Annotated in this window: 35 protein-coding genes and 2 pseudogenes; 30 read left to right on the forward strand and 7 right to left on the reverse strand. The window is 71.0% G+C overall.

Translation table 11 applies throughout. The annotated features are described in order from the left end of the window. The first annotated feature begins 366 nt into the window (after positions 1 to 366). A complete protein-coding gene (serA, locus tag IE107_RS31890) occupies positions 367 to 1,959 on the forward strand; it encodes a phosphoglycerate dehydrogenase (RefSeq protein WP_189547838.1) in 1,593 nt (530 codons plus the stop codon). Positions 1,960 to 2,038: 79 nt separating this feature from the next. Then, on the forward strand, positions 2,039 to 2,632 hold the full coding sequence (locus tag IE107_RS31895) for a TetR/AcrR family transcriptional regulator (RefSeq protein ID WP_189547839.1): 594 nt from the start codon (positions 2,039 to 2,041) through the stop codon (positions 2,630 to 2,632). Positions 2,633 to 2,642: 10 nt separating this feature from the next. Here IE107_RS31895 and IE107_RS31900 read toward each other — a convergent pair whose 3' ends face one another. Continuing rightward, a complete protein-coding gene (locus tag IE107_RS31900; protein WP_189547840.1) occupies positions 2,643 to 3,806 on the reverse strand; it encodes a PucR family transcriptional regulator in 1,164 nt (387 codons plus the stop codon). Between the two features lie 179 nt (positions 3,807 to 3,985). Here IE107_RS31900 and IE107_RS31905 point away from each other — a divergent pair, with 179 nt between their 5' ends. Then, complete coding sequence (locus IE107_RS31905) at positions 3,986 to 4,966, forward strand: proline dehydrogenase family protein (RefSeq protein WP_189547841.1); 981 nt, start codon at positions 3,986 to 3,988, stop codon at positions 4,964 to 4,966. A gap of 38 nt (positions 4,967 to 5,004) precedes the next feature. Next, entirely contained in the window at positions 5,005 to 6,636 is a 1,632-nt protein-coding gene (gene pruA / locus IE107_RS31910) for an L-glutamate gamma-semialdehyde dehydrogenase (protein WP_189547842.1), read from the forward strand. 92 nt (positions 6,637 to 6,728) lie between these two features. Here the strand turns inward: pruA and IE107_RS31915 are convergent, their stop codons facing one another. Next, entirely contained in the window at positions 6,729 to 7,439 is a 711-nt protein-coding gene (locus IE107_RS31915) for a nitroreductase family protein (protein WP_189547843.1), read from the reverse strand. A gap of 149 nt (positions 7,440 to 7,588) precedes the next feature. Between IE107_RS31915 and IE107_RS31920 the strand changes: the two genes are divergently transcribed. The 13 genes from IE107_RS31920 (at position 7,589) to IE107_RS31975 (ending at position 24,203) form a co-directional block, all read left to right on the forward strand. Next, positions 7,589 to 8,134 (forward strand): GNAT family N-acetyltransferase, encoded by a 546-nt coding sequence (locus tag IE107_RS31920; RefSeq protein ID WP_189547844.1) that lies wholly within the window; start codon positions 7,589 to 7,591, stop codon positions 8,132 to 8,134. Positions 8,135 to 8,490: 356 nt separating this feature from the next. Continuing rightward, entirely contained in the window at positions 8,491 to 8,619 is a 129-nt protein-coding gene (locus IE107_RS35830) for a hypothetical protein (protein ID WP_268246630.1), read from the forward strand. Between the two features lie 194 nt (positions 8,620 to 8,813). Beyond that, positions 8,814 to 9,857, forward strand: a complete 1,044-nt coding sequence (locus IE107_RS31925) for a 3-isopropylmalate dehydrogenase (RefSeq protein ID WP_189547845.1) — start codon at positions 8,814 to 8,816, stop codon at positions 9,855 to 9,857. A 238-nt stretch (positions 9,858 to 10,095) separates the two neighbouring features. Further along, entirely contained in the window at positions 10,096 to 11,184 is a 1,089-nt protein-coding gene (locus IE107_RS31930; RefSeq protein WP_189547846.1) for a branched-chain amino acid aminotransferase, read from the forward strand. A 195-nt stretch (positions 11,185 to 11,379) separates the two neighbouring features. Further along, positions 11,380 to 12,060: an urease subunit gamma gene (gene ureA, locus IE107_RS31935; RefSeq protein ID WP_189547847.1), complete on the forward strand. Its 681-nt coding sequence runs from the start codon at positions 11,380 to 11,382 to the stop codon at positions 12,058 to 12,060. After that, positions 12,057 to 13,745, forward strand: coding sequence for an urease subunit alpha (locus IE107_RS31940; protein WP_189547848.1), 1,689 nt, complete (start codon positions 12,057 to 12,059; stop codon positions 13,743 to 13,745). Before ureA ends, IE107_RS31940 begins: the two co-directional genes overlap by 4 nt. A 9-nt stretch (positions 13,746 to 13,754) precedes the next feature. After that, positions 13,755 to 14,768 carry an agmatine deiminase family protein gene (locus IE107_RS31945; RefSeq protein WP_189547849.1) on the forward strand — a complete coding sequence of 338 codons (1,014 nt, stop codon included), beginning with the start codon at positions 13,755 to 13,757 and terminating at the stop codon, positions 14,766 to 14,768. Between the two features lie 3 nt (positions 14,769 to 14,771). Then, entirely contained in the window at positions 14,772 to 15,377 is a 606-nt protein-coding gene (locus IE107_RS31950) for a TetR/AcrR family transcriptional regulator (RefSeq protein ID WP_189547850.1), read from the forward strand. Between the two features lie 98 nt (positions 15,378 to 15,475). Then, entirely contained in the window at positions 15,476 to 16,810 is a 1,335-nt protein-coding gene (locus IE107_RS31955) for an MFS transporter (RefSeq protein ID WP_189547851.1), read from the forward strand. Positions 16,811 to 17,090: 280 nt separating this feature from the next. Beyond that, entirely contained in the window at positions 17,091 to 18,698 is a 1,608-nt protein-coding gene (gene cimA / locus IE107_RS31960; RefSeq protein ID WP_189547852.1) for a citramalate synthase, read from the forward strand. 172 nt (positions 18,699 to 18,870) lie between these two features. After that, positions 18,871 to 20,232 (forward strand): hypothetical protein, encoded by a 1,362-nt coding sequence (locus IE107_RS31965; protein WP_189547853.1) that lies wholly within the window; start codon positions 18,871 to 18,873, stop codon positions 20,230 to 20,232. Positions 20,233 to 20,396: 164 nt separating this feature from the next. Beyond that, entirely contained in the window at positions 20,397 to 23,081 is a 2,685-nt protein-coding gene (locus IE107_RS31970) for a SpoIIE family protein phosphatase (RefSeq protein WP_189547854.1), read from the forward strand. 129 nt (positions 23,082 to 23,210) lie between these two features. Continuing rightward, positions 23,211 to 24,203 carry an NAD(P)/FAD-dependent oxidoreductase gene (locus IE107_RS31975; RefSeq protein ID WP_189547869.1) on the forward strand — a complete coding sequence of 331 codons (993 nt, stop codon included), beginning with the start codon at positions 23,211 to 23,213 and terminating at the stop codon, positions 24,201 to 24,203. Between the two features lie 89 nt (positions 24,204 to 24,292). On the opposite strand, the gene IE107_RS31980 is transcribed toward IE107_RS31975, so the two are convergent. Next, positions 24,293 to 24,919, reverse strand: a complete 627-nt coding sequence (locus IE107_RS31980) for a YceI family protein (protein WP_189547855.1) — start codon at positions 24,917 to 24,919, stop codon at positions 24,293 to 24,295. Positions 24,920 to 25,215: 296 nt separating this feature from the next. Here IE107_RS31980 and IE107_RS31985 point away from each other — a divergent pair, with 296 nt between their 5' ends. Together IE107_RS31985 and IE107_RS31990 are read left to right on the forward strand one after the other, a co-directional pair. Continuing rightward, a complete protein-coding gene (locus IE107_RS31985) occupies positions 25,216 to 25,740 on the forward strand; it encodes a hypothetical protein (protein WP_189547856.1) in 525 nt (174 codons plus the stop codon). A gap of 218 nt (positions 25,741 to 25,958) precedes the next feature. After that, a complete protein-coding gene (locus tag IE107_RS31990; protein ID WP_189547857.1) occupies positions 25,959 to 26,570 on the forward strand; it encodes an ALF repeat-containing protein in 612 nt (203 codons plus the stop codon). Between the two features lie 504 nt (positions 26,571 to 27,074). Here the strand turns inward: IE107_RS31990 and IE107_RS31995 are convergent. Next, positions 27,075 to 27,780: pseudogene (locus tag IE107_RS31995) on the reverse strand (beta-1,3-glucanase family protein); the annotation flags it as partial. 115 nt (positions 27,781 to 27,895) lie between these two features. Here IE107_RS31995 and IE107_RS32000 point away from each other — a divergent pair. Beyond that, positions 27,896 to 28,120, forward strand: a complete 225-nt coding sequence (locus IE107_RS32000) for a hypothetical protein (RefSeq protein WP_189547858.1) — start codon at positions 27,896 to 27,898, stop codon at positions 28,118 to 28,120. An 18-nt stretch (positions 28,121 to 28,138) separates the two neighbouring features. Here IE107_RS32000 and IE107_RS32005 read toward each other — a convergent pair whose 3' ends face one another. Continuing rightward, positions 28,139 to 28,387 (reverse strand): DUF397 domain-containing protein, encoded by a 249-nt coding sequence (locus IE107_RS32005; RefSeq protein WP_189547859.1) that lies wholly within the window; start codon positions 28,385 to 28,387, stop codon positions 28,139 to 28,141. After that, positions 28,384 to 29,208 (reverse strand): helix-turn-helix domain-containing protein, encoded by an 825-nt coding sequence (locus IE107_RS32010; protein ID WP_189547860.1) that lies wholly within the window; start codon positions 29,206 to 29,208, stop codon positions 28,384 to 28,386. The genes IE107_RS32005 and IE107_RS32010 overlap by 4 nt, the downstream gene beginning before the upstream one ends. Positions 29,209 to 29,319: 111 nt before the next feature. Between IE107_RS32010 and IE107_RS32015 the strand changes: the two genes are divergently transcribed. The 10 genes from IE107_RS32015 (at position 29,320) to IE107_RS32060 (ending at position 44,597) form a co-directional block, all read left to right on the forward strand. Then, complete coding sequence (locus IE107_RS32015) at positions 29,320 to 29,763, forward strand: ATP-binding protein (RefSeq protein ID WP_189547861.1); 444 nt, start codon at positions 29,320 to 29,322, stop codon at positions 29,761 to 29,763. Positions 29,764 to 29,898: 135 nt separating this feature from the next. Then, positions 29,899 to 30,771 (forward strand): MBL fold metallo-hydrolase, encoded by an 873-nt coding sequence (locus IE107_RS32020; RefSeq protein ID WP_189547862.1) that lies wholly within the window; start codon positions 29,899 to 29,901, stop codon positions 30,769 to 30,771. A gap of 414 nt (positions 30,772 to 31,185) precedes the next feature. Beyond that, a complete protein-coding gene (locus tag IE107_RS32025) occupies positions 31,186 to 35,061 on the forward strand; it encodes an endo-alpha-N-acetylgalactosaminidase family protein (protein ID WP_189547863.1) in 3,876 nt (1,291 codons plus the stop codon). Positions 35,062 to 35,221: 160 nt separating this feature from the next. Next, on the forward strand, positions 35,222 to 36,604 hold the full coding sequence (locus tag IE107_RS32030; protein WP_189547864.1) for a S1 family peptidase: 1,383 nt from the start codon (positions 35,222 to 35,224) through the stop codon (positions 36,602 to 36,604). Next, entirely contained in the window at positions 36,601 to 38,946 is a 2,346-nt protein-coding gene (locus IE107_RS32035) for a serine/threonine protein kinase (protein ID WP_189547865.1), read from the forward strand. Before IE107_RS32030 ends, IE107_RS32035 begins: the two co-directional genes overlap by 4 nt. Then, positions 38,947 to 40,356, forward strand: a complete 1,410-nt coding sequence (locus IE107_RS32040) for a vWA domain-containing protein (RefSeq protein ID WP_189547866.1) — start codon at positions 38,947 to 38,949, stop codon at positions 40,354 to 40,356. Then, entirely contained in the window at positions 40,353 to 41,357 is a 1,005-nt protein-coding gene (locus tag IE107_RS32045) for a GlnX family signal transduction membrane protein (RefSeq protein WP_229867415.1), read from the forward strand. The genes IE107_RS32040 and IE107_RS32045 overlap by 4 nt, the downstream gene beginning before the upstream one ends. Then, positions 41,354 to 42,586 carry an extracellular solute-binding protein gene (locus IE107_RS32050; protein WP_189547867.1) on the forward strand — a complete coding sequence of 411 codons (1,233 nt, stop codon included), beginning with the start codon at positions 41,354 to 41,356 and terminating at the stop codon, positions 42,584 to 42,586. The genes IE107_RS32045 and IE107_RS32050 overlap by 4 nt, the downstream gene beginning before the upstream one ends. Positions 42,587 to 42,739: 153 nt before the next feature. Continuing rightward, a complete protein-coding gene (locus IE107_RS32055) occupies positions 42,740 to 44,323 on the forward strand; it encodes an acyl-CoA carboxylase subunit beta (RefSeq protein WP_189547868.1) in 1,584 nt (527 codons plus the stop codon). 70 nt (positions 44,324 to 44,393) lie between these two features. Further along, positions 44,394 to 44,597, forward strand: coding sequence for an acyl-CoA carboxylase subunit epsilon (locus tag IE107_RS32060; protein WP_093545194.1), 204 nt, complete (start codon positions 44,394 to 44,396; stop codon positions 44,595 to 44,597). A 59-nt stretch (positions 44,598 to 44,656) separates the two neighbouring features. Here the strand turns inward: IE107_RS32060 and IE107_RS32065 are convergent. Further along, a pseudogene (locus IE107_RS32065) lies at positions 44,657 to 44,820 on the reverse strand (ATP-binding protein); the annotation flags it as partial.

The raw sequence follows: 44,820 nt of genomic DNA on the forward strand, positions 1-44,820 counted from the left end.
ACGAGTACAAGAAGGCCGACAGCGACCACCTCCTGGAGACCACCGGCCGCGAGCTGCGCAAGCTCATGAGCTGGGTCAACGACGAGGACGCGTAACACCGACGCCCCGGGGGCGGGCCCTGCGGCCCGTCCCCGGGGCGTTTCCGCTTCACCGCTGGAAGAGGCGGCGTAGTGCGTGTGTACAAGTCGTCTACCCCCGTGTGGGTGATCCTTCCAACGGGGCGCAGTATGCGTCCTGGCGCATGACTACACTTCTCCACACATACACGCGTCAGGCCCACAGTGTCGTGCGTCTTCCACGCGGCAAGCCCCTCCACCGCCTGCGGCCGTCGGGACGGCCGTCCGCACTGGACCTGTGAGGACTCACGTGAGCTCGAAACCTGTCGTACTCATCGCTGAAGAGCTGTCGCCCGCCACGGTGGACGCGCTGGGACCGGATTTCGACATCCGGCACTGCAACGGCGCGGACCGCGCCGAGCTCCTCCCCGCGATCGCCGATGTCGACGCCATCCTGGTGCGCTCCGCCACCAAGGTCGACGCCGAGGCCATCGCCGTCGCGCAGAAGCTGAAGGTCGTCGCCCGTGCGGGCGTCGGTCTGGACAACGTCGACGTCTCCGCCGCCACCAAGGCCGGCGTGATGGTCGTCAACGCACCGACCTCCAACATCGTCACCGCCGCCGAGCTGGCCTGCGGTCTGCTGGTCGCCACCGCGCGCAACATCCCGCAGGCCAATACCGCCCTCAAGAACGGCGAGTGGAAGCGCTCCAAGTACACCGGCGTCGAGCTGAGCGAGAAGATCCTCGGTGTCGTCGGCCTCGGCCGCATCGGCGTCCTGGTCGCGCAGCGCATGTCGGCCTTCGGCATGAAGATCGTCGCGTACGACCCCTATGTGCAGCCCGCGCGTGCCGCGCAGATGGGCGTCAAGCTCCTCGCGCTCGACGAGCTGCTCGAAGTCGCCGACTTCATCACGGTGCACCTGCCCAAGACCCCCGAGACGATCGGCCTGATCGGCGACGAGGCGCTGCACAAGGTGAAGCCCTCGGTCCGCATCGTCAACGCCGCCCGCGGCGGCATCGTCGACGAGGCGGCGCTCGCCTCCGCCCTCAAGGAGGGCCGCGTCGCCGGCGCCGGCCTCGATGTGTACGCGAAGGAGCCCTGCACGGACTCCCCGCTGTTCGAGTTCGACCAGGTCGTCTGCACCCCGCACCTCGGCGCCTCCACCGACGAGGCCCAGGAGAAGGCGGGCATCGCGGTCGCCAAGTCGGTGCGCCTGGCCCTGGCCGGTGAGCTCGTGCCGGACGCGGTCAACGTCCAGGGCGGCGTGATCGCCGAGGACGTGCGCCCGGGTCTGCCGCTCGCCGAGAAGCTCGGCCGGATCTTCACCGCGCTCGCGGGCGAGGTCGCGGTCCGCCTCGACGTCGAGGTGTACGGCGAGATCACCCAGCACGACGTCAAGGTGCTCGAACTCTCCGCGCTCAAGGGCGTCTTCGAGGACGTCGTCGACGAGACCGTGTCGTACGTCAACGCCCCGCTCTTCGCGCAGGAGCGCGGTGTCGAGGTCCGCCTCACCACCAGCTCCGAGTCGCCGGACCACCGCAATGTGGTCACCGTCCGCGGCACGCTCTCGGGCGGCGAGGAGATCGCGGTCTCCGGCACGCTGGCCGGGCCCAAGAACCTCCAGAAGATCGTCGCCGTCGGCGAGTACGACGTGGACCTGGCGCTGGCCGACCACATGGTGGTGCTGCGCTACGAGGACCGTCCCGGTGTCGTGGGCACGGTCGGCCGGATCCTCGGCGAGGCCGGTCTGAACATCGCGGGCATGCAGGTCTCGCGGGCGGACGCGGGCGGCGAGGCGCTGGTCGTGCTCACCGTCGACGACGACGTCCCGGCCTCGGTGCTCGCCGAGATCGCCTCGGAGATCGGTGCCGCCTCGGCCCGCACGGTGAACCTGACCGACTGACGGTCACGGCGTCTCCACGTACCCGGGAATCTAGACGTACGTCTTACACGAACGTCTGCATGCCGGGTACGCTGCTGTCATGGGACACCGTGAGGATCTGCTCGAAGGCGCCAAGCGCTGCCTGCTGGAGAAGGGGTACGCCCGGACGACGGCGCGCGACATCGTGGCCGCCTCCGGCACGAACCTCGCCTCCATCGGCTACCACTACGGCTCCAAAGAGGCGTTGCTCAACCTCGCCTTCCTCAAGGTGACGGAGGAGTGGGGCGATGTGCTCACCGAGAAGCCGGACGGGGACGCCGACGCCGACGCCGGCGACGAGCCCCGGGCGCCGCTCGACCAGTTCCGCGACACCTGGCAGCGGGTGATCGACAGCTACCAGAAGACCCGGTCCGTCTGGCAGCTCCAGATGGAGGTCGTCTCCCGGATCGACCAGGACCCGGAGCTGCGGAAGGCCCTGGTGGGCCCGCAGCGCGAGGGGCGTGACGGACTCGCCGAGAACATGCTCGGCATCGACCCGGAGCGGGACCCCGAGAAGGCACGGGTGGCCGGGCTGTTCTGTCAGGCGCTGCTCGCGGGCGTGATGGTCCAGTGGCTGATGGACAGCGAATCCGCCCCGTCCGCACAGGACTTGACGGACGGTCTGAAGGCCGTGCTGGAGGGCCGGGCGGACTGAGGAACAGCCCTCAGGGCCGCCGGATCGGGTCCTGGCGATCCAGCCGCGCGCTCTTCAGTGCCATGTGCAGCAGCAGCCGGTCCTCGCCGTCGTTGAGATCGAGGCCGGTGAGCTGCTGGATCCGGGAGAGCCGGTAGTAGAGCGTCTGACGGTGCACGCCGAGTGCGGCGGCCGTCCGGGAAGCCTGGCCCGCGCAGTCGAGGAAGACCTCGGCGGTGCGGGCCAGATCCTTGTGCGGCGGGGTGAGCAGGGTACGGATCACGGGGTCCGCGGCCGTTTCCGCGGGGAGTGCGGTCAGCAGCCGGTACGGGCCGATCGCCGCCCATGGGACGACCGGGCCGAACCGGGACTCGGCCGTCGCCGCGCGGGCGGCGGCCACCGCCTCCTGCCAGGCCGCGGCCAGGTCCGCAAGACCCCGGCGGGGCACCGCGACCCCGGCGGTGGCGCCCCCGCCCGCAGCGGTACGCAGCCGGTCCGCGGCGGAGAGCGCCGGGTCGAGCACATCGGTGGAGCGCAGCCGGACCAGTGCTGCCAGGGCGGGAGACCCTCCGGCCGCGGGGATCGCGGCGAGCGCCGCCGTCGACGGCACCGTACGGACCGACGGCGGATCGTCCGGCCACGGGGTCACGCACACCACCGTGTGCAGCCCCTTCGCATCCGGCCCCAGTGCCTCGTCCAGCGCGGCCACCGCCATGTCGCGCTGCCAGCCCCGCCCGGCGGTCAGCACCGCGCCGAACTCCCGGGACGGGTCGGTGCCCGCCCGCGCCTCCTCGGCGAGCAGCGCCCCGATCCGGGCCGTCACCTCCATCGCCGCCCTCAGCTGTTCGTCGGTCGGCCCGGGGTCCGCGTCGAGCAGCCACACGTAACCGAGCACGGCGCCCCGATGACGTACCGGCAGACAGATCCGGTCCCGGAAGACCCCGGCCTCCGGGGCCGCCGGAATGCGGACCGGTCCGGTGGCGCGGGTGATGCCGAAGCCCTCGAACCAGGCCCGGACGGCGGGCGTGGAGCGGCGGGTCAGGATCGAGCGGGTGCGGACCGGGTCCATCGCGGTGTCGTCGTCGCTGTCGTGGGCACCGAAGGCGACCAGGCCGAAGTCCCGGTTCTCCAGCGTCGCGGGGGCGCCGAGCAGCCCGGAGATCTCGTCGACCATCTCCTGGTAATCGCCCTTCACCCGGCCATTCTCGCACCCCTTCAGACAGATGTCTGAGAACCGGGGAGCGGATGCGTGACAGCTGTCGATGGCACAGGATCGGAGAGATCCTTAAATTTCACGGTGGTTCTCCGTGCTGTACCGGTATGTACCCCATCTGCCGGTATGGCTTTCGTTCGTTCTTTCCGTGGAGGTGCCCCGTGCTGGGTCCCGTGATTCTCGCCGCGTCCCGCAGCGACAAGATGCGCCGTTTCGTCTCGGCCGCACCTGGCACCAAGCAGGTCGTCGACCGGTTCATCGCCGGTGAGACCGTCGACCAGGTCGTCCCGATCATCGAGGACGCCGCCGCCAAGGGCCTCGAAGTCACCCTCGACGTGGTGGGCGAGGACATCACCACTCCCGAGCAGGCCGCCGACGCCCGCGACGCCTACCTCGAACTGATCGAGCGCCTCAAGGACCTGGACCTGGGCACCAAGGCCGAGATGTCCGTCAAGCTCTCCATGTTCGGCCAGTCCCTCCCGTCGCCCGCCGCCACCCTCAACGGAGAGCCCTCCGGGCTCGCTGCTCGATTCCCCGGCGGACACGAGCTGGCGCTCGCCAACGTCCGCCCGGTCGTCGAGGCCGCCGCCGCGATCGGCACCACGGTCACGCTGGACGCCGAGGACCACACCACCCTCGACTCGATGTTCGCCATCCACGAGGAGCTGCGGAAGAACCACCCGCAGACCGGCTGCGTGATCCAGGCCTACCTGTTCCGCACCGAGGAGGACGCCCGCCGCCTGGCTGCCGCCGGCAGCCGCGTCCGCATCGTGAAGGGCGCCTACAAGGAGCCCGCCTCCGTCGCGTACCAGGACAAGGCCGAGATCGACAAGGCGTACGTCCGCATCCTGCGGATCCTCATGGAGGGCGACGGCTACCCGATGATCGGGTCCCACGACCCGCGTCTGATCGCCATCGCCCAGGAGCTGGGCCGCAAGGCCGGGCGCAAACTGGACGAGTACGAATTCCAGATGCTCTACGGCATCCGCAGCGAGGAGCACCTCCGGCTCGCCGCCGAGGGCCACCGGATGCGCGTCTACACGGCGTACGGCACCGACTGGTACGGCTACTTCATGCGCCGCCTCGCGGAGAAGCCGGCGAACCTGCTGTTCTTCGGCCGCTCCATCCTCACCAAGGGCTGAGCCCCCTCCACCTCTCTACCCAAGGAGCAACGGAACTCATGGACGCTGTGACCCAGGTCCCCGCGCCGGTCAACGAGCCGGTCCACTCCTACGCCCCGGGCTCCCCGGAGCGTGCCCGCCTGGAGGTGAAGCTCAAGGAGCTCGCCGAGAACCCGATCGACCTTCCGATGACCATCGGCGGCGAGAAGCGGATGGGCGGCGGCGAGCGCTTCGACGTCGTGCAGCCGCACAACCACAAGGCCGTCATCGGTACGTTCGCCAATGCCACGCAGCAGGACGCGCAGGACGCGATCGACGCCGCGCTCGCCGCCGCCCCGGCCTGGCGCGCGATGTCCTTCGACGACCGCGCCGCGATCATCCTGCGCGCCGCCGAGCTGCTGTCCGGCCCGTGGCGCGAGACGATGGCCGCGTCCACGATGCTCGGCCAGTCCAAGACCGCGCAGCAGGCCGAGATCGACACCCCCTGCGAGCTCGTCGACTTCTGGCGCTTCAACGTGCACTACGCGCGCCAGATCCTGGCCGAGCAGCCCCCGGCCAACGCGCCGGGCGTGTGGAACCGCATGGACCACCGCCCGCTGGAGGGCTTCGTCTACGCGATCACGCCGTTCAACTTCACGGCCATCGCGGGCAACCTGCCCACCGCCCCTGCCCTCATGGGCAACGTCGTGGTGTGGAAGCCGTCCCCGACGCAGACCCACGCCGCCGTGCTGCTGATGCAGCTCCTGGAGGAGGCCGGTCTGCCCAAGGGTGTCATCAACCTGGTGACCGGTGACGGCCTCGCCGTCTCCGAGGTGGCGCTGAACCACCGCGACCTGGCCGGTATCCACTTCACCGGCTCGACCCCCACCTTCCAGCACCTGTGGAAGACGGTCGGCAACAACATCGCCAACTACCGCACCTACCCGCGGCTCGTCGGCGAGACCGGTGGCAAGGACTTCGTCGTCGCCCACCCGTCGGCCGACCAGGCCGTCCTGAAGACCGCGCTGACCCGCGGCTCCTTCGAGTTCCAGGGCCAGAAGTGCTCGGCCTCCTCCCGCGCGTACATTCCGGCCTCCATCTGGAACTCCGGTTTCAAGGAGAAGTTCACCGCCGAGGTCGACGCCATCACCATGGGTGACGTCACCGACCTGTCGAACTTCATCGGCGCCGTCATCGACGACCGCTCGTTCGCCAAGAACAAGGCCGCGATCGACCGCGCCGCGGCCGACCCGTCCTGCACGATCGTCGCGGGCGGCACGTACGACGACTCGGTGGGCTACTTCGTCCGTCCGACCGTCATCGAGTGCACCGACCCGGCCAACGAGGTCTTCACGACCGAGTACTTCGGCCCGATCCTCGCCGTGCACGTCTACGAGGACGACAAGTACGACGAGATGCTGGAGCAGATGGAGTCGGTCTCCGACTACGCGCTGACCGGTTCCGTCATCGCGAACGACCGTGCCGCGGCCGCGTACACGATGGAGAAGCTGCGGTACGCCGCGGGCAACTTCTACATCAACGACAAGTCGACCGGCGCCGTCGTCGGCCAGCAGCCCTTCGGCGGCGGCCGCGCCTCGGGTACGAACGACAAGGCGGGCGCCCCGCAGAACCTGCAGCGCTGGACCCTGACCCGGGCCATCAAGGAGACGCTGGTTCCGCCGACCGACTACACCTACCCCCACCAGGGCTGATCCCCCTCGGGGCGCCCCACCCCCGGCGCCCCGCCCCGAATTCCGCCTCCCGCCCGGTTCCCCTGCCGGCCGGGAGGCGGTTTCCATTCGTCTCAGATCTCCACGAGCACCTGGTCCAGCGACTTGCGAACCAGGCCGGGCACCTCGCAGTCGTCGGCCGGATACCCGACCGGAATCACCGCGAACGCCTTCTCGTTCTCGGGGCGGTCCAGCACCTCGCGCAGGAACCGCATCGGGCTCGGCGTGTGGATCAGCGCCGCCAGACCCGACAGATGCAGGGCCGAGAGCAGCATTCCGACGGCGATCCCGACCGACTCGTCGACGTAGTAGTGCTTGTGCCGGGTGCCGTCCTCGCCGACCCGGTACCGCTGCTGGAACACCACGACCAGGGCCGGGGCGTCCGTCATATGGGCCTTCACGGCATCCGTGCCCAGCGGGCGCAGCGCGGCCAGCCACTCCTCGCCGAGTCTGCCGTCGTAACCGACCCGCTCCTCGTGCTCGGCCGCCTCACGGATGCGCCGTCGCACCTCCGGGTCCTTGACCAGGACGAAGGTCCACGGCTGCTGATGTGCGCCGGACGGGGCGGTCGCGGCACAGGCGATCGCGTCCTTCACGACCTGTTCGGGAACGGGATCGGGCGAGAACCGGCGTACGGTTCTGCGCTCGTCCATCCGCCGGCGCAGTCGGGCGGCACGGGCGAGCGACTCGTCGGCCGCGATCCGTTCGGGGCGGTAGGGGACCGGCTGGTAGGGCGTGCCGTGGATGGGTGTCCAGTGCGGGGGTACGGCTGTGGTGTCGGACATGGCGGCAGTCTGGCGGGCGGCAGCAGGTCCGGACCAGAGGGCCACCGGACAGAACCGGCACGTCCCTCGGTCACTGTCTGGTCAGGGGCGGCCGGTCGGCTCCAGCCGGTCGGGGCGGCCGGGCCGCGATGCCTGAGAGGCTGGGGCGTATGACCGAGGCGATTCTGCGTACCGCACACACCTGCCGGCTGTCCCCGGCCGCACTCGACGAGATCCGGGCGTTCCTGGACACCGTCTTCGAGGGCGACTTCAGCGACGACGACTGGGACCACGGCCTCGGCGGCATCCATGCGTGGGTGCGCGACAGCAGTGGCCTGCTGGCGCACGGCAGCGTCGTCCAGCGGCGGGTGGTGCATCTGGGCCGCTCGTACCGGATCGGCTACGTGGAGGCGGTGGCGGTCCGCGCGGACCGGCGCCGGGAGGGGCTCGGCGGGCGGGTCATGGCCGCGCTGGAGGAGGTCGTCGACGGGGCGTACGCGTTCGGGGCGCTGTCCGCCTCGGACGCGGGGGCCTCGCTCTACGCCGGACGCGGCTGGCGGGTGTGGCCGGGGCGGATCGCGGTGCAGGCGCGGTACGGGGTGGAGCGGCTGCCGGACGAGGAGGGCAGCACCTATGTCCGTGGCGCGGCCGGCCGGGAGCTGCCCGTCGGCTCCGGGACGCTGGTCTTCGATTGGCGGGACGGGGACGTGATGTGAGCAACAGGCGGCCGACGACGCGGTCCGTCGGCCGTGTCACCCCCTCTGAGCAGGGATGATGCCCGGAATTCCGGGTGTTCGTCCCGGCGGCGCGGGGGTCCGTCCCTCCATCCCCGTCTCAGATAGTAGGAAGTCCGAGTAATTGTGGAGACAGACCGGCCGAGCTGCCCTAGCTTTGTAGAAGCCGAACGTCACGCTAGATCCAGCGTCTGGCGGTCGTGAGTGCGCGCCCCTGTGCAGGCAACCCCTGCGGCGCCCGCTCCCCGCCCCTTCCGGCGCCTCGAAATCCCGATCTCGAAATCAGCTTCACGATCTTCGATCTCGAAATCCTCGCGATCTCAAGGAGTCGATCCATCATGGTCCAGACGACTGTCCGCCGTGTCCGCCGCTCCCACCGCCCGACCGAGTCGGAGCGCCGAAATGCCGCCGCCGCCCTCCAGCGCGCCCTCGACCGCAGGGACAACGGCGGTTCCACCGGTCACTGAGACCGGCTCGGTTCACCCCTGGTCAGCTCCGGCTGATCCCGAAGTGGTCGATGCGCTCGCCCGACCCGGCGAGCGCGGTGGCCTTCACCTGACGCCGTACCACCAGATGGGTGAGCGGTGCACGCATGGCTCTCCACATGTCCGCATGGTGGACGTGACGTGTCATGAGGTGGGACGAACAGTAGGGTGCGGACATGTCTCGCAGCATCAATCTCGCAGTGATCCCCGGTGACGGTATCGGCCAGGAGGTCGTGGCCCAGGGCCTCAAGGTCCTACGGGCTGTACTCCCGCAGGATGTGAAGCTGGAGACCAAGGAGTACGACCTTGGCGCCCAGCGCTGGCACCGCACCGGTGAAACCCTCCCGGACGCGGAGCTCGAAGCCCTCAAGGCCCATGACGCCATCCTGCTCGGCGCGATCGGCGACCCCTCCGTGCCGTCGGGCGTCCTGGAGCGCGGGCTCCTGCTGAAGCTGCGCTTCGCCTTCGACCACTTCATCAACCTGCGGCCGTCGAAGCTGTTCCCGAACACCGCGACGCCGCTGGCCGGCCGCCCGGACATCGACTTCGTCGTCGTCCGCGAGGGCACCGAGGGCCCGTACACGGGCAACGGCGGCTCGCTGCGCACCGGTACGCCGGCCGAGGTCGCCACCGAGGTCAGCGTCAACACCGCGTACGGCGTCGAGCGTGTCGTCCGGGACGCGTTCGAGCGGGCGAACGCCCGCCCGCGCAAGAAGCTGACGCTGGTGCACAAGAACAACGTCCTCGTGTACGCCGGCCACATGTGGAAGAACATCTTCGACAAGGTCGCGACCGAGTACCCCGAGGTCACCACCGACTACCTGCACGTCGACGCCGCGACGATCTTCTTCGTCACCCAGCCGGAGCGCTTCGACGTCATCGTCACCGACAACCTTTTCGGCGACATCCTCACCGACCTCGCCGCTGCCGTGACCGGTGGCATCGGTCTGGCCGCGTCCGGCAACATCAACCCGACGGGCGCCTTCCCGTCGATGTTCGAGCCGGTCCACGGCTCCGCCCCCGACATCGCGGGCCAGGGTAAGGCCGACCCGACGGCCACGGTCCTCTCCGTCGCCCTCCTGCTGCGCCACCTCGGCCACGAGGCCGAGGCCGTGCGCATCGAGGACGCCGTCTGTGCCGATCTCGCGGAGCGCGAGGGCGCGACCAGCCGTACGACGGACCAGATCGGCGACGCGCTCGCGGTACGCGTAGCGAACTGACCCGACGACTCCGTTTCGAAGCCGCCGGGCAACCACCGCACCCGGCGGCTTCACCTGTGCGGCCCCGGGTGCAACCATCGACCACTGGACCGCAAACGCGTCGTTTCGTGCACGGCCGCCCGGGAGCGATAATCGAACGGGGCCGCCGCTCGCGACAGAGCTCGGACGTCCTAGCACCTGTTTGGCAGGAGCGGCGTGAGCGCGGTCCAACACACACAACGGTGAAGGACACGCACTCATGACGACGCCCACGATCGAGCTCAAGCCCTCCTCGAACCCGCTGTCCGACGCGGAGCGCGAGGCGAGCATGGTCAATCCCGGATTCGGCCGCCGCTTCACCGAGCACATGGTGACGATCAAGTGGACCGAGGGCCGCGGCTGGCACGACGCCCAGCTCGTGCCGTACGCACCGCTCTCCATCGATCCCGCCAACATGACCCTGCACTACGGGCAGGAGATCTTCGAGGGCCTCAAGGCGTACCGCCAGCCCGACGGCTCGGTCGCCACCTTCCGCCCCGAGGCCAACGCCAAGCGCTTCCAGGCCTCCGCCCGCCGGCTGGCCATGCCCGAGCTGCCTGTCGAGACGTTCATCGCGGCCTGTGACGCACTCGTCGAGCAGGACCAGGCCTGGGTTCCGGCGCACGGCGGCGAGGAGTCCCTCTACCTGCGCCCGTTCATGATCGCGACCGAGGTCGGTCTCGGTGTGCGGCCCGCCAACGAGTACCTGTTCCTGGTGATCGCCTCGCCGGCCGGCGCGTACTTCCCCGGCGGTGTGAAGCCGGTCTCGATCTGGCTCTCCGAGAACCGGGTGCGTGCCGTCCCCGGCGGCATGGGCGACGCCAAGACCGGCGGCAACTACGCCGCCTCCCTTCTCGCCCAGGCCGAGGCCGCCGAGAAGGGCTGCGACCAGGTCGCCTATCTCGACGCGGTCGAGCACAAGTGGGTCGAGGAGCTCGGCGGCATGAACCTGTACTTCGTGTACGGGAACAAGATCGTCACCCCGGCCCTGACCGGCTCCCTGCTCGCCGGTGTCACCCGCGACTCGCTGCTCAAGGTCGCCCGTGACCTCGGTTACGAGTCCGAGGAGGGCCGCGTCTCCATCGACCAGTGGCGCGACGACACCGCGAACGGCACCCTCACCGAGGTCTTCGCCTGCGGCACCGCCGCCGTCATCACCCCGGTCGGCACCGTCAAGTGCGAGGGCGGCGAGTGGGTCCAGAGCGACGGCGCCCCCGGCGAGGTCACGATGAAGCTGCGCGAGCGCCTGCTGGACATCCAGCGTGGCATCGCCGAGGACACCCACGGCTGGATGCACCCCCTCGGCTAGAGGTTCCTTCCCCCGGACCGGACCGCCGGCCCGGGACCTGTACGTACGAAAGCCGCGCCCGCTTCCCGCCGGGCGCGGCTTTCGTATGGGCCCGCACATGCGCTCCGGCCTTCCGGAGTGTGCCCTCTCCCACACATTTAGATCGGCACTCTAACCATCAGTTAGAGTGCTGCTCTAACCGAGAGGTGTGGAGACGTGCGACTGACTCCGACGGAACGTGACCGGCTGCTGCTCTTCAGCGCCGCCGAGCTGGCCCGCGCCCGCCGCGCCCGGGGGCTCAGGCTCAATGTCCCCGAGGCGACCGCCCTGATCGCAGACACGGTCTGCGAGGCCGCCCGGGACGGGCGCCGGCTGGCCGAGGCCATCGAGGCCGCCCGGTCCGTGCTCGGCCCCGACGACGTACTGCCGGGCGTCGCCGACGTCGTCACCGAGGTCCATGTGGAGGCCGTCTTCGACGACGGCTCACGGCTCGCCGTGGTCTCCCGGCCGCTGGGCGACGGGCTGGGCGACGAGGGGCCCGGGGCCGTGCTCCCCGGGCCCGCCACGCCCGAGCCGGAGCCCGCGGTGCGGCTGACCGTCCACAACACCGCGACCGTGCCGGTCTCCGTGACCTCGCACTTCCACTTCTTCGAGGCCAACCCCCGGCTCGACTTCGCCCGCGCCGCCGCCTACGGGATGCGGCTCTGCGTCCCCGCCGGGTCCTCCGTCCGGTTCGGGCCCGGCGAATGCGTCGAGGTGGGGCTCGTGCCCATCGGCGGCGACCGGATCGCGATCGGCTTCGCGGGCCTGGTGGACGGCCCGCTGGACGCCCCCGGCGCACGCGAAGAAGCCCTGCGACGCGCCGTGGCCTGTGGATATCTGGGAGCCGAGCGATGAGCATCGACCCGTACGAGTACGCCTCCGTGCACGGCCCGCGCGCCGGGGACCGGGTCAGGCTCGGTGACTCCGGGCTGACCGTACGCGTCGAGTCCGATGCGCAGAGCTACGGTGAGGAGTTCCTCGCCGGCTTCGGCAAGACCGCCCGCGACGGGCTGCACCTCAAGGCCGCCGCCGTCCGCGACACCTGCGACGTCGTCATCAGCAATGTGCTGGTCATCGACGCCGTGCAGGGCATCCGCAAGGTGTCGATCGGTATCCGCGAGGGCCGGATCGCGGCGATCGGCCGGGCCGGCAACCCGGACACCCTCGACGGCGTCGACGTCGTCGTCGGCACGGGCACGACCATCGTCTCCGGCGAGGGGATGATCGCGACGGCGGGCGCCGTCGACACCCATGTCCATCTGCTCTCGCCGCGGATCATGGAGGCCTCGCTCGCCTCCGGCGTCACCACGGTCATCGGCCAGGAGTTCGGCCCGGTCTGGGGCGTCGGCGTCAACTCGCCCTGGGCGCTGCGCCACGCCTTCAACGCCTTCGACGCCTGGCCGGTCAACATCGGCTTCCTGGGCCGGGGTTCGTCCTCCCACCAGGCCCCGCTGGTCGAGGCGCTCGCCGAGGGCGGGGCCTGCGGCTTCAAGGTGCACGAGGACATGGGCGCCCACACCCGCGCCCTGGACACCGCGCTGCGGGTCGCCGAGGAGCACGACGTCCAGGTCGCCCTGCACAGCGACGGGCTGAACGAGTGCCTGTCGGTCGAGGACACCCTGCGCGTCCTGGAGGGCCGCACGATCCACGCCTTCCACATCGAGGGCTGCGGCGGCGGACACGTCCCCAACGTCCTCAGGATGGCGGGCGTCGAGAACGTCATCGGCTCGTCCACCAACCCGACACTGCCCTTCGGCCGCGACGCCGTCGCCGAGCACTACGGGATGATCGTCTCCGTGCACGACCTCAAGACCGATCTGCCGGGCGACGCAGCCATGGCCCGCGACCGCATCCGCGCCGGGACGATGGGCGCCGAGGACGTGCTGCACGACCTGGGAGCCATCGGTATCACCTCGTCCGACGCGCAGGGCATGGGGCGGGCCGGCGAGACGGTGCGGCGCACCTTCGCGATGGCCGGGAAGATGAAGGCCGAACTCGGTCCGATGGAGGGCGACGGACCCGCCGACGACAACGCCCGGGTACTGCGCTACATCGCCAAGCTCACCATCAACCCCGCCGTCGCCCACGGCCTCGCGCACGAGATCGGCTCCATCGAGACCGGCAAGCTCGCCGACATCGTGCTGTGGCGGCCCGAGTTCTTCGGCGCGAAGCCGCAGCTCGTACTGAAGTCGGGCTTCCCCGCGTACGGGGTCACGGGTGACCCGAACGCCGCCACCGACACCTGCGAACCCCTGATCCTGGGACCGCAGTTCGGGGCGTACGGGGCCACCGCCGCCGACCTCTCCGTGGCCTTCGTCTCGCAGGCGGCGACCCAGCTCGGCACCGACTCGATGCCCACCCGGCGCCGCCGTGTCGGCGTGCGCGGTACCCGGGGCATCGGCCCCGGCGACCTGATCCACAACTCCCGTACCGGAGAGGTCGCCGTGGACGCCCGCAGCGGTCTGGTCACCCTGGACGGCGACCCGCTGCGCTCCGAGCCCGCCGACTCCGTCTCCCTCAACCGCCTCTACTTCCTCTGAGGACCCGCAATGACCTTCCGCATGCCGCCCGAGTGGGCCCCGCACGAACGCACCTGGATGGCCTGGCCGGGCCCCAACCCCACCTTCGACACCGACGCCGAACTCGACGAGGCCCGTGCCGCCTGGGCCACCGTCGCCCGCGCCGTGCGCCGCTTCGAGCCCGTCACGATGGTGGTGGGCCCCGGCCAGGAGGGCGGCGCCCGCGCGCTCCTCGGCTCGGACATCGAGCTCGCCGTCCGCCCACTCGACGACGCCTGGATGCGGGACATCGGCCCCACCTTCGTCACCGACGGCCGTCGACTGGCCGCCGTCGATTGGACGTTCAACGGTTGGGGTGCCCAGGGCTGGGCCCGCTGGGAGAACGACCAGCACATCGCCCGCTCCGTCGCCGAGCTCGCGGCCGTACCCGTGCAGAGCTCCCGGCTGGTCAACGAGGGCGGCGCCATCCATGTGGACGGCGAGGGCACCGTCCTGCTCACCGAGACCGTCCAGCTCGGCAAGGAGCGCAACCCCGACTGGACCCGTGAGCAGGTCGAGTCCGAGATCCACGCCCGGCTCGGCACCGAGAAGGCCATCTGGCTGCCGCGCGGACTGGCCGGTGACTACGGCACGTACGGCACCCTCGGCCATGTCGACATCGTCGCCGCCTTCGCCCGCCCGGGCACTGTCGTCGCCCACGTCCAGCCGGACCCGGCCCACCCCGACCACGAGATCACCCGCGAGACCGTGCGCATCCTGCGCGAGGCCACCGACGCCCGGGGCCGCTCGCTGGACGTGGTCGAGGTCCCGGCGCCCACCGTGCTGGAGGCGGACGGGGAGTGGGTCGACTACTCCTACATCAACCACTACCTCTGCAACGGCGGCGTGGTGCTGTGCGCCTTCGACGACCCGCGCGACAAGGAAGCGGCGGAGATCTTCGGCGAACTGTTCCCCGACCGCACGGTGACCCTCGTCGACGCACGTACGATCTTTGCCGGCGGTGGAGGCATCCACTGCATCACCCAGCAGCAGCCGAAGGTCTGAACCGTGCCCCCCGCGCCACGCCGTCGCAACACCGCCCCGCCCCGTGAGGAACTGCTGGCCGCCGCCATGGCCACCATCGCCGAACGAGGGCTCGACGGCCTCACCATGGCCGGACTCGGTCGTGAGGTCCGGATGAGCAGCGGACACCTCCTCTACTACTTCCGCACCAAGGACGAGCTGCTGCTCCAGACCCTGGAGTGGAGCGAGGGCCGGCTCGGCGCGGAGCGGCGCGCCCTGCTGTCGGGGCCGGCGACGGCCCGCGAGCGGCTCGACGGGTACATCGACCTGTACCTCCCCGACGGCCACCGCGATCCGCACTGGACGCTCTGGCTGGAGGTGTGGAACCGCTCGCAGAACGCGGACGACGACGCGCGCGCCCGCCAGGCCGCCATCGAGGCCGCCTGGCACCGCGACCTGGTGGACCTGCTGGAGCAGGGCGCGGCGGCGGGGGAGTTCCGCCCGGTCGACGCCGAACGGTTCGCGACCCGGCTGCGCGCCCTGCTCGACGGTTTCAGCGTCCATGTCGTGGTCGGCCTCCCCGGCACCGGCCGTTCCCAAGTCATCGCGCAGGTCAGGGAGTTCATCGAGGACTCGCTCGCCGTCGGGTAGGTGCCGCCGGGCCGTGAACGAAACGCACGTAAGTACGCGCGATCGTTGCGCATTGCGCCCTTGTTCCGGTCCCCGCTGTTCGGGCACGGTGACGGACCATGGGACGAGAGCAGTGGAAGAAAATCTGGGTCGGTTCAGCCGGCAACATGGTCGAGTGGTTCGACTGGTTCGTGTACGCGACCTTCGCGGTCTACTTCGCGGATTCGTTCTTCCCCGAAGGCAACGAGACCGCCAATCTCATGAACACCATGGGCATCTTCGCCGTCGGCTTCTTCATGCGGCCGGTCGGCGGCTGGCTGCTCGGCCGGATCGGTGACCGCCGGGGCCGCAAGGCCGCGCTCACCCTCACCGTCACGTTGATGTCGGCCTCCGCGATCCTCATCGCCGTCGCACCGACGTACGACGTCGCGGGGTACGGCGGGGTCGCCGTCCTGCTGGTGGCCCGGCTGCTCCAGGGCCTGTCCGTCGGGGGCGAGTACGCGGCCAGCGCCACGTACCTCACCGAGGCGTCCGCGCCCGGCCGGCGCGGCTTCGCCTCCAGCTTCCAGTACGTGTCCATGACCGCGGGACAGCTGATCGGCCTCGGCCTCCAGATCGTCCTCCAGCGCAACATGTCCGAGGCGGCCCTGCACAACTGGGGCTGGCGCATCCCGTTCATCGTCGGTGCGCTCGGTGCCGCGATCGTCTTCTATCTGCGCCGCTCGATGCTGGAGACCGAGGTGTACGCGGAGTCCGGCGCCGCCGAGCAGGAGGACCGCGGCACGCTGAAGGCGCTGTGGCAGCACAAGCGCGAGGCGTTCCTGGTGATGGCGCTGACCATGGGCGGGACCGTCGCGTACTACACGTACACGACCTACCTCTCCAAGTTCCTCTCCAAGAGCGCCGGCATGGACAAGCCCACCGCCTCGCTCGTCAGCTTCTGCGCCCTGTTCGTCTTCATGTGCATCCAGCCGCTGGCCGGCCTGCTCTCCGACCGGATCGGCCGCCGCCCGCTGCTGATCACCTTCGCCGTCGGCTCCACCTTCCTGACCGTGCCGATCATGACGATGCTGGGGCACGCGGGCACGTTCTGGCCCGCCTTCGGCCTGGCACTGCTCGCCCTGGTCGTCGTCACCGGGTACACCTCGATCAACGCCTGCGTGAAGGCGGAGCTCTTCCCGACCGGCATCCGCGCCCTGGGCGTCGCCCTCCCGTACGCCATCGCCAACGCGCTCTTCGGCGGCACCGCCGAATATGTGGCGCTCTGGTTCAAGAAGGCGGGCATCGAGTCCGGCTTCTACTGGTACGTGGCCGGCTGCGCGGCGGTCTCCCTGGTCGTCTACCTGACCATGCGCGAGACCCGCGACATCGACCTGGGCCGGGTCGGGGCCAAGGACGCGGACCGGGGAAGCGCGGAGCCCTCCGGAGCGACGAGCGTCACGCCCGCATCCTGAGACGGGGCGGGGCACGGAGGCGGCCCTGTGCAAGACTGCTTCCGTGTCCTCGTTCGCCATGATTATCGGCAGCAGGCGCGCCGGTCCGCAGTGACCGTCCCGCACCACCCTGTGCGGCACGGCCATCGTGCCCCAGACCCGCGCGCAGACCTCTCGCACCCGCGAGGGGTTTTTTCGTTTTCCGGCCCGCACCTCGGCCGGGGCGAGCGGCGCACGGGATGATGGGGGCAAGTGGAGCCAGATCGTCCGGATCCGCTCATCCGACAGGAGTCAGACCAGCATGACCACCAAGGCCAAGGCCACCGACGACAGTTTCCACGTCTTCGACACCACACTGCGCGACGGGGCCCAGCGTGAAGGCATCAACCTGACGGTCGCGGACAAGCTGACCATCGCCCGGCACCTGGACAACTTCGGCGTGGGCTTCATCGAGGGCGGCTGGCCCGGCGCCAACCCCCGCGACACCGAGTTCTTCGCCCGCGCTCAGCAGGAGATCGAGTTCAAGAACGCCGAGCTGGTCGCCTTCGGCGCGACCCGCAGGGCCGGTGGCAGGGCCGCCGAGGACCCCCAGGTCAAGGCGTTGCTGGAGTCCGGTGCCCAGGTGATCACCCTGGTCGCCAAGTCCCACGACCGCCATGTGGAACTCGCGTTGCGCACCACCCTCGAAGAGAACCTGGAGATGGTCGTCGACACCGTCTCCTACCTCCGCGAACAGGGCCGCCGGGTCTTCGTGGACTGCGAGCACTTCTTCGACGGCTACCGCGCCAACCCCGAGTACGCCAAGGCCGTCGTACGCGCCGCCGCCGAGGCCGGCGCCGATGTCGTCATCCTCTGCGACACCAATGGCGGCATGCTTCCCGCCCAGGTCCAGGCCGTGGTCTCCACCGTGCTCGCGGACACCGGCGCCCGGCTCGGCATCCACGCCCAGGACGACACCGGCTGCGCGGTCGCCAACACCCTCGCCGCCGTCGACGCGGGCGCCACCCACGTCCAGTGCACCGCCAACGGCTACGGCGAGCGGGTCGGCAACGCCAACCTCTTCCCCGTCGTCGCCGCCCTGGAGCTCAAGTACGGCAAGGCCGTCCTGCCCGAGGGCGCGCTCGCCGACATGACCCGCGTCTCGCACGCCATCGCCGAGGTCGTCAACCTGACTCCCTCCACCCACCAGCCCTATGTGGGTGTTTCCGCCTTCGCCCACAAGGCCGGACTGCACGCCTCCGCGATCAAGGTCGACCCCGACCTCTACCAGCACATCGACCCCGCCCTCGTCGGCAACACCATGCGGATGCTCGTCTCCGACATGGCGGGCCGCGCCTCCATCGAGCTCAAGGGCAAGGAGCTCGGCATCGACCTCGGCGGCGACCGCGCCCTCGTCGGCCGCGTCGTCGAGCGGGTCAAGGAACGCGAGCTCAAGGGCTACACGTACGAGGCCGCCGACGCCTCCTTCGAACTGCTGCTGCGCGCCGAGGCCGAGGGCCGCCCCCGCCGCTACTTCCGCACCGAGTCCTGGCGCGCCATCGTCGAGGACCGCCCCGACGGCACGCACGCCAACGAGGCGACCGTGAAGCTCTGGGCCAAGGGCGAACGCATCGTCGCCACCGCCGAGGGCAACGGACCGGTCAACGCCCTGGACCGGGCGCTGCGGGTCGCCCTGGAACGGATCTACCCGCAGCTCGCCAAGCTGGAGCTGATCGACTACAAGGTCCGCATCCTGGAGGGCCGCACCGGCACCGAGTCCACCACCCGAGTCCTCATCACCACGGGCGACGGCGCCGGCGACTGGGCCACGGTCGGCGTGGCGGAGAACGTCATCGCCGCGTCCTGGCAGGCCCTGGAGGACGCGTACACCTACGGTCTGCTGCGAGCGGGGATCGAGCCGACGGAGTAGCCCTCGCGCAGGCGGGCCCGTGGCACGTGCGCCGCGGGCCGCCGGAGCGGCCTGCCGCTCGGGCGGCGGGGAGCCGAAGGGCGGGGAGCGCGGGACCGCGCGCGGCGGCTGTCGCAGGTGGTGCCCGTCGACGGCTGTCGCAGGTGGTGCCCATCCGGGTTAGCTTCGAAGTATGCGGAACAGGATGTTCCGGTCGATGCTCGTCGGCCTGCTGCTGATCCTGGCGGCGGCCGTCCTCGGTATGGCGCCCGGAGCGTCCGCGGCACGGGAGGCGTCCACCGTCGACGATGTCGCGCAGGCCCTGCGCAAGGGGCCGGTGTACGTCGACCCGGCGGCGTCCGGGCAGCTCTCACCGGGCCAGGCCGCCGCCTTGACGGCGAAGATCAAGGGCGCCGACAAGCCCGTGTTCGTGGCGGTGCTGCCACGGACATCCGCGTTCCCCGCCGATTCCCTGCTGGCCACCCTGCGCACCGACACCGGGATCACCGGCGTCTACGCGGTCCGCCTGGGCAACGGCTTCGAGGCGGGCGCCGACCCCCAGGTGATGTCCACCCGGGCGGTCCACAACCTCACCGCCGCGGTGAAGGCGCCCGGCGCGGACACCGACGCCGCCACGCAGCTGAACGCCTTCGTCGACCGTGCCGTCGAGCAGGCCCGGGGCAGCGCCCCCGCCTCCTGGGGCGGCTCGTCCGGGGGCGGCGGGTCCTCGTCCGCCGCCGGGCTGATCACGGCCGGTGCGGTCCTGGTGCTGTGCGGCGGCACGGCCTACGCGCTCGTCCGCCGCGGCCACAGGCGCAAGGAGGCCGAGGAACGGGCCGCACTGGACAAGCTCCGGGTCGTCGTGGACGAGGACATCACCGCGTACGGCGAGACCCTGGACCGGCTCGACTTCCACCCGGCCGAACCGGGCGCCGACGACGCCATGCGCGCGGACTACGAGCGGGCACTCGACTCCTACGAGAGCGCGAAGTCCCGGATGGAGCGGGCCCGGCACCCATCCGACGTGCGCGGGGTCACCCGGGCCCTGGAGGACGGCCGCTTCTCCCTCGCCGTCCTGGAGGCCCGCCGCACCGGCGGCGCACTGCCGGTCCGCCGCCCGCCGTGCTTCTTCGACCCGCGCCACGGCCCCTCGGTCGCCGATGTGCAGTGGTCCCCGTCCGGCGGCACGGCCCGCGAGGTCCCGGTCTGCGCGGCGGACGAGCTCCGGCTGCGCGAGGGCGACGAACCGCTGAGCCGCACCGTCGAGACCGGCGACGGCCGCCGCCCGTACTGGGAGGCGGGTCCGGCGTACGGTCCCTGGGCGGGCGGCTACTTCGGCGGCGGCCTGCTCCCCGGGCTGCTCGTCGGTACGGTGCTCGGGTCCATGCTGTCGAGTCCGGCGTACGCGGCGGAGTACGGCGGCGGCGACTTCGGCTCCGGCGGGGACTGGAACGGCGGCGACTTCTCCGGGTCCGACTTCGACCCCTCCGGCTTCGACGGAGGAGGTGGCGGCGACTTCGGGGGTGGCGGCGGCTTCGACGGGGGCGGGTTCTGAGCCGCTGACCAGCGACCTCTCGGGCAGGTGCGATTCATGCTAGACCTGAAGTTATGTCTGGTACCGGCCGATTCCGGGCGCGGCTGCGGCGCTCCGTCCGGCGATCAGATCGGCACGACGGAGGACGCAAGGGCCAGGCGGCCCCCGCGCCGTCCGGCCCGGCCATGGCCGGCCGGGCCCCGAACCGCGGACTGCGCGCCCTGTTCAACGTGCACACCGTGGCCGGCCAGGTCTTCGTCTTCGTCCTCGGTCTCGTGCTGCTGCTCGTCACGGCCGGGGCGATCGCGCTGGTGGTGCAGGGCCGCCGCGACAGCATGGCCGAGGCACGGGCCCACACCCTGAGCGTCGCCGAGACCTTCGCCCACGCGCCCGGGACCGCCGCCGCACTGGACAGCAGGAACCCCACCGCGATCCTCCAGCCGCGCGCCGAGGAGGTCCGCAAGCTGACCCATGTCGAGTACATCGTCCTGGCGGGCCCCCAAGGCATCCGCTACACCCACCCCGATCCCGCGCTGATCGGCAAGCACATCATCGGCCCCTACGAAGAGGCCATGGCCGGGCACAGCATCACCCGGACCTTCACCGGAAGCCGAGGGCCCTCGGTCAACTCGATCGTGCCCGTGCCCCGGCCGGACGGCTCGATCGCCGGAGTCGTCTCGGTGGGGATCACCCTCGAGACAGTGAACAGTGTGGCGGACCGCTCGATCCCGCTCAGCGCGGGTGCCGCGGTGGCCGCCCTCGCGATCACCACGGGCGGCGCGGCGCTGCTGAGCAGACGGCTGAGCCGTCAGACCCACGGTCTCGGGGCCGCCGAGATGACCAGGATGTACGAGCACCACGACGCGGTGCTCCACGCGGTCCGCGAGGGCGTCCTCATCGTCGGGGCCGACCGGCAGCTGACCCTGGCCAACGACGAGGCCCGCAGACTCCTCGACCTGCCGCCGGACGCCGAGGGCCGGGCCGTCACGGGACTCGGACTGGACCCGGACACCGCGGAGCTGCTGGTCTCCGGCCGCACCGTCACGGACGAGGTGCTGCGGGCCGGCAACCGGCTGCTCGCCGTCAACCTCCGGCCGACCGACGCGCACGGCGGGCCGCCCGGCACCGTGGTGACCCTGCGGGACACCACCGAACTCCGCGCGGTCACGGGACAGGCGGAGATCGCGAGCGAACGGCTGCTGCTCCTGTACGAGGCCGGCGCCCGGATCGGCACCACGCTCGATGTGACCCGGACGGCGCAGGAGCTGGCGGACGTGGCGATCCCCGGATTCGCCGACGCCGCGTCGGTCGACCTCGCCGACCCCGTACTGCGCGGCGACGAACCGGTCACGCCGAACGGCGACACCCTGGAGATGCGCCGCACCGCCGTCGCGTCGGTCCGCGCGGACCATCCGCTGTACCCGGTCGGCCATGTGGTGGGCATCGTCCCCACCAGGACCAGGGCCATGCGCGTGCACAGCGACGACGGCGATCTGCGGAGCGAATTCACGAAGCTGGGCTGGCAGCACTGGGACGCCGAAGTGGCCGAGCGGATCAGGGAACAGGGATTCCACTCGATCGTGTCCGTGCCGCTGCACGCGCGCGGCACCATCCTGGGCATGGCCAACTTCTGGCGCGCGGGCGAATCTGAACCCTTCGACGACGACGACGTGTCCTTCGCGGAGGAACTGGCGGCGCGGGCCGCGATCGCTGTGGACAACGCCCGCCGCTACACCCGGGAGCACGCACTGGCCGTGACGCTGCAACGCAGTCTGCTGCCCCGGGCCCTGCCCGAGCAGAACGCCCTGGAGATCGCCCACCGCTATCTGCCGGCGTACGAGGGGGTCGGAGGCGACTGGTTCGATGTGATCCCGCTGCCCGGTGCCCGGGTCGCGCTGGTCGTCGGCGACGTGGTCGGGCACGGGCTGCACGCCGCGGCCACCATGGGGCGGCTGCGCACCAGCGTCCACAACTTCTCCTCGCTGGACCCCACGCCGGACGAACTCCTCGGGCATCTCGACGAGCTGGTCGCCAGGATCGACCGGGAGGAAGCCGGCGAGGGCGGCGTCGAGATCGCCGGAGCCACCTGCCTGTACGCGATCTACGACGCGGTCTCCGGGAACTGCACGGTGGCGCTGGCCGGCCACCCCGCGCCCGTGATGGTCCTCCCGGACGGCGCCGTCGAATGCCCCGCGGTCCCGACCGGACTTCCGCTCGGCATCGGCGGCATGCCCTTCGAGGCCGCCGAGTTCCACGTACCCGAGGGAAGCCGGCTGGTCCTCTACACGGATGGTCTCGTCGAGCGGCGGGGCCTGGACATCGACACCGGTCTCGATCTGCTGCGCGAGGCCCTCGCCGGCCGCGACCGGACGCCGGAGGAGACCTGCGACGACGTGATCGCCGCGCTGCTGCACGACCGGCCGGACGACGACGTCGCTCTGCTCGTGGCCCGCACTCGCACACTCGATCCCGAGCAGGTCGCGCAGTGGGCCGTGGCCACCGATCCGGCGGCCGTCGCCGGGGTGCGCAAGAACGTCGCCCAGTGGCTCGCCGACCGGGGCCTGGAGGAGGAGGCGTTCGCCACCGAACTGATCCTCAGCGAACTGGTCACCAACGCGGTGCGCTACGGCGCGGCACCCATCGGGGTCCGCCTGCTGTACGACCGCAACCTGACCTGCGAGGTGTCCGACAGCAGTAGCACCTCACCGCATCTGCGCTACGCGGCGACGACGGACGAGGGCGGCCGGGGTCTGTTCCTCGTCGCCCAGTTCGCGGAACGCTGGGGCACCCGTTACACCGAGACGGGCAAGGTCATCTGGTCGGAGCAGGCGGTCGGCGAATCCGAGGAAGAGGACGACGGCCCGGCCTAGCCGGGCGGCCCCCGGCCAGGCCAAGGGTTTGCTGATTCGGCAATGAAACTTGCTGATGTGTGGCGGTGTCGCGGACGCTTCCGGTGAATGGAGGTGCTTCTCGTGGACGACATGGACGACACGGACGACATGAATGTCATCGACGATGCGACCGGTGAGCGCGGCGGTGACCGGTGCTACGACGTGGTGGTGATCGGCGGTGGAGCCGCCGGACTGAGCGGAGCCGTGGTCCTTGCCAGGGCGCGCAGGTCGGTGCTGGTGATCGACGCCGGGCAGCCGCGCAACGCCCCGGCCTCGCACATGCACGGCTACCTGGGACACGACGGCGTCCCGCCCTCGGAACTGCTGGCCACCGGCCGGGATGAGGTGACCCGTTACGGGGGAGAGGTCGTCCAGGACGCCGTGGTGGCCGCCGAGCGGCTGCCCGACGGCGAGGGATTCCGTGTCGTACGGAAGGACGGGGCCCCGGTCGTGGCGCGCCGGCTCCTGGTGACCACCGGCCTCGTCGACGAACTGCCCCCGGTGCCGGGCCTGGCCGAACGGTGGGGCCGCGAGGTCCTGCACTGCCCGTACTGCCACGGCTGGGAGGTCGGCTCCCGCCCGATCGGCGTCCTCGCCACCGGCCCGCAGGCCGTGCAGCAGGCGCTGATGTGGCGCCAGTGGAGCGAGGACGTCACCCTCTTCCGCCACACCGGGCCCGAGCCCACGGACGAGGAGTACGAGCAGCTGGCCGCGCGCGGCATCGCCGTGGTCGACGGCGAGGTGACCGGGCTCGACGTGACGGACGACCGGCTCACCGGGGTTCGGCTGGCCGGCGGCAGGGTGGTCCCGCGCGAGGCCCTCGTGGTGCAGCCCGGCTTCACCGCCCGCGCGGACTTCCTCGTGGGCCTGGGGCTGGACGCGGCCGAGGCGAAGGAGGCGGATCGGGTGATCGGGACGTACGTCGCCGCCGACCCGGCCGGGGCGACGGAGGTGCCCGGCGTCCGGGTGGCCGGCAACGTCGCCGACCCGAAGGGGAAGGTCGTCGTCGCCGCTGCTGCCGGGGTGCAGGCCGCCGCTGCGATCAACGCGGACCTGATCACCGATGACGTGAACCGCGCGGTCGCCGCCCGCCGGGCCTGACCGGGGCAACGCCGAGCGCCCGCCTCCCTCCCCGGTGGGGGAGGGGGAGGCGGACGCGCTCGGGTCGGGCAGTACGGCGACGGTGGGCGTCAGGCCTGCGGCGCGGCGGACTTGATCGCGGAGATGTCGAAGTTGAGCTTGACCTTGTCGCTGACCATGACGCCGCCGGTCTCCAGCGCCGCGTTCCAGGTCAGGCCCCAGTCGGAGCGCAGGATGTCCGCGCTGCCCTCGAAGCCGACCCGCTCGTTGCCGTAGACGTCGGTGGCGGAGCCGTTGAACTCCAGGTCGATGGAGAGCGGACGCGTGACGTCCTTGATGGTCAGGTCGCCCGTGACGCGGTACGTGTCACCGCCGAGCTGCTCGGCATGCGTGGAGCGGAAGGTCATGAGCGGGAACTTCTCGGCGTCGAAGAAGTCGCCGCTGACCAGGTGGCCGTCGCGGTCGGCGATGCCGGTGTCGATGCTGGCGATCCTGACGTCGATCGACGCCGTGGAGTTCGCCGGGTCGGAGCCGTCCAGCTTCAGGCTGCCCTCGTGCTCGCCGAAGGTGCCGCGCACATTGGTGACCATGGCGTGGCGCACGGTGAAGCCGATGCTGCTGTGGGCCGGGTCGATCGTGTAGTCGCCGGTGAGGGCGGCGAGGGCCGGGTCCACGGCGGGGGTCACGGTGGCGGGGGTGGACGGGGCGTTGTTGTTCTTGCGGTTGAACAGAGCCATGGCTCCTCCTCGGGGGACGTGGTCGAGCGGCGATCGAGTGGGGGTTTGAGTGGGGGTTTGAGCGTGGGTTTGAGCGTGGGTCGAGCTGGCGTTGAGGTAGTTGTTTAACCTTCAACGAGATTGACTGTAGCGGAATCTAGTTCAAGGTTCAACATCTATCCCCGGGGTGGTCGTGAACGGCGGCCGAACGCCGGCTCAACTCCCGCGCCCGATCGTCGCCACCCTCTGGCGGACGCGCGTAGAACTCGGGCAGTATTCCCCTGCCCTTACTTGTCATGAGCAGGAGGATTCCCCCCATGCTGTCCCACATGAGACTGCGCCCCGTCCTCACCGCATTCGCCCTTGTCCTGGGCGTTCTCTTCGCCCCGGGCATCGGTGTCCTGGGCGGTGGCGCCACCCAGGCCCACGCCGTCACCAAGCTCACCCACGCCGAGGCCACCGCCCGGTTCAGCTCCTCCGGCATCACCTGGTCGTCCTCCGGTGGCTGCTCCGACCGCAACGTCGCCACCTGCACCTCGTTCGACCAGCTCAACCTGGCCACCGCGCAGGGCGCCCAGACCCTCAAGAGCGCCACGGGCTGCGCGCTGAACATCACCGGCGGCACCGAGACCGGGCACGCCGGTGGCACCTACTCCCACTGGAACGGCTACAAGCTCGACTTCGCCAAGTCGACCTGCCTCACCAACTACGTCCACAACGTCTTCACCTACATCGGTGTGCGCGGTGACGGTGCCCCCCAGTACAAGGCGGGCTCCGGCAACATCTACGCCGACGAGGGCAACCACTGGGACGTGACGTACTACAACTGCGGTGGCTGCTGACTCCCTTACCGCGAGCGGCAGTTCGTGCGGGTGCCCCGTTCACCGGACGGGCACCCGCACGGGTGCGTGATCACATCGGCAACGAGCCGGCGGTGAAGACTGCCCGGTCCGGGAAATGAGCCGGGAGCCGCTTCTTGGGAAGATGCCTCGCCGCCGGACACCGCGCGGCTGCCGGTGCGTCGCGCACCGGCCTTTCCTCGACGCGAGGCAGGTTACCCATGAGACTCACCCGTGCGGCACTGGCCGTGGCCGCAGGCGCACTGGCCCCGGCCCTGCTGCTCTCCACCCCGTCCTTCGCCGCCTCGGCGGCGACCTCGCCCGCCACCGCGGCGGCCGCACAGGACGACGGGTCCCCCTACGACTCGATGTCGGAGGAAGAACTCCGCATCGCCGTCCTCAAGATCCTGGCCGATCCCGACATCGGCAGGGGCGTCTACCGCGAGGCGCAGAAAGCCCTCGACGGCACGGTCGACGACCTGCGCAACTTCCTGAAGACGGGCCTGCGCCTGGCCCAGGCCGAGGACGACCGCGTGGCCGTCTCCAGGATCCTGGCCGACCCGAAGACCGGGAAGGGCGTCCACCGCGAGGCGCAGAAGGCCCTGGACGGTACGCCCGAGGACCTGCGCTATTTCCTGGAGACGGGCCTGCGCCTGGCCCAGGCCGAGGACGACCGCGTGGCCGTCTCCAGGATCCTGGCCGACCCGAACATCAGCGACGCCCTGCGCGCGGCGGCCCAGAACGTCGTGGACGGCACCCCGGAAGAACTGCGCCACTTCATCGAAGTCGGCCAGTACGAGGTGGACGGCCGAACCCCGCCGACCTCGGGCTGACCGACCGGCCTCCCGGCGCCGGACCAGCGGACGCGGCGGCGGCGCCGGGCGGCCCCCTCGGCACGGCGAGCGCGGAAGAAGGCATTGGCGGCGGGCAGCGGATCCCGTCGCTGGACAGTCCCTTGAGGCGCCGCATCGAAGTGGTCGAGATGATGGACAATCACAGTGCCCTGGCCCAAAGGGCATGGTGGATACAGCTCGTGAGCCTATGGAATTGGCCATGCGGGGACGGGTGGAAAGTGACGCACAACAGGGTTCAGGCGTACTAGCGAGCCCGGCCCACTCAGAGACCATGATCCGCTGGGCAATGATCGGCATCATGGTCCGCCGTCTCGCCCGTGGCCGGGCGGCGACGCGTCCCGGCCCGTGCTCCCTCTTGCGAGACGTTCCGTAGGTGGAAATTCGTGCGTCGGTGTTCTATGGAACCAGGAAGCGTTCAACCTTCTGTTGCAGGTCAGGGGGCAGGCCAGTCAACTTCGAGACGATCCTGCGAAACTCTCGGCCGCGGAACGGCATCTCGTCCGGGCGGTCGAAGAACGGTGCCATCAGGTTCTGCGGTGAGATCACCCGCAGTACGTCGCCGTCCGCGCCGCGGATGACCAGCTTGTCCCACGGCTGGCCGTCGGCGGCGGCCTGGGCGGTGAGGGCGTCCGCGATCCGTTGTACCGCGCCGTCGGGGAGCGGTGCCACGGTGTGTGTCGCGTCGCCCTCCAGGGTCAGGCCGATCGGCAGCGCGGTGACCAGGTCGACGTAGCTGATGTTCGCGTACAGCTGTTGTGGGTTGAAGGTGAACTCGCAGAAGGACCAGGTGCGGCCGTAGTTGGCGTCGGTGGACGTCGCGAACGCCGGCTCGACCAGGGCGGGGCCGGGGTTGAGGTAGAACGTGAGGGTGTCGTCGCGTACGAAGTAGACGCGGGCGCCGTACATCTGGGGGAGCGTCAGAACCACCGGGGCGCCGCCCGCCGTGTTCAGTGGGATGGCGCAGTCGACGGGCAGTGGGGTCTGCGGTGCGGCGGGGGAGTCGGGGCGGTAGACGCTGCCGTCGGCCCGCAGTGACCCTGCCGGGCAACGAGCGGTTTTGCAGAGCCAGTTCACAGGTCGTGGGGGCAGCGGACGCGCTCGGGCTCAGGGCGCTGCCCCAGGCCGGGTACGTGAGGGCGGTTGCGGTGGCGGCGGCGCCGCCCGTCAGGAACAGTCTGCGCGAGATCACGAGAGACTCCCGAAGTGTGGGGGCCACGGACGGGGCGATCGTGCGGGGGGTGAAGGCGGAGGGGTGTCCGCGGTGCGCACCACTCTGGTGAGGGTCGCATCCAACGTCAAGGCCTATGACTGAGAGCGCTCTCAAGCGTTTCAATCTTCCACAACTCGCGGCCAGGGGAGGGATATTGCTGCGCGCCTTCCTGAGCGACGGCAGTGAAGACACGTACTACTCGAAGGTGCTGTACCGCCACCCGCCCGTGAAGTGCTCCGAGTCCGCGAAGGGGTGGTCCGAGAGTGATGACCACGAGGCGGAGGTCAGGGAAAAGGTTCTGTGTCTGGAGCCGCTCTGACGGGCGGGGCGGTGTTTCTCAGACCGACGCTTCGAGGAAGGCGGTCCAAGCGGCGGGGGGAACGGTGAGGACGGGGCCGTCGGTCACCTTGGAGTCGCGGATGTGCACGGCGGCGGGGTGGGCGGCGACCTCGACACAGTCACCGCCCTGGCTGCCGCTGTAGCTCGACTTGCGCCATTCGTAGGCGACTTCGAGGCAGGCGCCACCCTGGTCGCTGCTGTAGCTGGACTTGAACCAGGCGAGGGCGGCGGTACGTGCGTGGGTCATGTCTCTCCAAGCAGTTCGTCCAGTAGGCGTGCGCTCGCCTCGACGGAAAGCGCCTGCGAACGCAGCATCCCATATTTCTGCTGGAGCACGCTGACGTCGTCTGGGTCCTCGTGGAGGTAGCTGGTCAGCTGACCCTCCACGTAGACAAGGTGGTCGTGATCGGGGGTCTCCAGCACCACCATCGGGCCGTCGAGAGCGGCATGCTTCGGTAGTTTCATCGGCATGATCTGAAGGCCCAGGAAAGGGAATTCCATGCACTGGCGCAGATGCCGGATCTGCTCCCGCAGCATGGCAGGATCACCGATTTCGCTTCGCAGAATGCTCTCCTCCAGCAGGAAGTGGAGCATGGGGCGCGGCCTGCGTTGGAAAAGCTTCTGTCGGTCGAGTCGGCCTACTACCCGCTCCTCCTGTTCGTCCTCCTCGGGAGGCGGATACATGCAGGAGACGACGAACCGGGCGTACTCCTCGGTCTGGAGCAGTCCCGGCACCACCTGGTTCTGATACGAGAGCAGCGTCACCGCCTTCTGCTCGTAGTCCACGAAGTCCTGTACGAACGCCGAGAACCGCTCCTTCTGCGGCACCTTCGACACCGCGACCTGCAACGCCCCCTTCGTGTCCAGCAGTTCATCCAGCAGGACCGCGAGGTCCCACTGCAGCGCTCTGCGCCCCTGCTCGATCGACGCGATCGTGTCCTCGCCCACGGAGCACCGTTCGGCCAGGGCCGCCTGTGTCATTCGGGCCGCCTTGCGGAACATCGCCAGCTGGGCGCCGATCAGGTGCCAGGACGTGATCCGCTTGCTCTTCTTCTTTGCCGGTTGCATGAACTGCCTCTCCCCGTCACGAACCCCGGATGACCCGTCAGAAGTCGTACATCTCCGTTGTACGACCCGACGCGCTGCTCAACGGTAGTGACTTTGTGTGACGTTGGAGTCGTGAACGAGACAACTCAACTTCCCCGCTTCCGCGAGGTGTTCCACCGCCGGGAACGCCGATCCGTACCGCTCGTACGGCAGTTCGTGCGTGACGCTCTGGTCGACTGGGCGTGCGAGGAACGCTCCGACGAGGTGTTGCTCTGCGTGAGCGAGCTCGTCACCAACGCCGTGCTGCACGGCGTCCCTCCCGGTCGGGGCTTCCGGCTCCACCTCCACCTGGAGCCGGTCGGCGGCACCCTGCGCATCGAGGTCCACGACAGTGGTGACGGGGAGGTCCGGCTCGCCGATTCCTGGGCGGTCTCCGAGGAGGAAGGGGGTCGTGGGCTGCGGCTGGTGGAGGCGCTCGCCGACAAGTGGGGAGTGGGGGAGCGGAACCCCGGCAAGGTGGTGTGGTGCGAGTTCGAGGTGTCGGCGGGGGCGGGGCGCAGCATGTCGACGAGATAGACCCCGGGGCCGAGATGCAAGATCGGCAGGGTCTACCGGTTCCGGCCGCGCGTGGGCTATCCCTGAAACAGCGGCCCTCGACGGGGCCGTTCCCGTGGAAGTTTCCATGGAAGTGGAAGTGGAAGGAACCCTGCCATGACCGACTGGTACGTGGACGACCGCTGCACCAACTGCGATGTCGCCCGGCAGTTCGCTCCCGAGCTGATCGTCGAGGAGGAAGGGACGTCGCGGATTCTGCGGCAGCCGAGCGATGACGCGGAGAACAGGCGCTTACACGCCGCCGTCTTCGCCTGCCACACCCGCTCGATCCGGCCCGCGTCCGGACAGCCGGACCCTGCGCTCGACCCCTTCCCGATGGCGCTGGACGACGGCGTACTGGTCTGCGGACACAACTCCCGGCAGACCGCCGGCGCCAACTCCTACCTGCTGCGGCGTCCGTCCGGCTCCGTCATGATGATCGACACCCCGCGCTGGAGCCCCAAACTCGCCGAGCGGTACGTGGCGGCCACCGGGCCCGTCACCGACGTACTGCTCACCCACCGCGACCACGTCGCGCACGGGCGCCGTTACGCCGACCACTTCGGCGCCCGGATGTGGATCCACGAGGGCGATCTCGACGCGGCGCCGGACGCGGACCAGGTGATCCGGGGGCTCGATCCGGTGGAGATCGGGGAGGGCGTCACCGCCCATCCGCTGCCCGGTCACACCCGGGGCAGCGTGCTCTATCTCGCGGACGACCGGTACTGCTTCAGCGGTGACAGCTTCTACTGGTCGCGCACGACCGACGATCTGGAAGTCGCGGAGAGCGTGACCTGGTACTCCATCGAGGAGCTGGCCGCCTCACTGGCGCGGACGGCGGGGCAGCTGCGGTTCGAATGGGTGCTGCCCGGCCACGGCGACCGGCAGCGCCGGGAGGCCGACGAGATGTCCCGGCGGCTGCACGCGCTGACGGAACGCACCGGGCTGCTGCGGCCCCGGCCGATCGACTTCACCGCCCTGCGCTGGTGAGTAGGGGCCGTCACGCATCGGCCGCCGGGCGCGCCGCTCGGCGGCTCTTGCGTTAGGCGCGTGGTGTGGCGCCCGTCAGCCGGGAGAAGTGATGGCGCAGGCCGGCCGGCGAGGCGAAGCCGCACCGGGCCGCCTGCGCCACCACTTCCAGCACCACACACGGGCATCGGGCCGCCCGTCTACGCACCGCCTTCCGCCCCCTGGTGGCCACCCTGACCTGGGCGGAAGGCAGGAACGCCGGAGCGGGCGAGCCCGAGGGGCCGGGCGGCGCAGACGGGCGCCGTACCTGAACTCGCGTCCCCAGCAGGACACATACCGTCCACTTGGACTTACGCAGAGCGGTTGTTGGACTGGAGCACCCCGAGTCGCGGCAGGTCGTTGACGGTGTCCGGTCACGGGGACTACGCAGAGCACATGTCGCGAAGATTCACTTCGGCGGGCGCTGTCGCCGCCGCCTCAGCCGCCGTCCTGGCGCTGGTGGGGACCGCGCTCCCCGCCACCGCCGCCTCCGCTCCCTCACCCGCCGCAGTCGAGTCGGCGGTCCCCGCGGGCGCCACCGTCATCGGGTCCGCGCAGCTCGCGGTCGCCGTCGCCGACGACTTCCCGCGCGTCCTGGCGTACACCGACAAGGCCACCGGCAGCCGGCTCTTCGGCAGTACGCAGCCGGTCACCGCCGTGACCCTCAACGGCACCGCGCACCCGGTGAAGCTCAAGGGCGCCCCCGAGGTCACCGCCTCGGCCGCCCGCTACACGCTGACCTTCACCGACCTGCCCGGCATCGAGATCGACGCCTCGCTCTCCGTCTCCGGACGCGCCACCACCTTCAAGGTGACGGCGGTCCGCGACACCGAGGCGTTCCGCGTCGGCACCATCGACATCCCCGGCCACGACCTGGTCTCCGTGGGCTCCACGGACACCGGCGGCGCCACCGCCTTCACCCGGCTGGACAACGACTCGACGAAGACCGCCGACGTCTTCTCGAAGGTCACCGCGGACACCGCCGCCGACAAGGCGCCGGTGGGTGCCTCGTACGCGATTCTCAACACCGGCGCGCTCGCCGCGGCCGTCGAGTCCAACTCCTCGTACGACAAGCCGTCCGGCGCCACCGGCGGTGACGACGCCCGGTTCTGGCACCAGGCCCGCAAGGCCGACGACGGCAGCGTCCGGGTCGGCGTCTGGTCCGGCCAGTGGACCTTCCGCGGCGACGGGGCGCCGAAGCCGGAGAGCGGGGACGACCTGCCCTGGGCGAAGGTCGTCGTCACCCCCGACGCCAACGGCGACAAGGCGGTCGACTGGCAGGACGGCGCCGTCGCGTTCCGCTCCATCGGCGTCGAGGCGCCCGGCGGCAAGGACACCCCGGACCGGGTGATCACCCACATCCCGTTCAACTTCGCCAGCCAGGCCACCCACCCCTTCCTGCGCACCCTCGACGACGTCAAGCGGATCTCCCTCGCCACCGACGGCCTCGGGCAGCTCGCCCTGCTCAAGGGATACGCCTCCGAGGGCCACGACTCCGCCCACCCCGACTACGGCGGCGACTACAACAAGCGGGCCGGCGGGCTGAAGGAGCTCAACGAGCTCCTCAAGGACGGCAAGAAGTGGGGCGCCACCTTCGGCGTCCACGTCAACGCCACCGAGGCGTACCCGGAGGCGAAGGCCTTCGACGAGAAGCTCGTCGACAAGACCAGGCCCGGCTGGAACTGGCTCGGCCAGAGCTACTACATCGACCAGCGCCGCGACATCAACAGCGGCGACCTGGCCAGGCGCTTCCAGCAGCTGCGCGACGAGACCGACCGCAACCTGAGCCTGCTCTACATCGACGTCTACTACACGCACGGCTGGATCGCCGACAAGACCCTGCGCTCCGTGCAGCAGCAGGGCTGGAACGTCGCCACCGAGTGGGCCGACAAGTTCGAGCGAGGCTCGCTCTGGTCGCACTGGGCCAATGACCTCGACTACGGCGGCGCCACCAACAAGGGCCTCAACTCGAAGATCATCCGGTTCATCCGCAACGGCGAGAAGGACGTCTGGAACAACGACCCGGTCCTCGGCCAGAGCGCCATCGAGGAGTTCGAGGGCTGGACCGGCGAGACCGACTGGAACGGCTTCTACGACAACATCTGGCAGCGCAACCTGCCTGCCAAGTACCTCCAGCAGCAGCAGATCACCCGCTGGGACGGCAACGACATCACCCTCACCGGCGGTGTCCGGGGCACGGTCGAGGACGGCAGGCGGACCTTCTACGACCACGGCCGCAAGGTCCTCAGCGGCACCGACTACCTGCTGCCCTGGGACGGCGGGAAGAAGCTGTACCACTACAGCAAGTCCGGCGGCACGAGCAGCTGGGCCGTGCCGTCGAAGGGCGCGTACACCGTCTACGAGCTCACCGACAACGGGCGGGTGAAGACCGGCACGGTCAAGCCCGTCGACGGGAAGATCACGCTGACCGCCAAGGCCGGCCGGCCGTACGTCCTCTACCCGGAGCAGGCGCCGAAGGCGGCCGACCCCCAGTGGGGCGAGGGCACCCCGGTCGACGACCCCGGCTTCAACGACAAGGGACTGACCGACTGGTCGAAGACCGGGACCGTCACCCGCGACACCGACGGCCAGGGCCGCAACAGCGCCGAACTCTCCGGCACCGGCACGGCCGCGCTCGCCCAGCGCATCGACGGTCTCACCCCCGGCAAGCGCTACACCGCCTCCGCGCTCATCGAGGTCCAGCCCGGAAAGACCCGGCACACCACGCTCTCGATCGGCGGGAAGTCCGTCGCGGTGGACCGCTCCACCGTCAAGGATCAGGTCGCCGCGTCCGACTGGCACGGCACCTACTTCCAACGTGCCAAGGTGAACTTCACGGCCCCCGCGAACGGCCGCACCACCCTGCGCATCGAGTCGGCCGCAGGCAGCGCGGCGAGCGTGCGGGCCGATGACGTACGCATCGTCGCCAATGCCCCGAAGACCAAGGAGAACACCCTCTCCCACGAGGACTTCGAGGCCGTGGACCAGGGCTGGGGCCCCTTCCTCAAGGGCGACGCGGGCGGCTCCACCGACCCCCGCACCGTCATCTCCCAGCTGCACGCCCCGTACACCCAGGCCGGGTGGAACGGAAAGCTGATCGACGACGTGATCGGCGGCAAGGAGTCTCTCAAGTCCCACGAGGAGAACGCCGGACTCGTCTACCGCACCGCCCCGTGGACCGTGCCGATGACCGACGGGCACCGCTACAAGGTCGAGTACGACTACCAGTCCAGCCACGCGGGCGCCTACGAATGGGTCGACGGCTACGACCGGATCACCGCCGACGGCAAACCCGACTCCGTCGAGACCCGGACCACCGCCATCGGACAGCAGCGCACCACCGGCCACTTCGCCGAGACCGTCACCGCGGGCTGCGGCGACAGCTGGACCGGGCTGCGCAAGCGTGACGACGCCCCCGACGGCGCCGACTTCGTCCTCGACTCCTTCACCGTGACCGACCTCGGCCCGGCCCCCGCCTCCGAGCAGGCCGCCTGCGGCACCCTCGGCGTCGAGCCGGCCGCCGAGACCCTGGAGCCGGGCACGGCCAACACCGTCAAGGCCACCTTCACCAACTACGAAGCGACGGCGGCGACCGGCGTCGCCCTGAGCCTGTCCGTACCCGAGGGCTGGAAGGCGGAGCCCACCGGCGCCGTCGCCTTCGACTCGGTTGCGGCGGGCGCCGAGGTCACCGGCAGCTGGCAGGTCACCCCGCCGGTGGACGCCAAGTATCAGACCTACGCCCTGAGTTCCGAGGCCGCTTACACCGTCGGCGGGGCGCGGCGCACCCTCGGCACGCAGACCTCCGTACGGACCCTGCCGCCGCCGCCCGCCACCGACAGCTGGGCCAGCGACCTGGACTGGACGGCCTCCACGAACGGCTGGGGCCCGGTGGAGAAGGACCTCTCCAACGGCGAGACCGGCACCGGCGACGGCTCCCCGCTGACCATCGGCGGCACTGTCTACACCAAGGGCCTCGGCAGCCACGCACCGGCGAGGATCCGCTACTACCTGGGCGGGAAGTGCACCGCGTTCACCGCCCAGGTCGGCGTGGACGACGTGCAGAAGAGCGCCGGCAGCGTGCAGTTCTCCGTCACCGCCGACGGCGCCGAGAAGGTGAAGTCGCCCGTGCTGAAGGCGGCCGACAGTGCCTGGTCGCTGACGGCGGAGGTCACCGGGGCCAAGTACGTCGAACTCGTCGTCGGCGACGGCGGCGACGGCAACGGCAACGACCACGCGGACTGGGGCGACGCGCGCTTCCACTGCGGCGGCTGAACCCTCGCGACGCGGGGCGGGCGCACCTGGTCGGTGCGCCCGCCCCGCACGCGCGTGCGGTGGCGGCCCTGCCCGGTCGTGACATTCGGTGGACACCGGGTGACCGGAGTGTGTCCGAAGGCTGGGAGCGGCGCCGGTTGCGCGCGTATTCTCATGCGGCATGGGGGAGTTGAAGGCTGACTGGCGGCTCCGGCTGAGGCAGGGCGGCGCGGACGGGCCGGTCTGCGGCGCCGGGGTGCTGCTCACCCAGGACCGGGCACTCACCTGCGCCCACGTCGTGGGAGAGCCGGACGCCCGGATCTGGGTGGAGTTCGCGGAGAACCCCGCCATCGCATCCGTCGGGGCGCGTGTGGCCGAGGGCGGCTGGCTGCCGGGACTCGGTGCGTCCCGGGAGGACATCGCCGTACTCGCCCTGGACAGCCCGCGCCCGCACGCCACCCCCGCGACCCTCGAACGGAGCCTGGAGCGCGGCGGCGAGGTGTGGATCGGCGGGTACGCGCGGTCCTTCGCCGACGGGATGTGGCTGACCGGGCGGATCAGCGGGGCGCACGGCGGATGGATCCAGCTCGACGCGGGACGCAACGAAGAGGTGGTCAAGCCGGGGTTCAGCGGGGCCGCCGTGCAGGTGCGCGGCGGACCGGCCGGATCGCCCGAGCGGGTCGTCGGGATGGTCGTCAGCTGGCGCGGCGACCTCGATCTGGCGCTGCCCGCCGACAACGAACTGGCGTTCTCGTACATGATCCCGATCGACCGGATCGCCGAACTCGTGCCCCTGGTCGCCGAATTGAGCGGTCCGGACGGCTGGGACCACGGGCTGGACCGGCGGCTGCGGAGATGGTTCGCCGGGGGCGACGAGCCCGCGGTGCGCTTCAGCGTCGTCCCCCACGGCGGCGGCCGCGACCGCACCCTCAAGCACCATCTGCACCGCGCCCACCTCGTCCACCGGGGCGGACGCACCACCCCGGAGGACTTCGTCGACGAGCTGGTGACCCGGCTGCGCCCGCCCCGTCACCACGCCCGGGCCTACCGCGACTGGCTGCTCGCGGGCGGCACCCCGCCCGAGCGGCCGGCGGACAAGGACCCGGGGAGCGCGGGGCCCACCCTCGCCGTGGTCGGACTCGACGAGGACCCGTGGCCGCTTCGCCTGGTGCCCCTGCTCGCACGGGTGCGGGCGCTCGGCTTCCGGCTGCTCGTCATCGTGCGGGACAGCCACGGCGAAGAGGTCACCGAGGTGGCGCGGCAGCTGCTGTTACCCGCCCTCGACGAATGGGCCGACCGGCTGGTCCGTCGCGTCGAGGAGATCGAAACGGAATGGGCGGGGCTGAACGGCCTGGTGGAGTCGGGCTCCCTGATCCCCCTGCCACGCACCGGCGGGGCCCGCCGCCGCGGGCAGCTGGCACGACTGCGCGCCGTCGAGGACCCGCACGAGCGGCTCCGGGGCCTGCGCGCCCTGCTGCGTGAACTCCGGGCTGACCTGGAGCGGTACGGCCGGGCGGGCCTGTCCGCACACCACGGCGACCAGGGCCGGGCCGGCCTGCGATGAGGATTCCCTGCCCGCACCGCCGGTTCACCGGAGCCCCCTGCGAAGGCGCCGTGCGGTCCACCGGCTACTGCGACACCTGCGGCCGCGCCGAGGACGGCCCGGGGCTCCCGCCGCTGCCCGCCGCCCCCGACGAATGCGGACCCCGAGGGCTGCTGGAACTGCCCCTGCTCAGCCCGAACACCCCCGACCAGCGGTTGAGCGCCGCCGTGACACAGGCCCACATCCGGATGAGCTGCTCGTCCAAGTCCTGCGCCACATACTTCGTCGCCCCGTACACCGCCGCCCCGCCGCCCGACGAGGGCCACTGTCCCAGGTGCGGCACCCCCTACTCCTACCGCCCCGAACTCGACCGGGACGGGCCGCTGCTCCAGGACCAGTACCGGATCCTCGGCCCCATCGCCCACGGCGGCCAGGGCTGGGTCTACCTCGCCCGCGACACCCACCTGGAAGACCTCGTCGCCGTGAAGGGGCTGCTGAACCGGTACGCGGAACGGGGCGCCGTCCAGGCCGCCGAGGAACGCCGCAGCCTGGTCGCCATCCGGCACGAACGCATCGTCCAGATCCGGGACTTCGTCAGCACCAGCAGCGAGGACGGCACGGTCTCCGGCGGCTACATCGTGATGCAGGACGTCGGCGACCGCACGCTCTCCGCCGTCGTCGAGGCGACCCGGCAGGGCAACTTCGTCCTCGACATCGAACACGTCATCACCTACGGCTGCCAGATCCTCGAAGCCCTCGCCCATCTGCACGGCATGGGATTCCTCTACGGGGACATGAAGCCGTCCAACGTCGTCCACCAGAACGACGGCGTCAAGGTCATCGACCTCGGCGGGGTGCGGGGGAGCGGATCCGCCGGACTGCCGCCCGTCATCACCCCCAGGTACGCCGCGCCCGAGACCGTCGGCGGTGGTCCGCTGACCGTCGCCCACGACATCCACACCGTCGGGGCGACCCTGGCCGAACTGGCGGGCTGGGCGGTCGGCGACGACGTACCGGGCCTCGGCACCAGCTCGTTCCGCCTGGTGGTGGAGCGGGCCACCGACCGGGACCCGGAGCGCCGGTTCGCCGACGCCGAGGAGATGGTGGGCCAGCTGCGCGGAGTGCTGCGCGAGATCCGGGCGCTGCGCGGAAAACAGGACCGGACCGAACCGTCCGCCTACTTCACCCCGTCCACCGAACTGCTCGGCGCGCGGCTGGGCACCGTACCCGACTACGCGCACTGGCTGGACCGCACCCCGCACCGCCGCGACCAGACACCCGAGGCACCCGCACTGGACTCCGGGCTCCCCACCCCCACCGAGATCGCCCGGCGGCTGCCGGTGCCCAGGCCCTACCCCGGGGACCCGGAGGCCGCCCGGTTCCTGGTGAGCAGCTACGACCCCGGCCGGCTGCTGGCCCAGCCCGCCGAGGGGGAGCGGTCGGTGGAGATCTGCCTGCACAACGTCCGGCTGCTGCTCGGCCGGGAGGGCGGCGAGGCCCTGGCCGGAGCGCGCGAACAAGTGGCGGTGGCCGACGCCATACCCGGCCCCGGACCGGTGCGGCAGTGGCGGCTCAGCTGGCACCGGGGACTCGTCGCGTTGCGTGGTGCGGAGGTCCTGGACGACCGGCGGCAGCTGCTGGAGGCCGCCCTGGAACACTTCGCCGCCGTCCACCGGGCACTGCCCGGCGAGTACGCCGCGAAGCTGGCCCTGGCCTACGCCGCGGAGCAGCTCGGCCCGGACCGTCCGGCCGGTCCGATCCCCTCGGCGTACGAACTCTTCCGGGCCGTGCACGCCCGCAACCCCTCCCACGTCGGCGCCGCGCTGGGCCTGGCCAGGCTGGCCCTGGCGCGCGGTGACCGGGACGCGGCGGCCGAGGTCCTGGACCTGGTGCCGGACGAGTCGCGGGACCACACCGTCGCCCGGATCGCTGCGCTGCGCATCCGGGCGGCCCGGCTCGCGGCGGGTGAGCGGCCGCTGCCCGGGAAGCGGCGGATCGACGCCGTGCTCGCCGCGGTCCCGCTGCGCGAGGGCGGACCCGGGCCGCATCCGGCGTCCGCGGTGACGAGCGACGAGTCGGCCCGGCTGCTGCGCACCGAACTGTACGAGTGGAAGCTCGACGCGGTCCGGGCCGCGGCGGGCGGCGCACCGCACGACGGCCGCTGGTGGCGGCGCGGACTGCCGCCGGCACCGGTGCCCGGTGAGCGGGCCGTACGCGAGGAACTGGCCCGGTGCTACTGCTGGATGGCCCGGCAGTGCAGGGACACCGCCGACCACGAGAAGCTCATCGACCTCTCGCACGCCGTCCGCCCGCAGACCCGCTTCTGGTTCCCGCCCCGGCGCCGTACCCCTGGAGGCAGCTGAATGGGCCGCTACACCGCGCCGCCGGGGCTGGGGATCAGCCTGTCCGTCCAGGTCGCTCCGGAGCAGCGGCCGGACCAGGACACCCGGATCGACGCCCATCTGCGGGTCCGGGCCGCCGCCGTCGGACCGCGCGACCGGATTCCCGCCGTCGACATCGCCCTGGTCCTCGCGGTGGACGTGGCCGCCGGGCGGCGTGACGCGGCCGTGGCCGCGCTCGCCGAGACCGTGAGCGCGCTGCCCGACGGGATCTCCTACACCGTGCTGGGCGGTGGTGCCTCGCAGTGCTACCCGCTGACCGGCCGGTGGGCGCTCGCCGGCCCCGACGACCGGCGCCACGCCGCATTCAGCGTCGGACGGATCGCCGCGGCCGAGGAGGGCCGGCCGCCGACCGGATACACCACCTGGCTGGCCAGGGCCCGCGAACTCTTCGCCGAACGCGCCCTCCCCGTACGGCATCTGGTGCTCGTCACCGACGGCGGCAGCCGTTCCGAGGACGACGACGCCGCCCGCGCCGACAGCGCCCTGAGCATCGAACTGACCCGCTGCGAAGGGGAGTTCACCGCAGACGTCATCGCCCCCGGGGCGGGCTGGGACCCTGCTCCGCTGATCGCCGTCGCGGAACGGCTGCACGGCGCCGCCGCCTCCTCGCCCGACGCCTTTGCCCCCGCCGTCGCCACCGCCCTGGGCAGGCTGCGCAAGGTCCGCAGCCCCGAACTCCCCATCGAGGTGGCCGTGCGTCCGGCGGTGCGGGAAGTGACGCTGACCGAGATCGCTCCGCACCAGCAGCGGCTGGAGCCGGATCCGGCCGGGGACGACCCGTTCCGGCTGGAGTTCCGCACCCATCAGTGGCAGCCGGAATCCCGCGACTACCTCCTCACCCTCCGGGCCGACGCCGGCAACGACCCGCTGGGCGTCCCGCTCCAGCTCGCCGAGGTCACCGTCGGCGGCGCCGCCGGGGCGGTCGTGGTCCGCTGGCTGCCCTCCGGCACCGCCGCGGCCACCGCGGGCCTCTCCGGCGCGGCGGGCCGCAACATCCACACCATGAACGTCTCCACGCAGATGCGGACCGCCCTCAACCACGGCTACGCCGCCCTCGACCTGGAGAGCCGCGAGCGGGCCGAGGCGCAGCTCGGACTCGCCGTCCGGCTCGCCACCGAGATCGCCGCCGACTGGGTCCTGGACGAGGTCCGCAAGGTCGCCCGCATCGTGGACGGCCCGCAGGGACACGTCCTGATCGGGCCGGCCGTCGACCCGGGCACCGTCCGCCAGGGGCTGCTGAGCATCACCTCCGGGCATCCCGTGGAACTGCCCCCGGTGCCCCGGGCCGGACCGGCGGTCCGCTGCCCGCACTGCGACCACCCGGCCGGAGCGGCGGCCGTGTTCTGCATCGACTGCGGGAGGCAGCTGTGAGGCCCGGCCGACGACCGTACGCACGCGCCTACCGCTCCAGGACCCGGCGGCTGCTGGAGCGGCATCTGGCCGCGATGCTGGTGACCGCCCTGGTCTCGATGGGCGCCCTGCTCCTCTCGTACCGCGAGGTCCAGATCTCGGCGGGCGAGATGCGCGCCCGGGGCGCCCCGGCCGTCCAGGGCGTGGCCGCCACCCAGCTCGCCCTGCTGCGCGCCCACAAGGAGGCCGAGGGCTCCATGAGGAGCGGCATCGCCGACGTGGTCGGGGCCGGTGCCCGCTACGAGAACCAACTGGCCGCCGCCGACCAGGGGTTGTCCCGGCTCTCCGACGTACAGATCGACGGGGACCGCGGGCGCGGGGTGCTCGAAACCGTGAACGGGGTGCTCACCTCGTACAGCAGCTCCATCACCCCCGGCGCGGTGAAGTACGTGTCGGACGAGCCGATGCAGAAGGAGAAGTTCTCCGAGGCCGAAACCCTCCTCACCCGCAAGGGCACCGGCGTGGTGCCGCGTCTGGACGTCCTCCAGGGGAACCAGATGACCAGGATCGGCACGCTCACCACGATGAGCCCCGTGCAGTGGTCCGGCTGGGCGGTCGCCGAACTCGGCCTGCTGGCCATGGTCCTGATCACCCTTTCCGCACTGTGGGTGCTGCGCACCCGCTGCGGCCACAGCCTCGATCTCTGCCTGCTCGTATCGCTGCTGGCCGTCGTCTTCCTCGCGACGGGCCCGCTGATCGCGACGAGCATCACCCAGGACCGGCTGGCCACCGCCCGCGACGGGCTGATCCGGATCGAACAACAGGCACACGACCACCGCGACCTGGCGGGATCCCAGCAGGCCGTCACCGACATGTCGACCCGGGTGCGCGCCCAACTGGCCGCCCAGGGCTGGCAGAGCGGCGTCTACTACGGGGCGCTCGCGGCCGGCGCCCTGATCGTGCTGCTGCCCGCCGTCGGCATGGGCCGCCATCTGAACGCCGACTACTGGAGGACCGGATGATGCTGCGTGCCCGCGCCGTCCTGCTCGTCCTGTGTCTGGCGCTGGTCGCGGCGGGCTGCGGGCTCGCCGCGCCCGGCGGTGGCGACGAGCAGCCGAAGGTGACGATCCTCGGGCCGTGGACCGACGACCAGGAGAAGCAGTTCAAGGCCGTCCTCGACACCCTGGAAACCCCGTACACCTACCAGGGCACCGCCGCCACCCGGGAGGTCCTGCTCGCCGCCGTGCAGGCCGGCAATCCGCCCGACATCGCGATCCTGCCGGGCGTCGGGGACCTCGTCGAGTACGCCGCGGAGGGGCGGCTGCGTCCGCTGGGCAAGGGGGCGGGCGCGAAGTACGGCAGGCCCTGGCAGCCGGAGGCGAAGCGCATAGAGGCCGATCTCTGGGTGCCGCTCAAGGCGGACCTCAAGAGCATCGTCTGGTACCGCAAGGACCGGCCGCCGCCCTCCTACCCCGCGCCGCTGGCGTCCTGGTGCATCGGCATGGGCGACGACGGGGCATCGGGCTGGCCGGGCAGCGACTGGATCGAGGACCTGATCCTGCAGACGGCGGGCCCGGTGCTGTACGAGCGGTGGGCGACCGGGGAGCTGAAATGGACGGACGGTCCGGTGCTCAACGCCTGGAGCCTGTGGGCCGGCCTGCTGGCCCAGGACCCCGAGGCCGCCCGCCGGGCCCTGCTCGGCGATCACCGGGGCCGGCCCGGCGGGCACGGACTGCTCTTCGCCGGCGGCTGCACGCTGGAGCACCAGGGCTCCTTCGCCCGGTTCTTCTACGGGGACCGCAGCGGGCGGGCCGCCTTCACGGACTCCGCGCCGCTGCTGCCCTCGGGCCCGAGGCTCAAGGGCCGCGAGGTGTCGGCCGACTTCGCCGCGCTCTTCGGCGACTTTGCGCAGGCCCGCGATCTGCTCACCCGGCTCACCTCGCGCCGGGCACAGGAGGAATGGGGCCGCAGGGCCGGGGTATTCTCGCCGGACCCCGACGTGCCCGCCAGGAAGGGGGCGGTCGAGAAGCAGATCAGCAGCCGTCTCACCGACCAGCGGGTGCCGCTCTGCCTGGACGCGTCGGACGTGATGCCCGCCGCCGTGCGGGACGCCTTCTACGAGGCGGTGCTGCTGACCATCGCCCACCCCGATGCCCCGGTGCGGGACCGGCTCGACGACGTCCAACGGGTGCAGAACGCCCAACCGGAGCACACCCCGAGGCTGACCGGGGTGTGCAGCAGACCACAGTGAGTCTTTGTCGGACTCGCACAAAGACTGCCCCGTACCGGCTGGTACTTCGCCTGCATGCCGCCCGGATTCTGTGGGGCTCCACCAGGAAACGGGTCAGGAGACTGTACGGAGTCGACGGCAGGATTTACTTGCCCGGCTTCGTAGGGTCGGTACATGACCGTTGTGGACGAAACCCCGGGCGAGCCGAGCGACACCCGTGGCCGGGTGGCCGAACTGCTGGCACTGCGTGAGCAGGCCCGTCGCGGACCGAGTGACCGGGCGACCGAGGCGCAGCACGCCAAGGGCAAGCTGACGGCGCGTGAGCGCATCGCGCTGCTCCTGGACGAGGGTTCGTTCAAGGAGGTCGAGCAGCTGCGCCGGCACCGGGCGACCGGTTTCGGCCTGGAGGCGAAGAAGCCGTACACCGACGGTGTCATCACCGGCTGGGGCACGGTCGACGGCCGCACGGTCTTCGTCTACGCGCACGACTTCCGGATCTTCGGCGGTGCGCTGGGCGAGGCCCATGCCACGAAGATCCACAAGATCATGGACATGGCCATCTCGGCCGGTGCCCCGCTGGTGTCGCTGAACGACGGCGCGGGCGCCCGTATCCAGGAGGGCGTCTCGGCGCTCGCCGGCTACGGCGGGATCTTCCAGCGCAACACCCGGGCCTCGGGCGTGATCCCGCAGATCAGTGTGATGCTCGGCCCGTGCGCGGGCGGCGCGGCGTACAGCCCGGCCCTCACCGACTTCGTGTTCATGGTCCGTGAGACCTCGCAGATGTTCATCACCGGACCGGACGTGGTCAAGGCGGTGACGGGCGAGGAGATCACCCAGAACGGGCTCGGCGGCGCCGATGTGCACGCGGAGACCTCGGGCGTCGCGCATTTCGCGTACGACGACGAGGAGACCTGCATCGCCGAGGTCCGCTACCTGATCGGCATGCTGCCCTCGAACAACCGCGAGAACCCGCCCACCGCCGCGAGCGACGACCCAGCCGACCGGCGCGGCGACGTCCTGCTCGACCTGGTCCCGGCCGACGGCAACCGCCCGTACGACATGCACAAGGTCATCGAGGAGCTCGTCGACGACGGCGACTACCTGGAGATCCACGAGCGCTGGGCCCGCAACATCGTCTGTGCCCTGGCACGGATGGACGGCCAGGTCGTCGGCATCGTCGCCAACCAGCCGCAGTCCCTGGCCGGCGTCCTGGACATCGAGGCCTCCGAGAAGGCCGCTCGATTCGTTCAGATGTGTGATGCATTCAACATCCCCATCATCACTCTTTTGGACGTACCCGGCTTCCTGCCCGGCGTCGATCAGGAGCACGGTGGAATCATTCGGCACGGCGCGAAGCTGCTCTACGCGTACTGCAACGCCACCGTGCCGAGGATCTCGCTGATCCTGCGCAAGGCGTACGGCGGTGCGTACATCGTGATGGACAGCCAGTCCATCGGAGCGGATCTGACCTACGCCTGGCCGACCAACGAGATCGCGGTGATGGGCGCCGAGGGCGCCGCCAACGTCATCTTCCGTCGGCAGATCGCCGACGCCGAGGACCCGGAAGCCATGCGGAAGCGCATGGTCAAGGAGTACAAGGCGGAACTGATGCATCCGTACTACGCGGCCGAGCGCGGCCTGGTCGACGACGTCATCGACCCCGCCGAGACCCGCGAGGTGCTGATCGCCTCGCTGGCCATGCTCCGCTCCAAGCACGCCGACCTGCCGTCCCGCAAGCACGGCAACCCCCCGCAGTAGTCCGCACGCCGCGCAGCACCCCTGCCGAGCCCGCGAAGACCTGCCTGCCGAGAAGACGGAGAAACCACCCATGTCCACTGCCGCCGAGTCCGTGCTGCGCGTCGAGAAGGGTCTCGCCGACCCCGAGGAACTGGCCGCGATAACCGCGGTCCTCCTCGCCCGCGCCGCCGCCCAGCCCGCCGCACCCCCCGCCCACCGCGGCCGCAACACCGCCGGGTGGCGCCGCCTGGAGCGCACCCCGGGCTTCCGTGCCCCGCACTCCTGGCAGGGCTGACGCGCAAGACGTGAAAGGGCCCCGCACTCCTTCCGGAGTGCGGGGCCCTTTCTACGTCCTTAGCGCAGCCGCGCCATGAGCGCGTGCTCGACGAGCGTGATCAGCGCGCTCTTGGCGTCGGCACGGTGGCGTGCGTCCGTGGTCAGGATCGGGGTGTCGGGTCCGATCTGGAGGGCCTCGCGGACCTCGTCGGGGGTGTAGGGCTGGTGTCCGTCGAAGCCGT

It is taken from the genome of Streptomyces gelaticus (assembly GCF_014649535.1).
Taxonomy (GTDB): domain Bacteria; phylum Actinomycetota; class Actinomycetes; order Streptomycetales; family Streptomycetaceae; genus Streptomyces; species Streptomyces gelaticus.

Coding starts and splice junctions, on each gene's coding strand:
- IE107_RS31895 (WP_189547839.1), top strand. CDS start 2,039: ATGGGACACCGTGAGGATCTGCTCGAAGGCGCCAAGCGCTGCCTGCTG.
- pruA (WP_189547842.1), top strand. CDS start 5,005: ATGGACGCTGTGACCCAGGTCCCCGCGCCGGTCAACGAGCCGGTCCAC.
- IE107_RS31915 (WP_189547843.1), bottom strand. CDS start 7,439: ATGTCCGACACCACAGCCGTACCCCCGCACTGGACACCCATCCACGGC.
- IE107_RS31920 (WP_189547844.1), top strand. CDS start 7,589: ATGACCGAGGCGATTCTGCGTACCGCACACACCTGCCGGCTGTCCCCG.
- IE107_RS35830 (WP_268246630.1), top strand. CDS start 8,491: ATGGTCCAGACGACTGTCCGCCGTGTCCGCCGCTCCCACCGCCCGACC.
- IE107_RS31925 (WP_189547845.1), top strand. CDS start 8,814: ATGTCTCGCAGCATCAATCTCGCAGTGATCCCCGGTGACGGTATCGGC.
- IE107_RS31930 (WP_189547846.1), top strand. CDS start 10,096: ATGACGACGCCCACGATCGAGCTCAAGCCCTCCTCGAACCCGCTGTCC.
- IE107_RS31940 (WP_189547848.1), top strand. CDS start 12,057: ATGAGCATCGACCCGTACGAGTACGCCTCCGTGCACGGCCCGCGCGCC.
- IE107_RS31945 (WP_189547849.1), top strand. CDS start 13,755: ATGACCTTCCGCATGCCGCCCGAGTGGGCCCCGCACGAACGCACCTGG.
- IE107_RS31955 (WP_189547851.1), top strand. CDS start 15,476: ATGGGACGAGAGCAGTGGAAGAAAATCTGGGTCGGTTCAGCCGGCAAC.
- cimA (WP_189547852.1), top strand. CDS start 17,091: ATGACCACCAAGGCCAAGGCCACCGACGACAGTTTCCACGTCTTCGAC.
- IE107_RS31965 (WP_189547853.1), top strand. CDS start 18,871: ATGCGGAACAGGATGTTCCGGTCGATGCTCGTCGGCCTGCTGCTGATC.
- IE107_RS31970 (WP_189547854.1), top strand. CDS start 20,397: ATGGCCGGCCGGGCCCCGAACCGCGGACTGCGCGCCCTGTTCAACGTG.
- IE107_RS31975 (WP_189547869.1), top strand. CDS start 23,211: ATGAATGTCATCGACGATGCGACCGGTGAGCGCGGCGGTGACCGGTGC.
- IE107_RS31980 (WP_189547855.1), bottom strand. CDS start 24,919: ATGGCTCTGTTCAACCGCAAGAACAACAACGCCCCGTCCACCCCCGCC.
- IE107_RS31985 (WP_189547856.1), top strand. CDS start 25,216: ATGCTGTCCCACATGAGACTGCGCCCCGTCCTCACCGCATTCGCCCTT.
- IE107_RS31990 (WP_189547857.1), top strand. CDS start 25,959: ATGAGACTCACCCGTGCGGCACTGGCCGTGGCCGCAGGCGCACTGGCC.
- IE107_RS32000 (WP_189547858.1), top strand. CDS start 27,896: ATGACTGAGAGCGCTCTCAAGCGTTTCAATCTTCCACAACTCGCGGCC.
- IE107_RS32005 (WP_189547859.1), bottom strand. CDS start 28,387: ATGACCCACGCACGTACCGCCGCCCTCGCCTGGTTCAAGTCCAGCTAC.
- IE107_RS32010 (WP_189547860.1), bottom strand. CDS start 29,208: ATGCAACCGGCAAAGAAGAAGAGCAAGCGGATCACGTCCTGGCACCTG.
- IE107_RS32020 (WP_189547862.1), top strand. CDS start 29,899: ATGACCGACTGGTACGTGGACGACCGCTGCACCAACTGCGATGTCGCC.
- IE107_RS32025 (WP_189547863.1), top strand. CDS start 31,186: ATGTCGCGAAGATTCACTTCGGCGGGCGCTGTCGCCGCCGCCTCAGCC.
- IE107_RS32030 (WP_189547864.1), top strand. CDS start 35,222: ATGGGGGAGTTGAAGGCTGACTGGCGGCTCCGGCTGAGGCAGGGCGGC.
- IE107_RS32035 (WP_189547865.1), top strand. CDS start 36,601: ATGAGGATTCCCTGCCCGCACCGCCGGTTCACCGGAGCCCCCTGCGAA.
- IE107_RS32040 (WP_189547866.1), top strand. CDS start 38,947: ATGGGCCGCTACACCGCGCCGCCGGGGCTGGGGATCAGCCTGTCCGTC.
- IE107_RS32050 (WP_189547867.1), top strand. CDS start 41,354: ATGATGCTGCGTGCCCGCGCCGTCCTGCTCGTCCTGTGTCTGGCGCTG.
- IE107_RS32055 (WP_189547868.1), top strand. CDS start 42,740: ATGACCGTTGTGGACGAAACCCCGGGCGAGCCGAGCGACACCCGTGGC.
- IE107_RS32060 (WP_093545194.1), top strand. CDS start 44,394: ATGTCCACTGCCGCCGAGTCCGTGCTGCGCGTCGAGAAGGGTCTCGCC.